We start from the raw sequence: 57,091 nt of genomic DNA, 5'->3' as shown, positions 1-57,091 counted from the left end.
AAGCGCCTCGAGGAGCAGGTTGTGTGCGAGCTTGTTCGAATAGGTGATCTGAAGCGGAGTTGCCTCGTCGATCACTGCCTTTTGGCAAGCATTGATGAGGTCTTCAAGGTTGAAGGTTCTGCACGTCATGGGGCGTCTGCCGTGGTCGAGGTCGGACTGCGCTGTGCCTTCCATCGGTCCCAAGGCGCAAGGGGATCGTCGGATGAAGTGATCTAAGTTTATCTAAGGCCAGACATCGAGGCTCGAGATCGCTGGCACCACGACTTATATTCGTTCGGCCGGTAGTCGACCAGTCGGTCGACGGACCACTGGTCTATTTGAGTGTGGCGCTAATTGCTTCTGGAACACTAGAGACTCCGGTAACTCGGATGCGTATATCTACAGCATGGAGGCAGCAGGTTCATCTACGTTGTGTCCGGCACCATTCGCTATCGCTATGGTCATGAGACGATCGATCTCCACTCTTGTGATTGAATGTTGTTTGAAGCAAGACTGCGCATGGTGGAGAGGCAGTCGAAAATGCACCGGCTAGCTGCATTTCGATCTGCTTCCGATGGCCGTCCTTTGCAGATGGCGCGGTGTCGCACTCGGAGGTCCTCCACGGGCTTCGGGAGCCTTAGCGAAGATGCCCGCGTCAGGTCACAACGGGTGTGGCAACGTAGTGATCACGCCGCATCGCGCATGTGCGTTCCGACCTTCGCCTGATCCCACCCAATCTGATCGATGATGAGTGCGCTGCCGCTGCAGGAGGGCCTGAGAGGGCCGTGTTCGCATTGCAACTCACCGCGCCTGCTGGACCGGCGATCTGGTTTTCATGCGCTCTGGCGCTCGGACTCTGGCCTGCTCCCTCCAGCGCTCAGCCATCCGCTGCGCATCGGTCTGCACGGCCGGCATGCGCGCGACGAAGCGATCCACCCGTGCGGCCAGCTCCCCTTCGCCCTGCCTTCGGAGCGCATCCGCCGTTGCGCGCCAGTCCGCCTCCACGTCCCGCCGTGTTCCCTGCATTGCCTCCTGGCCGGCATTCAGGGCGCCCCGGCCCGACCGGAGGACCTGCAGCACGCTGTCCAGCTTGGCGCGCATGAACGTCGAAGTCTTCGGCGGCCGACGCGTGGCCCGCGCGCCGGCCGGCCACTGCGCGAACGTGCGCAGTGCGCGGAGCCGATGATGAATCGCGTCTCGATACGGCTTGCGGATCTGGCCTCGTACCTGCCTCGGCGTTGCATTGGCCGCCACGCCTTGTTCACGCATCAACGCCGCGAACTGTTCCCGCCATTGCCGCAGCGTGTCCTTGCGGATGTAGAGGCGCTTGCCAGGCTCGAACTCGTGCTCGCACTTGACGACCAGGTGCACGTGCGGGTGCGGCTGGTCGGTGTGCAGCACCATGGCGTAGCGATGCTGCAGCGCGAAGTTCTCGCGCGCGAACACGCGCGCCGCAGCCAGCACCTTCTCCGGGGGCGTGCCGGCCGGCATTGACAGGACGATGTTGTGGACAAGTTTCGCACGCGTGTCTTTCTGGCCCCCGGCCGGCCGGGGCTTGTACTGGCTTCTGCAAAGATCCAGCTGCCAATCTGCCACGATCTCCTTGGCGGCGCCTCGCCCCTGCAGCGTCAGCCCTTCGTCGGTTTCCATCGGCAGCTTTCCGTGCCGGCCGATGTAGCGCAGGTGCGCGTCGACCCCACCGACATCGCGCCCGCCACCAGAGACCTTCACCATCACCTCGGGCGTGCGGCCCACCGTCCGCTTGATCTGCGCGATCTGGTCGCCTCCGAAGCGCAACGTGCCGCTGGGTCCCCGTCGGCCGTAGCTCACGATATCCAGCGCCATGTCGCGCGCGCCGCCGGCCTGAGCCGGGCTGCTGCGCCCCAACCTCACGGTCTGCTTAGGCATGGCCCACCTCGCCGCCGGTCTTCCAACTGGTCAGATTCCACCGCACGACGGCGGCCGTGGCCTCGCGTGCCGCCTCGATCTCCCGCCGGGCCAACGCAATCGCATCGCGCAGTTCCGATGCCGCCGGCTCCGCCAAGGTGTTCGGCATGCCGAACATTCGAAGCTGCCGTCCGAGCGCAGCCAACTGCGCGCCGGTCGCCTTGATCAGATCCAGCTCGTTCGGCGGCAGCACCGCCGAGCGGCGGACATGGTTGTGAACCAGCATGGCGAGGTAGCTGCCGGTTCTCATGCCACGCGCACAGGCTCGCTCCGCCGCCAACGTCCGATCGCCATTGCGAAGCCGCAGCGTGATGCGGTCATCTGCAGCACCCTCGACAGTCGAATCGCGCGCGACGCGTTGCTCGTCCGATTCGCGCTCTGCCGGGCTGTTGGCCTCCAGCACTTTGTCGATCAGCTTGGAGAGCAGCCCCGACTCGCTGAGCTGATGGCGCGCGGCCAGCGCGGCAAACCGCGATCTCGTATCGGACGACACCCGGGTCCCGATCACGCTTGATGAAGAGGTCTTGGTCATCGCAACGCCATCGCTGTTAACAATGTCTGACGGCAGTCTATCCTGCCCTCAACACCGCACAAGACCTCAAGGTGTCGGAATCATCACGTTCAACCCCTGCGTGCGCCACGGACTCCCCGCCCGAGCTGTCATCGCGCATGCATGTGCTCGCCGCGCATCCCTCGCTGTTCGGCATGCCGAACAGCGAGGAAGAGCGATGCAGCGCATAGCTCGTGGGCGAGCGATCAATCGACCAAGTTTCAGCCTCGCCCGAGTGCGATGGCACCGCCGCGAGCGAGAAGCGCATGCGACCAACTGCAACCGAACGCCTCGACCATGTCCCCCACTTACACAGCGCGAGAGCTCCACGGACCAGGAGATTCTGAGAAGTTTTGGAATGCCATTGCCCGATACCTCGGGGCACCTGCATTGCAGAAAGGTGCGAGAACTCAACAAGCTCCCGAGAAGGTCCGCCCTGCCCTCCGCTCTCACTCACGAAGCGTGAACACCACCGACAAGTAGGAGACCGGCTGGACCTGGATCGCCTCGATCCCATGAAGCGCCGTCGCATCGAACAGTAACGAGTCCCCTGCCCTCACTTCGACCACCTTGCCGCCGTATCGGTAGCTGACGTCCCCGGACAGGAAGTACAGGAACTTCAGGCCCGGATGCTGGAAGGTCACGTAGGGATCGGCGCCGGGCAGCAGCGTGACCAGGTAGGGCTCTACGAATAGATTGCCCGACAGCAGGTGGCCCAGCAGCTCGTAGCGATAGTCCGCCACTGCGCCGATGCGGTCGACCACCGGACCGCATCCTGCGGGCACATGGCAGAAGTCCGTGCGGCGTGCCTGATCGCTGAAGAAGCGCGACGTCGGAACGTGTAGGCCCTGCGCGAGGCGCTCCAAGGTCTCCACCGAAGGCGAGACCAGCCCGCGCTCGATACGCGAGAGCATCGAGGAAGAAATCCCCGAGGCCTGCGCCAGCGCGCCGGCAGACACATCGGCCGCCATACGAAGCGACCTCACCTGCGCGCCGATGCGCGACGCGGACAGGCTGCGCACGACAGGTGCTGGTTGCCGCGGCCGGACACGCGTCACCGAGACCGGCAGCCGCATGGGTCGAGCCGTTGGCAGGGGCGAGGCAACTTGTCGACGGGACATTTGGATGCGTTGGCAGCGGCAAAAGCTTTGAATCTCGGCAACTGAGGCAACCCGCTCGAGAACTGATCGATCTCGTGGTTTGAAACGTAGATCTGCAGTTCATTATGTACCATACAAGCGGGTGCATAAAGAAGTCCATGCGGCGAAATTCGTTGCATGCGATCGACGCAGGATCCCGCGCTATTGAAAGCCTTTGCGGCCGAGCTGAAGGCTCGGCGGGCAGTGCGTGGGTTCAATCAAGAGGAGCTCGGATTTGCGTCGGGCCTCAATCGCACATTCATCGCCAAATTGGAGACGGCCACTACCAGCCCTTCATTGACTAGTCTCATCTTTTTGTGCAATGGGCTCGAGGTAGACCCGTCGGAGCTCATGGGCTCCTTGATGAAGCGCTACAAGAAAGAGCTGCGGACCAGGTCGACGGCCGAATAGGACATCTCCCCGATCGTTGAAGGGCAATCGTTTCGCTGCTTGAATCCCTCTCTATAGATGCCACCGAATGGCTCCGACGCGTGCGTCTCCCGTGCCACGATGGAGTCGAAGGCCTCGCCCGCATGCAGCTCAGCCGTGAAGATCGCGGCGCGGTCATTCGATCACTCCTCTGCTCCCAGGGAACGTTGGGGCCATGCGCCTGCCCACTGGGGGGTTTGCCTTCTTCCAGGCCTCAAGGTCTCTCCCCTTCAACCACCAATCGCCATGAGCCGTGTCCAGCAGCGGCCATGACACGTCGCCTGTCCGCGGTTGCTGCTCGACGAAGGTAGCACGCCTACGAGGCGACACCTCGGACGTCTCGGGCGGCCCGCCTGACGAATGTTCCAAGAGATCGGCGTCTGGCAGGCGCTTTCCACCTGGCTTGGTCAAGGCTTCCGCCATCTCATGGAAAAGCACCGACAGGAATCGGTCATACACGGGGTCGCGAAGATAGGTCGCTTCGCCTGCGCGGATGCTGCTGCGCACCTCGGCCGCCCACGCCTCGAACAAGACTGCTGGGTTGGTTCAAGCGGCGGACGATAGACACGAACTGCGATGAGGAACAGCGTGTGCAACGAACGCTGGGCGCCGCGGCTCTGTCGGACGGCGTTGAGCACTCCCATCACGTTCTGCACCTGGTACCCAACCGGTCGGGCGAGCCGGCAGGTCAAAATGCGGGAAAGAATCCCGCGAAAGCCAACGAGGTTGTCGTCAGCCGCCTCCGGGTAGCCGTGCAACGCGAGCTGTCAGAGGCGTCGGCGACATGCTCCCGCGCTGCTTGCTCCGTGACGATTGCGGTCGCTGACTGCCGGCCCTCTGCGTCGGCCTCAGCGCCCGCGTCCAGCATGGAGACGACGGCTTCCAAGTATTCCCGCGCAATCTCCGCAATCGGAACCCATCGGGATAGAAACTCCTGCAGATCAGGGCGGAAGCGGGAGTGCGGCTCTTGAAGACGCGCGTGCCAACGAGCGGCGCTAGGGAGGGTACGGCCTCGAACCAAGGGGCCCATGCGCGCGCCATGATGAACATCGCGCCGCGATCAACCAAATGCTCGACGAAGCGCTCGATCGGCTCGCGGCTCGGGAAATTACTCAGCACCGCATCCAGCTTCCCATTGCCGGGCCACTTCTTGCTCGCCCAGGGGCACAGTTCGACCTTCAGCATCTTGCGGCTGATGTCGTGAAGCGTGACACCTTCCTGCTGCAAGTGCAGGAAGACAGTATTGCGGTAGTAGGCGTGCGTCGTCGGGTGAATGTGCGAGCCGGCAACGGAGAGGGACCAGTCTGGGTGCGGTTGGTAGTGCGTCTCGCGTGTGGCGTCGTCGCCGTAGCTTGGGTTGGCCTGCAGGTAGACCACCAGAGCCGACGGGTCGCCATCCATGCACAAGGCGCCGAGATCCGGGCGCAGTCGCCAGCCCTGAGCCTCCTTGATCTTCGCGGCCTTCTTGCCCGACTCGGGATTTGACATACGGCGAGCAACCTCAGCATCAACCTGTTGGTTGTAGGCCTCGACATATGGCAGATCCATGGCCTCCAGCGCATTCGGGGACAACGCTTTCATGCTTAGCATCTGTCATCGACCGCCCTTACGGGCGAAAAATCCCTCGATTAGCCCATCGTCCTCAACCCGAGTGACATGCAGCCAATAGAGCTGATCCATGATGTCTACTGACTCGACTTGGCTGTTCTCGTGGCCGCTGCGGCGCTTTCCGTTGAGCGTGATCACCTCACCAGGAATCCCCTTTGCCATGCATTCGCGGGCATGCTGGATGTAGAGCTGGCCCGGCACCTCATTGATCCAGGGATCGCCCCCAGCGCAAAAAAAGTCGCTCCGTCTAAGGACCTTGTTGAAGCGGGTTTCCGATTCTCCGGGGCCCCATACGTCGTTCCATACGGTAAAGATATAGCGGTCAGTGCCCTCAAATCGGTGGCTCCAGCGACTGCGGTAGTCAACGGTTACGCCCTTGGCTCGCCATGCTTCGAAGAATTTCATGATTCCAATTTCTGACGCCGTCCCGGCGATTCACTATTTCGCGCCCGGCACGCAGCATTTCCAGCAAGAAGATCATCGTGCCCAATCCGCATCGCCACCAGCATAGACGGAGATTCCGATATTGGGCAGTAGCAAAACTCGCTGGATCGAGGTAGATCTCTATCGATGGGTAAATAGACGGGTAAGGCTCAGGAAATGGGCGCGCTGGAGATCACTCGGATCACCGGGCGGGATGAACTTCGTGGGCGGCGTCGCCGGCTTCGGCATGAACGTGAACGCTGGCGGCTCGCGTAGCTGGGTCCTGCGAGCGCAAGTCGGCGGCGCGCGTCGAGACATGGGGCCGGGCGGCTACCCGGACGTGACGCTGGCGCAGGCCCGCGAATCGGCCCGGGCGGCGCGGCAGCAGATGCGGCTCGGACTCGATCGGCGGTAGCTCACGCGGTGGGCAACAAAGTGGAGGCGGCCTACCGGCGTTGCGACCGACTAGACAAGCGCCGGCAACTGATGAGAGATTGGGCGGCCTACGTCGGAGCATCATCAGCAAAGCGCTAGAGCCAGCCGCGGCGTATCGTGAGCACCATGGACATGATTCCTCCGGAAAAGCGCAGCGCCCTCATGAGCCGTATCCGGTCGAAGAATACGGCACCGGAAATGCTCGTTCGACGCATGCTCCACAGCCTCGGCTACCGATATGTTCTCCATGATTCTCGGCTGCCTGGCCGGCCCGATCTCGTGTTTCCGTCAAGAAGGAAGGCGATCCAAATTCATGGTTGCTTCTGGCATGGACACGACTGTCCACGGGGCTTCAAGCCGAAGTCCCATGCAGACTTCTGGGCAGCGAAGATCGAGATGAACAGAGCGCGGGATGCCCGGAATCTAGCCGCTCTGAGTGACCTCGGCTGGGACACGCTCGTCGTTTGGGAGTGCGAAATGCACGCAGCGGGCGAGAACGCCGAGTTGAAACGCCGGCTGATCGAGTTTCTCGATGTGTGACATCCGCAACGCCCACGGCCCCATCCGTTCTTGGTACCCCATAATTCGTTACGTCCCCAGCAAAAGGCGTGCGCCCTGCGCCGAGCTACTGTATATTCAACCAGTAATGTCGCTAGCAAGCGAAACCAAACCAGACGGCGAAGATACACATGCCTTACGACCTCACCGAAGAACAACGGGACCGCTACAGAGCAACTTCGATTCGCTCGCAGCAACGGAAACGGGCTCTCCTTGAGGAAGGCAAGACGGTACGTCCGCCTGCGCATCAACTATCGGGTCGCCTCGATCCAAACGATCTGATGCCGCAACTTGAGCAGAATGGTCTAACCTGCCTTTCACTGTTCTCAGGAGGCGGTGGGCTGGACCTCGGCTTCGAGCGCGCAGGCTTCGCCCATGCGGCTTCGTATGAGTTGCTGGATGTCTGCGGCGAAACGCTCAACGCAAACAGGCCCGATTGGGACGTGCGCTCCGGCACCGACGCTGGCGACGTGATGAAAGCGGCCTTCTCGCCCTTTCGTGGAGTCGACATCGTCCACGGTGGTCCGCCGTGTCAGCCCTTCTCCATCGCGGGAAAGCAGGCAGGAGCTGATGACCCTCGAAATATGTGGGCGGAGTACGTTCGCTGTGTCCTCCAAGTCCGGCCGCGCGCGTTCATCGCAGAAAACGTGGTCGGTCTGCTTGATCGGAAATTCGAATCGTTCGTGCAGCAAAACATCGTCGATCCATTGACCGACAAGTACACGATCTTCAAATTCAAGCTTGCCGCTCACGACTTCGGCGTTCCGCAAGCTCGCCGACGCGTTTTCTTCGTCGGGTTCCGGGCTAAGCGAGACGCCGCGCGGTTCGAGGTACCGATCCCAACACACGGCGATGAAGGAAGCGTCTTTGGCCCCCTTCTGCCTAGAAACACTGCTAGACGCAGCCTGGGTCTTCCCGACATCGGATACGACGAGGTCTCACCGACGTTGCGCTCGGGCTTTACCGGCCCGCGCAATACAACCGGCGTCCTGAACAGCAAGGCTGCTCTAAAAATCTGGCATTCGTTGCAGGTCTGGCCCAATGGAGTTCAGCCGAGTCGAGGCTTAGCTGAGGCATATCCGCCTGAGAACGGCCATTTCAGAATGTCGGTCGCGGACTGCGCCTTGCTCCAAGGCTTTCCTGAAGATTGGAAGTTCAGCGGCGCAGTCTATCAAGCCCTTGGCCAGATCGGCAACAGCGTGTGCCCACCCGTTGCATATGCGGTTGCGCTGCAGGTTGCTCGGGCGCTTACTGAATAGCAATGCCCGTCCAAGACGACGAGCGCGAGCGCGAGCTCGTGCGGATGTTCAATCTTGTTTGGGACCCGGCACACCAGCGCGCCGGCCTCGACGCCGAGCTCTTTGTGGAAATCGGCGCTGACAGGGTCCGCTTCGAGGTGGAGGTCAAATCGACGACCGGCGACACCGTCTCGACTGCGCGCGATGTAGGGATGGAGCACATCAAGCGGTGGCGTCGAATGATGTTTGTCATAGGCTTCTATTCGCGTGAAGCGCGTCGACCGGAACTCCAAAGATGTTTGTGTCTGACGCCAATTGATATGGAGCCCTGGATCGCCTCCATTGAGAGCAAGATCCTCCCTGACTTCAAGCTGGCCGACCGCGCTGCGCGCAGGCTCGAACTCGAAGACCTCTTCGAGGTTTGTGGGGAGCAGACAACCTACTCGATTCAGGACGCGAAAAGACTTCACAAGAGTCAATGGACTTCGATGCAGTACGAAGGTGCGCTGGACGCTCAGGACGATGCAGGTAGGCCGCGAATCTCGCAAGCCAAAATGCTGGAGATACTCCAGTTGAGGTCGAAATACATCGCTGAGCGCGGCGCCACGCTCAACAATCCGCACGTGACAAAGACGCACCTACGACCATTCTTTGGCACAGACCGCGAAGTGGCTGGCAACGCATGGGCCTCAAGTATCCGAACGCTGGCGGAAGCGTTCGCAACTCAACATCCGAATCATCCGGCAATCAGCCGAGCTTGACTTCGTGCTGCACAGGATGGAGGTGGACACGGTGCCCGCACGGGTTTCGCTCGGAAGCACGTGCGCGTGATCATGTCTGCCTGAAACTGTCTGAACTCGACAGCAGCGTTCAGGCGATCGCCAAAGTCAGAGCGGCCATCCGGAGTTCAACGGCATCACGCACCTCCCCGAATTCGAGAAGGCCACCGGCGCGGTCATCAAACTCCTGGTGTGCGCCAAGCCTGTGTTCAACGCCTAGCACGGTTTCAGCTCCTCGAACACGGCTCTTCATGCACAAATCAAAGGCTGCTATTGGGCAGGCAGGCCTGATCTAACGGTCTCAACCGCGGTCGTCATCTGTAGCCGACCCACCGTGCGCAGCATGTCGACGACGACGCCGAAATCGGAAAAATCGACCTGCCACATCGGCCCGATGCCACAGGAATACAGCTTGGGATTGAAACGCGTCGGGCGCGCATAGCAGACCGTGACCTCCGAGCGAACCGCCAACGCGAGGCCCGCACCAAGCCCTTGCATCTTCGACCCCATGTGCACCAGAGAAAGCGTATGCCCAAGGTGTGCATCGACAATTTCCACGATGCGTCGCGTCGTCTGTTGATAGTGGAGGGTACTGGTTACCGACATGTTCTCGGAAGTCAGCGCCTTGCCCGAGGAGACAGCCTCGCTCTCGCCCACTAGCAAGCGGGTGATCACCCGTTTCTGGAATTCCAGTCGAAAGGCCAGTTCATTTGCCGGTGGCTCACCAAGAATCCAGTGCACGTGGTCGCCGATAGGCAAGATCGGTTCGCTCGATACCCGACGTAGGCATCTAGAAAGCCGTTCAGTGCGGTACGCTGGTAGCGCAATGATGAGTTCCTCTCTGCCTTCTTGAGGTGAGCCGGGATACAGCTCGTTGATCTCGACTTCCGCCACGCCGAACTCGTGCAGTGAAGAGGCATCGCCAGATGAGCATGCCTTGAGCACCAGTTGCTCTCCATTCACTTCATACGCGTCTTTGCTAGGTTCATAGGACCCCGCTTCGGCGTAGGCCACGCGCAGCCGCATGCGATGCGTTGCGCTGAACTCAGTCAGTACGGCGCATAGCGTGAGGATCAGACTTCCTGCGGCAGCGCTGATATCAACCATCACGGAAATCGGCTTCGCACTCGAAGTAGCGACCTGGGATAGCTCGTCCAGCATACGGGCCCGTAAGCTGGCTGGATCATCAGCCGTGACTGAAACGGATCGCTCATAAGCAACATTGAGCAGCGCGAGCAGCGGCCCGCGGTTGGCCGCGTTGTCCTCATTGTTTGTTTGATACTCGCAGTAGACGGCGAGCGGATGCTTGGACTTCGAAGGATCAACGGTCTGCGCCAAGCGCCCAACAATTGCTCGGGTACGGTCTTCGAATCCGAGGGCACAGATCAGTACGTCGGGAAACTCGCCATCCCAGTCGAACGGCTCGACGGGCGGTAGGTAGCCCTCGACTTCAGAATAGGGAATCTCACGCACGCTGGCCAGTTTGTCGCTCATGGCGTATCTCCTTCCTCCGCGAACAGAGGCTTGCTCCGATTGCCATCCTCGTATCTGCGCTCAATCTTTTCGGCAAACGCCTTCGGGTCCGAAAGCAGCTCGTAGATATCGTCAACGCTCTTCAGATCAATGTAGTGCTCTCTTACCAACGACAGACCAAAGCTGGGCCTGAAGATTGGTCGCATCTCCCAGCGAGTTGTCTTCGACCCAGGTCCTTCTTTTCCCCGGCTGTCGCTGAATGGATGAAACACCGATCGCCGAAGCAGTTCCCGGGCGACCCGTGCATGCTCGGGCCTGTGCTTCTCGAGTTCGTCCATCACGACAACCGTCGAATCGGTTGATATTTCGAGTCGATAGAGGCGACGTGCGTTGCCCTCTTTGTGGGGTGTCCCCTTTACCAGGATCGCATGTGCCATGGACCCGAAGGCTTGCAGGATCGCGTACAGCTGGGTGCCAAACGGGTGATAGTCGAGGACCGCACGGGTGAGCGCCTTCGAGATCGCAACGATGGCCTGGTGTTGATGCTGTGCGCTGATCTTCTTTTCAGTGTTGGGCCCCACGCTGGCTTGCATGCACATGGCGTTCACCACCTGCAGGATCGCAGCAATATCGCCGCTCCACATGCCCGATAACGTGGTCATTCCAAAATAGTAGTAGTGATTTCCTTGTTTGGATCCAGTGCTGCGGATGAAGTCTGCCAGTTTGTTGTCGTGCGCATAGGGCGTAGAGTCGCCGATCAGCGTCTCGCAGCGGCCCTTCCAGCCCGCGTACTCGAGCCGGCAGTCGATGAGCTCCTTCAGGAAATTCCTGGCCTGGTGGGCCTGCAGGACTTCCATCGTCTGATGGCCGACATCGACGACAGTAAATTCGCGGTCCCGGTCGATGGGCGCACCTTGTGCGTCGGGAATCTTGAAACCGAAGCGCTCGCAGGAAATCTTGAAAAAATGAGATGAACGTCGCTCGAACACGACTCGATTGAGAATCTGCTGTACCTCTGGGTTGATGCGCGTGTCGGTGTAGTCATCAAGCAGAAAGATCACCGGATGGGACTTGAGCCTCGGGCAGAGTTCGATCAACTTGGAGGTGACATCTCCTAGGAATGCATCTGCAAGAAGAAGCGTTGGCGGCTGCCCATAGAGCATCTTCAGATGGACCTGGACACGTGCGCGGTCCAGGTCATCCGCGAAATGGAGAAGTCTTGAGGCCGCTGAGGTTCTCGGTGTCTCGATGGACACATCGAAGTGATGGCTGATCCAATCAATCCAGGCATCCAGTTGCGAAGGCCGAAGGTCAAAGAACTTCTTGAAGCGCTCGTCCCGAGCGGCCAAGCCAAGTGCTCGTACCAGCTCTCGAAGCACAACGAGCTGAAAGTAGGTGGAGATGCTCGTGGCCAGCTTCTGGGTTCTTCCTTCTTCGCGAGCGATCCAGAGCAGATGGTTCTGCAAATGGGTCGCACAACTGATGTACACCCCAAAGCCAGCGTGCTGTTTCGAAGCGTGAGGATCCTCTTCCGAGTTGATCTGCGTAGTAACCGCCATGTACCTAAAGATCATTGACTTGCCACATCCGCGCGGCCCAGTTAATACGATCGGCTTGGGCTCCAGTACATCTTGGAACCAGGGAAGCCCCGTTCGAAACAGGCGCAACAGAACCTTGTCATCAGCCAAATGCTCGGCAGAGATTGCCTCGAAGGGCCGGAATCTGCGCTCCGGAGCATCAGTCTCGGATTGCGAGATGGAATCTCGAAGAAGCGTCAGATCGCGATGCAGATCTTCGGCACGAGGATAGAACCGTGCCTGATCATCGTCAGTCAAGCACTGGATAATCGTCCGTATCTTCTTGATGAATACGGGGTGCGACGCGACAACAGAACGCTGTGCCCACAACGCGTTGTGCATCTGACAAAGCAAATCCACCAGTGCCAGGTGATCGTCTTTGCTCTTCGCCGTCTGCTGTGCGAACGGCTTCAGGCTTCCGAGATCAATGATCACGACGGAGACTTTGCGAAGATCATCTTCGCTGAGAGCCAACTCTCTCGGCATTGGGCGGACCATGACGTTACCCCAATGCAAATCGTCGTGCTTCAGGCCCTTGTTCTTCAGATAGTTGAGGGCGCGAACTACCTGTATCGATACCTCGGCAACAAGGTCAGGAGTCAGTCCGCCAATACGCTGTGCCAAGCTCTCGATGGTCTCCCCTTCGATCCAGTCCGAGATGAAGCACACAAAACTCTCTGGTGAATCTGGCATGCCCGCAAAGGGCTGGACTCGCCCGATGTGCAAAGGCGGGGCAAACAGGTCACCAGCACCGCGTAGATTCGTTGCAAGAACGGCTTCATCCTTCTCGCTTCTTTGTCCGTCATAGTCCGCGGACACACAGAGCTTGGCAGCGTACTCAGCATTGGTGTCGAGGTCGAGCACCTTGAGGACAAAGCCTTTCTTCCCCATTCGAGATGCAATGCCGCTGACCTTGCCGTCGACGTCTCGCTCGAGGATACGGAACTGAACTATCGATCCACTTGGTTTACGCAGCTCCAGCGTCTCTGGCACTAAGGCGACGTCCTTAAGCCATGCTCGAAGCCTGTCGGACAGTTGAATGGTTGCCATTGGTGTCTCTCTCGAATCGCTTCGTGTAGTCGGTCCGCGCACATGCGGATTGACGGTGTGAATTATCCGCGTATCAGAGCCGCCGCTTGCAAGGGGCCTTGGCTCAACCGCTCCTACCGTCTTCGCAGGGCGTTGATGTGCTGGAGCAAGGCAGCGGACGCTAGGATCGTTTGTTAACCAACTTGAGACTCAGGTTTCCGTTGCGGCAGGTGTGAGGACCCAAACGCGACGATAAGCATCACTTACGAAAGCGCGCATGGCTTGTACCGCGGCACTGTCCTGATGTGATCCGCCCGCACTCTCCAGCTTCCTGCTCGATGGTGGTTGTCCCTGCGGCCTCCACGAAGCAGCAGGGTTGGCGCAAACTGTGATGCAATCGCGCCTCAAAAGCGGGGCTGTCAAGCGATAGCCCTTGACTGAGTGGCCACGCCGTGGCCAAATCGACGGCACCATGATTCAGAGCAAAACCGCCCCATCCGCGACGAAGACGCCGGCTTCTTCCGCCAAGGTGATCTATCTTCCCCAACAGGTGGATGCGGTCGCGCGAGCGCTGCGTGTGTCGGTCCTGGAGGCCTGCAGCAAGTTCGAAGCGGCGACAGGCAACGACGACAAGGACTACCTGCGGGCGCTGCACATACAGGCGAAGCTTGGTCAAAGTGGGGGTACGGCACAAACCGCCAAGGCACTCTTCGAGAAGTACCACTCGCGCTTTCGCAACGGCTCGGAGATCGATCCTTCCAAGATCAAGCCCGTCCTCAAGTTCGTCCAGCGCAACCATGAATGGAGCGACCTGTTTTACGCGACGCGCTCGATGTGGTCGATGCCATACAACAAGGGGTATGGCCGTCGCCTGCGCTTCGTGATCTTCGACGAGTACCACGAGGCCGTGATCGGCATCATCGGACTGCAATCGCCGCCGGCCGACCTGGCGGCGCGGGACCGGCTGTGGGACTACCCGGACAAAGAAAAACTCGCGTTGGTCAACTGCACCCTGGACGCATATGCCGTCGGTGCGATCCCCCCCTACTCTTACTTGCTTGGAGGAAAGCTCTGCGCGGGCATGGTTTCCTCGGACACGATACGCCAGGCGTACTGGCGCCAATACGCGGGCAAGAAGACGCGCATGCTGGACGAGAACATTCAGCAGCCGCTGGCGGCTGTGACGACCACCAGCGCATTCGGTCGCAGCTCGCAGTACAACCGGCTGAAGTACAACGGCCGCTTGCTGGCCGAGCCCATCGGCTACACGATGGGCTTTGGCACCATCCACCTGGAGCACTTGTACCCTGCGCTGTGTTCGTACTTGAAGATGGTCGATGGCTTCACGGACGGCGGCTTCGGGAATGGCCCGAAGGTACGCTGGCAGAACATCTGTCGCGCTTTGGTGCGACTGGGATTGCCGGCTTCGCTTCTTCAGCATGGCGTCAAGCGCGAGGTGTTTCTCTATCGCCTTGTCGACCAGCTCGACGACGGCATGGCCGGCAAGGGGTTCGGGGCACCGATTTCTTTGCCTGAAGCGGACTTCGCCGAGTTCTGGCGCGAGCGTTGGGCAGTACCGCGCGCGCAACGCTTCCCGGAGTGGAACCTCGGGAAGGATGTCGATCTCCTCAGACAGACGTTGGTCAGCGCGATCGCGGCGCCGCCAGCCGGCGCGGTCTAGCTGGCGAGGACTCAGGCAGTTGCGATCTGCCCGAGCGCAAATTGCGTGGCCTTGGGAAGATTCTGTCGCACCAGCAACTCGCTGATCTGGACAAGCAGCGCCGAGCCTCCATCCGGCAATACGCCGTCCACCTGCCGTGGAGCCTGGAATTCCTCCAACGGGCTCACCACCGCCAGCAGTACTGGCTTGCCCGTTGCGCTCGTCACCAGGGTGGGCTTATGGTGCGACTTGAGTTGATCGTCGGTGAGATCGTCAAGCGTGACTGGCTGCAGATAGGGCTTGTCGTGGCGCAGCAGATCGGTGAACAGCAAATTCGCCGCGCTTGAGATCCGGCGCGGCTCGAACGAGCTGAGCTTGCCATCGAGCAGGTACCCCAGCAGTGCGATACCGGTGAAGCGGTCCAGGGCGCCGTGGTCCAGGCGGTTGCGGAAGCTGCGCAAGCACCGATAGCACGACAGATCGCAATGCTCCTCACAGGACTTCATGATTTCGAGCGCCTTCTGGAAAAGCGGAAGTCCCTTGGCGGCCGCGGCGCCTGAGAAGCCGGCACCTCCAGGCAGCGTGTCGTAGAGAAAGATCTCTGCTTCCAATCCCTCATTGCCCAGCTGTGTCACCGCCGGCCTGTACTCGGCCAGGATTTCGCCGGGCTCGATACCCAGCAGGTCCGTCGCCGCACGCGCTAGTGCTTCGCACAACGTTCGCAGCGCGACGCGTGTGATCGAAGCGGCCGCATGAAGACGGATCGGGTCTTCGAGGCGGAAAGAAAAGAGCGCCACGTCGGTGATGAAGTCTGTGCCGAGCACAACCTCCCGAGCTGCAGCGCCACCCTTGCAGGTCTGATCGGCTGGATCGGGATACGGCTTCGAGTGCTCTTGCAGCAAAGGGCTATGGGGCGTGGTGGTCGCTTCGATGCGTCCACAACGAGTGCAATACAAGTACCCCTGCTTGGCAGGCCCGGTATTGGAAACCAGAAGATGTGTGCGGATCGCAAGATGGCGAACGCGCTCGGACTGCACCACCCATTCGGAATCGTCCGGACTCTCCATGGTCAGCTTTGCCCTGGTGGCATAGCTGGTCTCGGGAATGTCGTCCGGCGAGGTGACCTCCTGCACTGTGATCGGATGGGCGAAGCCTGTAGGGCGCATCCAATAGCGCGCCGGCCCCAACGTCTGCGAACCCTGGCACGCAGGGCAGTCCATCACATCACCACGTTTGAGGCCAGCATCCACCAATTCCGTTCTGGCGTAGCCACAGCGCGTGCATTCCACATGGAGTTTCCTGCCCTCCCACTGCCTGTAGCGTTCGCCGGGCATCGACGAATAGATCGCTCCAGAGGTATAGCACTTGCCGGCAATCCAGACCTGCTTGCCAGGTGCGTACTGGGTCAGCGCCACCGCAAGACCTTGGGCAGGAGCAAACTTGAGCTTGGGTCGATACTTCGTTGAGCCTTCGACATCGAACACGTGGAACGTTGCGACGTCTGTCGGAAAGGCGTATCGCGGCAGGACCCCTTTGTAGAGCAAGGCATCGAGCAGCGATTTGGCGTCTGGCGGGTTGACAGGCTTTTCTTCGTCCACTTCCGCAAGCACCTCGGGGTGCTCGTCTTCGTCATCGCCGTTCGCGACTGCCGCGGCGCCGGCCAGTGCCGCTGCCGCTGCCGCTGCCAGCTCATCCTCGATTGCCCTGTCGATCGCATCCAGGCAGTCTTTGATCATCCCTTTCAGGAGCGTCTGCCTGTCTTGAGCAGACAACTCGCTGGGAATCCATGCGCCGACCCGCGAGCGCAGACGATCGACATTGGCATTCAGCCACGTCTCGAAGTCCGCACGGTTGAGAACGCTCCCTGACAGCGCAAAGTCACTGACTTGGCCCAGCACCGAGAAGAGGTCTCCCTTGCCAACGTAGTCTGCGGGGATTCTTGCCTGATGGTAGGACTGCAGAAGAAAAGCCCGAATGTGACGACAAACTATGTCTGGGTTGTCGATGCTCAACGTTGGATCGATGACCTCCCCCGAAATCATCTTTGCGGGCTCGGAGAAGAAGTGCTCATCATGGGTGTCCGAGCCGCCGAAGGCCACCACGGTCGCGATCGCGTTGCCCCGCCGGCCGGCACGGCCAGCGCGCTGCTGATAGTTGGCGCGACTGGGCGGCATGTTGCGCAGCGCGACACCGGATAGCTGACCGATGTCGATCCCAACTTCCATCGTCGTGGTACTGGAGAGCACGTCGACCGCGGATGGTGCCGATCGCGCATTGCGAACGGGAATGTCCACGTCCTGGAAAAGCAGTTCGTTTTCCTCCGCCTTGGAAAACACGTCATCGTGCTCCGCGGAGTTGAGCTGTGCGGTGTGCTCGGCCGCAATGATGGAAACCGGCGCCTGCGGGTTTGGCAGCAAGGCGGCGATCACGCCGTTGCGGTAGTAGCCCTTGCGCTTCATGAAAACTTCATCCGCATTCGGATCGAGCGCGAAGATGCTCGCATGACCGCAGTCAAGACACACGGGCAGCAACCTGACGGGCCGGTGGACCGACTTGCAGTCTGCGCAACGAACCCATTCCCCTCCAAACGCGAGAGAAAGGCGCCGGCCTTGTAGCTGGTGCTTTTTACCTTCCATCTTCGTCGTGAACACGTCAAGCAGCTTGGGCAGCCACTTGTCGTTAAACATCTTCTTGGCCGTTGGCGATCCCAGCTTGCTTTCGAAGCGTCGGAACTTTCCGGTTCTAGAGGTAATTTGCACCTTCTTGTCTGGATGAATCTGATACCACCGGCCCGGCATGTTTCGCAGCCAGAAGCCAGCACCATTCCATTCCCTGATCCACGCCCGGGCCAACTCCACGCGATCCTGCGCGGTCTCGGTAACACCCGCGATGTTCGGCAGTGCTTCCACCGCCGGGCGTTGATCCTGATGTTCCACGATGGAAGCAAATGCCAGCGCTTCAAGCCCGAGCGACCGATCTCTCATCGTCGACATCAAATCGGAAAGGAACGCCTCCGGTGGTTCGCCAGGCACAAGCTGCGAGCACAGCGCGCGCAAGTCGTCATCGGAGACATTCAGTCCTGGCTTGACGACGTGGCCCGCGTCCGTGAAATCCTGCAGCTTCTCTTGCATCGTCAATTCAGGTCGGAATCGGACACCGAGTTCACTGGCGGCAATGAGTACCGCCGGATAGAGATGCTCAAGCGACAAGGCGAACTTTGGTATCTGGGCCAGACGCGCCCATCCGCGAACCATCAAGGGACGCAACGTATCGCGGGCCGAGTACATCTGCAGGTTTGGAGCGAGACGGGCCGCCACCTGTCGGGAGTCGGAGAAGGCAAGGACCTTGCGTCCTCGCAAGGGGGCAAAGCTTGTTGCAGGCTGCGGTCCCGGGGGCTGCACCTGGATCTGCCGGCTGATGAGAACCTGGAATGGCTGATCTCCCTTGGTCTCATGATCCTGAACCGAAGAGCGCCCCTGATAGCTCTTGCGCTCGCAGATGCCACATTGATGGAACACCCCGGCCGAGGCGAGGTACCCGCCGCCACTGCTGTCGTCATCGTCATCGTCCTGAACGGCCCGCGGGACACGTTCCGGCGATAGGTAGACACTCCGCTCACGCTGGTTCTTGAGCGGTGAATTGATCTGCCCGGTCGTCAGATCGAAGCTGGCTTCCTCGGCAAGTTCGCAGTTGCCAGGCTTGACCAGCAAGATGTCCAGAATGTCGAGTTCTTCGATGCTGTCATCCGCCATCCGTAACGGAGCTCCTGCTTCGCTCCAGATGACCGATGGCTTTTCGACGTTGTCACAGTAGCCGCGCGCATAAGCGCTGCCGCACACCCGGCACGTGAAGAGCTCGAGAACACGGGCATTGCACGCCGCGCACAGATCTCGGGGTTGTGTGTAGAGCTTGCCCACTGCGCCCCGAAGCGACTCATCGATTCCCGAGCAGTCCTGGTCCATGCATGCCCACAGCCCCCGCAGCCCCCGAAAGAAGTTGTGGACACGGCATGGCAGTAGGCTGGGATCGTCTGGTTTTTTTCGCGCACTGGTCGCCAAAGCACCCAGATTGGTCAGCGCGAGGTCCGCAACGGGCTTGGGCGAATCGGGAAAAACAAATAGGCCCAGGTCATTGACGGGTTGTGCATCGCCCATGGTTTTGTTCACCAGTGCGATCAACGGCGGGAAGTTGCTCAGGGCGGCAAACAGCGAACGATCGATGTTCCCCGGATCGAGGGGTGTGGACTGCGCCGCCAGAAAAGGAGCGACGGACTCCGCACGCTTGGCGGGCTCCTCCGAATAGAACCCACTCATGTCCAGGCCCGCCAGGAGCTCGGCCTGAGCCACGCTCCCTTGCCCGCCATGCGGCTGCTTGAGATAGTCACCTTGGATCACTGTGAAGGATTCAGGCGGCGCTCCCGTCAGCTCGGAAGCAAACTTGGGTGCGTATTCCGGGCTGTCGAAACTTGCCGTCGCACAGATCACTTGAAAGCGTTCGATGGGAATGTCCAGGCGATCCCTCAGGCGGCGCAGCAGCAGACCGACTTCTGCGCCACCCGCGCCGCGATACAGATGCGACTCGTCAAGGATCAGCAGAAAATTCTCATCGGGGTTGGCGGCCAGCCGCGCCTTCGTCTGGTCGAAGATCGTTCGCTCAACAGGGCGCATGAGCATGTACTCGAGCATCGAGTAGTTGGTCACGAGCAGGTCGGGGGCGGACGACTGGGACTCGTGCCGCGTGAGAAGCTCAGAGTCGCCTGGCAATGTGATTGCGCGAATGAAATTGCCTGCGGCATCCTGCCAGTAGTTGCCCTTCGGCCCCTTGTACCAGCGCGCCAGATCGGGCTTGGCCGGCCACTTGCCTCGACTCTTGAGGTCTCCGATCATCCGGGTGGCGATCGCCGCATCTTCGTCGCCGGCCGCCGCGCGCTCCAGCGCCTTGACATAGAAGTCGTTGAACTGCTTGAGCCTAGTCTGATCTTTTCCCTTTACACGCTTTCCTGCATAAGGCGTGCGGCTGGTGTATCGCGCGAAGCGCGGTGGCCTGTCGGCCCAGCCCATGAACATCTCCACGAGCCTCGGGTCTCCGAAGATCCCTCTGAGTCGCCCAAGCTGGTCGTTGACCAGGGCATTCATCGGATAGAGGATCATCGCGCGCATGCCGCTTTGCGTCCCGAATGCCTCGGGGCTGGACTGCGCTTCCTTCGCGAGCATGCCAAGAATGGGCATCAGGAAAGACTCGGTCTTTCCTGAACCGGTCCCGGTCATGATGAGTAGATTCTTGCCCTCGACCAAGGTCTCCCGAATGGCCTTGCTCTGGTGCGTGTACGGTGGGTCGTACAGGAGGTGTTTCCCCTTCGCCGTAGGCTGCGAAAGCGTCTCGAACAAGGCGCGCGCGGCCGGAGACAGGCCCTTGATATCCCCAAACTTCTCGCCGGTCTGATACCGCGGCGTGGACTCCAGAAACGGCGACTGATGCACCACGCCGATCTCTTCGAGCAGCGCGCGTCGCTGCTTGAGCAGCGCAGGGTCGCCGATATGGTAGGTCGCCTCGACGTACTCGATCAGCGCCTCACGCAGCTCGGAGGCCACGCCATGAATCGTCTTTGTCATTGAATGCCCTCTGAATTCCGTTGAGAGACGTACCAGAAGTGATCCTTCAGAAAGGACACTTCTTGCGCCAGTTGCGAGGTTGGTAGCCAGAAAGAAAAGCCACTCGGATCGCCTCTGCCGCGGCGACCGCCGAGCAGGACCAGCCTGCGCCGTGCCGCCATGGGCAAAGGAAACTGGACGTTGAGATAAACACCTTCGCCGTCCGGGTCGGCCCGCGATCGCATGAGCGCCGGATATCCCCGAACCGCATCGATCGCCAGCTGGGTTTGCCACGCGACATCGCACGCCCGGGCCGCCTGATCGGGCAGCGGAAGCAAGAGGCTGCGCTGAACCTCGCCTGCCTGGAACTCGCACAAATACCAGAGCGGCGCACCGTAGGGGCGAGGGTGACGCCCGACGAAGATGCCGGTCTCATCCTGTGGCTTGGCCCAACGCTGACGGTATGTCGACATCACATCGGTGGCGTGACGAAGGATGGATATCTCGGGCAGGTGCCCCTTGATACCGGCTTGCTGAAGCCGCTTTGTCATGCGCGCAAGAAACTTTTCCGGCGCCTCGGCTTGATGCGGTATCAACCACGCCGCCTCGTTGATCTGCCGAAGACCCAAGCCAGGCAACACGTCGGCCAGTGATGCGGCATTGGGCGCGTCGATGTACCGGGTTGCCCCCAGGTGATGCACCTGTGCAAGTATTTCGCCGGGCAGAAAGACGGCGTCGTCCGGCCCTACGCCGAACACGTAGATTCGACCGTCGGCCCTTTTGACAAAACTGGGCGGCGCGCAAAAAAGCCATGTGAGATGGTCCTCGGCACCGACGGCTACAACCTTAGACAGCTCGATTAGATCGCCCGCAATCATCAGGTCCTCGATGGAGCCATCCACCTGGTCCGCAATTTCCGCAGTTGTTTCCGGGTCAAGCCTCAGCGATCGAACGGCCGCACTTGCGAGCGCAGTCTTCGGGCATGGGCACATGAAGCCGCTCAAGCGTCTGATGACGGCCGCCACGGTGGATTCGACCTCCCCGTCGAAGGTCGAAGGCCGTAAATGCAGATCGATCTTCAACTGCTGGAATACTTCCAGCTCGCTCGCTTGGACAGCGCGGGCGATCATCCTTGCGCTCCCGCGCGTTCGTGTTTACGACACAGGAGCAGCAGCCGCGCGCCGCGGACAAGCGTCGCGAAAGCGTCCTTGCTGGTGCCCACAGGATGTGCATCGCCATCGAGCAGGAGGGCCGGGTTGAATGCAAGAAGCCATGCGGTGCGCACAACGGCCAGGTCTTGCGAGATACGAAATCCCATGGATTTCGTCCGATGAATATTCTCGATCGTCTCGTCGGACAAGGTGGTCGCGACCTTGCACGCCAAGCCAAGGGCCACCGCATACGAGATCGGTTGACTGACCGCGTCATCCAGGAGGCCCCAGTTGTCCGCCGTCACATCGCTCGCGAGGCGCTTCTCCAACTTGGCCCAGGGTATGCCGCACACGACCGCGATCAGTTGATCATGGATGTGATCGAGCACGCGCATTCGCTTGATGCGCGATATCGCACCGCACGTCCTTGCATTCGCCCAGAGCGCATAGGTGTCGACCAACTCCTCGTCGTCCCTGCTCTGTCTCATCTTGTGTTCGTCCAGCTCCACACCGAGCCAGCCGAACTCCTTGCCAACATGGGTGGACGACACGACGGCTGCGTATTGGTGTTCCTGGGCACGAACCACGAACAATCCGTCTTCTGCCCTGGTGTCGATGCCGATGCGCGCCCGGGCAGGGTCCACTGAAATTCGCTGCATCGGTTGCGAGAAAGACAGGCGCTCGATCTGCAAGGGCTTGTCGAAGCCGTCGTTGATGAGTCGCAGCGTGGCGGAGGACTTCGAAACGGTCGTGCCCCAGCGAAGCGGCTCGGGATGGTGCAAGAGTGCAACCCGGTATTCACCGAGATCTTCCGCGTCGATGCGGATGAAACCACCCGCGGCTTCCAAATAGATTTGCTCGTCCGAAGTCTGGTTCAGAAACGCATTGAGTCTCTCTTCCCAAAACGCTGCCGCAATTGGCAGGCGTTCCCTTTGAAAGATGGTCTGAGCGGACAGTTCTTCGTTCGACGCATTCGTGAGGACCAACATGCAGGTTGCACGCCGTGCGCGATCTCCTTCCACAGACAGGGCAATGCGCCCTCTGAGCAAGTCCTCGATGGTGGGAGCAGGCGGATGCACGTCCACCACCATTGCGTTGATGCTGAGCTTGCCCGGCGTCCAGGCCGTCGGCTGACGGATAAACAGGCTCAGTTCGACACTTCGCTCCGTTTTGAAGTGCGAACCGGTCTGCGTGGCGACCGAGACACGGGTCGCGACGGCAATCTTGTGCCGTCCTACCGATAGTCCCTGAAGCATGAAATTCATGCTGGGCGCGTTGCGGTCGCATGCGAAGGTCTGGACTTCCCCATCGTCGATCGCGAGCTGATAGGCATCGAACTCATGGTCGCGCGTGATCGTGAAGCAGGGGGTCTCGCTAGTCAGCCACACGCCGAGTCCCTCTTCCCCCCATTGACGTGGCAACAAGCCCAGGGGGGAGACGCGAACGCTCAGATGGAAAGAAATTCCGGCTTGCAAAAGTGCCGCCTTTTGCGCCTGCGAGATGACCGTATCCAATGTCAGCTTCACACAAGTTACGCCTGCGCAACGCAACACAACCGGCGGCCCCAGTCGGTCGATCAGCCCGGGTTCTCGCGTGATCACCAGGTAAGACTGGCCCGGGACGACGTGAGCCGTTGCGATGTGCCTGGCCGTTCCATCCTCACTCAGTCGAAACACCCAGACCTTTGCTGGCTGGATCTGGCATTCAGGACCGACGATCCGATCGAAGAAGGTATCTGCGGCGTTGAAACTCAGGACGCACTGCCGTTGGGCCGGCCAATCCGCGAGGGTGTACTGCATCCCTCGGGAGGACAACAACGTGCGGCCCAGGAAGAGCGCGGTTCCATGTGCCGAGACCGTATACCTGACCCGTTCCAGGTGAGGTCTGAGTTCCGGCTGAACATCGACCAGCGGCTGGAATGAGGGCACGCTGAGCACCACCTGCCACTCGGCCAACGCCGTGCGCCGCAGCTCGATGGTTGGCCGGAGCAGAACCCCTTGCCGATCAGTGACTGCAACCACCTCCGCATCTGTAGTGCTGGCGTGCGGTAGTGTCTGAGTCCAATAGTTCTGTTTGATCCCCGGTAGCTGGAATTGCAGCTGCGCATACTGCTTCTGCGCATCTCTGAGCCATGCTCTTGCGTGGCCGCGTGAGTTCAGATCCGTCGTGATTCGCTGTAGGGTCGCGGGATAGATGGAGGTCTGGCCGAGGCCGTCGCCTTGCAGCAGGGTATGCACCAGCCTGCCGACCAAGTCATGCTGCTGCAGCAGAAACCGGAACCTCGATGACGAAACGTAGGAGTGCTGAGCGATCAGCTTGCCGGTAGCTTCTGGGGGCAGGTGGGCAACAGTCCTGAGCTGGAAGCGGATATTGAAGATTGATTGCGCGAGTTGTTCCTGCAAATCGCGAGGGAGCAGCGCATTTGCGATGGGCCACGCGATGTACTTGTAGTGTTTGGCCCATTCACCTTGTGGCTGGACTCCAGAAAACTCGGCGCAGAAAGCTCTGAACCAGTCGCGCAGACGTTTTCGATTGCCGTAGTACTCCCAGTTGGCCGTGCGTTGAGCGAACGAATGCCAGTACTCCTGCCCATCGAAGTCGTACCCCTGTTCCGCAGCGTGCACGACCCATGAAACCTTGAAATCGGCAAGCATGCGGCGTCTGCCAAGGCTCTTGCCAAGCTGCGCCGACAGAACCTTGACCTCGTCGGGCGCCAGACAATGCTCCAGCGCAAAAAGACGATGGCCACCAGACGCCTTTGACTGAGACAGTTCGGAGAAATGCGCTCGAAGTCGTTCTTCGAACAGCGCGAGGGTTTCGCTCATGGCGCAATCCGAATTCGCTGCGCATGTCTTGGCAGACTGCAACGTCCCACGCCAGACTCTCTAAGAAGTTCCTCAGGTTCACCTTCCCATTGCTCGACCAAGGTCGCGGGCGCCAAGACCACGACCCGCGCATGCGGTTCGTCCAACAGGCACTGGCGGATGACGAAGCCCGCTTCGATGGTCCTACCCATCCCGACCTCGTCGGCCAGCAGGTACCGCTTCACCGGGTCGGAGAGCACTCGCCGCACAACGCTGACTTGGTGCGATACCAGTTCGATGCCGCTGGACGGCAGGCTGGTGATGTCATCCACGCTTGCCAACATCTGAAAGACCCTCTGGGTCGCGGTGAGACGGCGGTCATGCAGGCACTGTGTTTTCGCGGCCCCAGCGGACAGGATGTCTGCTGGGTTACCTCGGCAACGCCAGCACCGCATATCCAGGCTTGTCCCCCGGTGGTCTCGACTCACCCGGTTGGGATACTGAATGTCGTACTCCATCGTGCCGTCATCCAGGCGACGAAACACGGCGACTCGGCCGACCGCAGTGCCCACTCCTGAGTGATATAGAGTGCCTTTACTCAGGTAGGCGCGGCGAAGACTAGGGACGGGAAGCCACGCTGATTCTTGCTCGGCGACAGAGTGAAAGAGACGCGCATGGGCAGTGTCGCCGTCGAGACGTTCCAACTTTCCAGAACCAAGGTCATCGGGAAGCTTAAGAAATATCCCTGGTGAGACAGCCATACCAAAATGAACCCGCAGCAAAGATCGTTTCGTGGCGTTCGCTCGAAGACGCCCCGAGGAACTCTCCGTTCAAGAATAGTAACATTTTGCTACCCGCCTGCATGTCTCTTGAACGCCCGACTTGTTTTCGTGTTCGAGCGGCGGCGGCACGATGTCGCCGCGAACTTGGCCATCAGCGGCGGAATTCCGGAGCAACGCTATGCTTTTATTGCCGCAGTTCCACTAGTGGATTGAGCTACTCAAAGGACTGTGTCCAGTAGAGACGCGAGTGCCGTTTCCTCCTCGTTGCAACGGCCATAAGGAGCTTGTTTGACTCACAGCCGTCAGATTCCTAAAGACGATCGCTGAACTTCGCCCTCAATGCCCGCATGTTCCCAGACAAAAAAGCCGCAGTCCAATAGGACCGCGGCTTTATGTGGGCTTTTATGTGGTATAGACTCTTAAAATCCACATACGTTGTTGATTTTCAACATGAACTGGCGGAGAGCGTGAGATTCGAACTAGAAAACGTGAGTAGGTGTCGGGGACTTGCGCTGACATTGCAAGCCCTACGTTCTGGCGCCTTGGGTCAAGTCGTCTAGGTAGTCTGCCCAGCGCTGCATCATTTCCCTGCGCGCCGGCAAGTGAGCAGTGCGGTTGTAGGCTCGCCCGTTGGGATCTTTCACCATGTGCGCGAGTTGGTGTTCGATCAGGTCAGGACGCTCGCCCAACACCTCGTCCATGATAGTCCGGGCCATAGCCCGGAAGCCATGGGCAGTCATCACTTCCTTGGCGTACCCCATCCCACGCAGCGCCGCGTTGACCGTGTTCTCACTCATGGAGCGCTCTCCAGTGCGGATGCTGGGGAACACGTACCGGCAGTGCCCGCTGATGGGCTGCACCTCTCGAAGGATCCTCACGGCCTGCCGTGAGAGCGGCACGAGGTGCTCAACCTTCATCTTCATTCGCGGGCCCGGAATACGCCATTCGCCCGCATCCAGGTCCATCTCGCTCCATTCTGCCGCCCGAAGTTCGCCGGGGCGTACGAAAACCAACGGGGACAACTGCAATGCCGCCCTCACCGTCGGGTGGCCTTCGTAGGCGCGGATCGAGCGCATGAGTTGCCCGACCTGCTTCGGGTCTGTGATCGCGGCATAGTTGGTCTTGTCGACCGATACCAGCGCGCCGCGAAGGTCGACGGTTACGTCGCGCTCCACCAGACCGATCGCCACCGCATAGCGGAACACCTGCGAGCAAATCTGCACGATGCGATGGGCGCTTTCGTGAATGCCGCGTGCCTCCATGCGACGAGCCACCTTGTCGAGCACGTCCTTGGCTCGGATGGTTGATACCGGCAGCTTGCCGATATGTGGGAACACGTCCTTCTCGAGCCAGCTTGTGACTTTGGCCTGCGTCACGGCGGCGCGCTTGTTCGCCGTCTTTTCCAGCCACTCGCGCGACACAACCTCGAAGGTGTTCGCGGCCGCATCGGCCTTGGCACGTTGTTCCTCCCGTTTTGCCACTCCGGGGTCGATGCCGTCCGCCAGTTGTTCCCGCGCTTTTTCGCGTCGCTGGCGAGCCTTGGCTAGCGAAACATCAGGGTAGACGCCCAGGGCCAAGGTTCGGCGCTTGCCGTCAAGGCGGTAGTCCATCCTCCAGTACTTGCCGGCGGCGCTGACCAGCAAGTACATGCCACCGCCGTCGGTGTACTTGTCCCCGCTGGGCTTGCCGCTGTGCTTTACCTGTCGAACGAACGTGTCTCCGAGTGCCATCGCTGCCTCCTGTGACGGTATGTCGGCCCTGACGGTAGCTGGGATACCGTCAGAGGTACCGTCAATTTGACGGTATGTCATGCTACGTAGCGCGATTGCGAGAGGCAACAAAAAACCCGCAATGCTAGAAAGCATGCGGGTTCTGGGCTGTTTTGAGACTGTGCGAAACGATGTTCTGGTCCCGCCGCCAGGAATCGAACCTGGATCTCAGCCTTCGGAGGGCCGAATTCTATCCGTTGAAATACAGCGAGATGGCTCCGGCCCAGCGACCGGAGCCCGTCATTATCGCCCATCAGGCCGCGGCCTTGCAGGCTGCGTCGACGACTGCGGACGGGCGCTCGAAACCGAGGCCTGCCAGGTAGACGCGGAAGATGTGGCGGCCGGCCGGCACGAGATCGAAGGCCTCGGGCTCCAGCAGCCAGTCCTGGATCAGCCCGCTGATCACCGCATGCAGGCCGTAGGCCGCAGTCTTGACGGGGATCGGCAGCTGGATGCCCGCCTCGCGCGCCGCGTGCTGCAGCGCATTGCCGAAATCGATCACGCATTCGTTGCGCGCGCTGCGGTGACGCTGCAGCACCGCCTCCATGTCGCTGGTGTATTCGACCTTGAGCGTGGCGATCTCGAACACGCGCCGCACCTGCGGGTCGCTGACCATCAGGCTCAGGGCCTGGACCATCACCCGCTCGATCGCCGCCAGCGGATCCTCGCCCGTCGTGCTGGCCTCGCGCGTCGCCGCCTCCAGCGGCAGCGTGACGCGCTCCATCATCGCGTTGAAGAGATCCGCCTTGTCCTTGAAGTGCCAGTAGATTGCGCCGCGGGTGGCGCCGGCCTGCTGCGCGATCTGCTGCAATGAGGTCTGCGAAACGCCTTGGTTTTGAAACAGCACTTCGGCAGCATCGAGCAGCCGGTGCCGTGTCGCCAGCGCCTCTTCCTTGGTTCGTCGGACCACCATGCCCCCTTGTTTACGTGAGGGAAATCACTATACATGCATGAATGTATGTAAACTCGGGCCCCTCCCGATGGCCTGACTCGCCGTGATGCTTTAAGCACCTGCGCCGCGACGTACCGTCCCCCTTCTTTGCTCAAAGGATTCGCATGCCCGATCTGCATGTCTCGCGTCATTCGTTGTTTTCGCCGCGCCGCGCGGCCGTCGCGGCCGCGGTCGCTGCGGTGCTTGCGCTCGCGGCCTGCGGCAAGAGCGAAGCGCCGGCCGCAGCCGCCCAGGGCGGCGGGGGCGCACCGCCGCCGCCCGAAGTCGGCGTGGTGGTCGCCACGCCGACCGACGTCGGGCTGGTGACGGAGCTGCCCGGCCGGCTCGAAGCCTCGCGCGTCGCCGAGGTGCGCGCCCGCGCCGCCGGGATTTTGCAGAAGCGGCTGTTCCGCGAAGGCAGCGATGTGAAGGCGGGCCAGCCGCTGTTCAACATCGACCCCGCGCCCTACGCCGCCGCGGCGCAGAGCGCGCAGGCGAGCCTGGCCCGAGCCGAAGCCAACGCGGTGCAGGCCAAGGCGCTGGCCGAGCGCTACAAGCCGCTGGTCGAAGCCAATGCGGTCAGCAAGCAGGAATACCTCAACGCCGTGGCCGCGGCCAAGACCGCCGAGGCGGATGTGGCGGTGGGCCGCGCCGCGGTGCAGACCGCCAAGATCAACCTCGGCTACGCGAGCGTGACGGCGCCGATCTCCGGCCGCATCGGCCGCGCGCTGGTGACCGAGGGCGCACTGGTGGGCCAGGGCGATGCCACGGCGCTGGCCGTGATCCAGCAGATCGATCCGATGTACGTGAACTTCACCCAGTCGGCCAGCGACGTGCTCAAGCTGCGCCGCGCGATGGAAGCCGGCCAGTTCAAGCGGGCCAGCGGCGCCGACGCGGCCAGCGTGCGCGTCGTGCTGGAAGACGACAGCGAGTACGCGCTCCCGGGCAAGCTGCTGTTCTCCGACCTGACGGTCGATTCCACCACCGGCCAGGTCACGCTGCGCGCCGAAGTCCCGAATCCGAAGGGCGAACTGCTGCCCGGCCTCTACGTGCGCGTGAAGGTGGAGCAGGCCCAGGCCACCAACGCGATCACCGTGCCGCAGCAGGCGGTCACGCGCACCCAGCAGGGCGACACGCTGACGGTGGTCGACGCCGAGGGCAAGATGCACAAGCGCACGGTGAAGATCAGCGCGGCCCAGAACAACCAGTGGATCGTGCTCGATGGCCTGAAGGCCGGCGAGCAGGTCATGGTCGACGGCTTCCAGAAGCTGATGATGATGCCGCCCGGCGCGCCGGTGAAGGCGGTGCCGTGGAAGGCGCCGACGCCGGCTTCCGCCGGCTCCGCCAACGCTGCTCCTGCCGACGCCGCGGCAACCGCTTCGGCTCCTGCCGCGAAGCAGTAAGGAGCGTCCCCGCATGGCCAAATTCTTCATCGACCGACCCATCTTCGCGTGGGTGATCGCGCTGTTCATCATCGTGGTGGGCGCCGTGTCCATCACGCAGCTGCCGATTGCGCAGTACCCGCCGGTGGCACCGCCGGCCATCGTCGTCAACGTCGCCTATCCCGGCGCTTCGGCCCAGACGCTGGAAGACAGCGTGCTCTCGGTCATCGAGCGCGAGATGAACGGCTCGCCCGGCCTCATCTACATGGAATCGGTGGCGCAGGCGGACGGCACCGGCACCATCACCATTACCTTCGAGACCGGCACCAATCCCGAACTCGCCCAGGTGGACGTACAGAACCGCCTGTCGCGCGCCACGCCGCGGCTGCCGGCGGCGGTGACGCAGCAGGGCGTGCGCGTGGACAAGTCGCGCAACAACTTCCTGCTGTTCACGATGCTGTCCTCGGACAACCCGGCGATCGACACCACGGCGCTCGGCGACTACGCGTCGCGCAACGTGGTGCCCGAGTTGCAGCGCGTGGCCGGCATCGGCCAGGCCCAGCTGTTCGGCACCGAGCGCGCGATGCGCATCTGGATCGATCCGGCCAAGCTGCAGGGCTACAACCTGTCGTCGGCCGAGGTCAACGCGGCGATCCGCGCCCAGAATGCGCAAGTGTCCTCCGGCACCATCGGCGACCTGCCCAATGTGGCGGGCCAGGCCATTGCGGCCACGGTGGTGGTCAACGGCCAGCTCACCACGACTTCGCAGTTCGGCGACATCGTGCTGCGCGCCAACACCAACGGCGCCACCGTGCGCCTCAAGGACGTGGCGCGCATCGAGCTCGGCGGCCAGGGCTATGCCACTTCGGCACGCCTGAACGGCGAGCAGGCGGTGGGCATCGGCGTGCAGCTCGCGCCGAACGGCAACGCACTGCAGTCGGCCAAGGCGATCCGCGCCAAGATGGCCGAGCTCGAGCGCTTCTTCCCGCAGGGCGTGAAGTGGACCATCCCCTACGACAGCTCGCGCTTCGTGAGCATTTCCATCACAGAGGTGGTGAAGACGCTGTTCGAGGCGGTGGCGCTGGTATTCCTGGTGATGTTCCTGTTCCTGCAGAACTGGCGCTACACGCTCATCCCGACCGTCGTGGTCCCGATCGCGCTGCTGGGCACCTTCGGCATCCTGCTGGCGCTGGGCTTCTCGGTCAACGTGCTGACCATGTTCGGCATGGTGCTGGTGATCGGCATCGTGGTGGACGACGCGATCGTGGTGGTGGAGAACGTCGAGCGCATCATGAGCGAGGAAGGGCTCTCGCCGCTGGAGGCCACGCGCAAGGCGATGCGCCAGATCTCCGGCGCCATCGTCGGCGTGACGGTGGTGCTGATCTCGGTGTTCGTGCCGCTGGCCTTCTTCGCGGGCTCCACCGGCAACATCTATCGCCAGTTCTCGGCGGTGATGGTGGCCTCGATCGGCTTCTCGGCGTTCTTGGCGCTGTCGCTCACGCCGGCCCTGTGCGCCACGCTGCTGAAGCCGGTGGAGGCCGGCCACCACCACGAGAAGCGCGGCTTCTTCGGCTGGTTCAACCGCGGCTTCGCCCGCACAGCCAAGGGCTATGAGAGCCTGGTGGCGCGCATCCTCAAGCGCGCGGCGCGCTACCTGGTGATCTACGTGGCCATCATCGGCGCGGTGGTGCTGGTGTACCGCCAGCTGCCCACCTCCTTCCTGCCGCAGGAAGACCAGGGCTACATCATCGTCAACGTGCAGCTGCCGCCGGGCGCGACCCAGGAACGCATGCTGGCGGTGATGCAGGACGTTGAAAAGTACATCCTGAAGCAGCCCGAGGTCGAGAGCATGGTCGGCGTGCTGGGCTTCAGCTTCTCGGGCCAGGGCCAGAACGCCGGCCTCGCCTTCGTCACGCTCAAGGACTGGGCACAGCGCCACGACCCGGGCCAATCGGCCGATGCGGTGGCCGGCCGCGCCTTCGGGGCGCTGTCGGGCATCCGCGACGCCTTCATCTACCCGCTGTCGCCGCCGCCGATCCCCGAGCTCGGCAACGCCAGCGGCTTCAGCTTCCGCCTGCAGGACCGCGGCGGCGCCGGCCACGAGGCGCTGATCAACGCGCGCAACCAGCTGCTCGGCATGGCCGGCAAGAGCGCCTTGCTGACGCAGGTGCGCCCGGACGGCCTGGAAGACGCGCCGCAACTGCAGATCGACATCGACCGCGACAAGGCGAACGCGCTGGGCGTCACTTTCGATGCCATCAACAGCACGCTGTCGACCGCGCTCGGCTCGAGCTACATCAACGACTTCCCGAACCAGGGACGCCTGCAGCGCGTGGTGGTGCAGGCCGACGCGCCGGCGCGCATGCAGCCGGCGGACCTGCTCAAGCTCAACGCGAGCAACACGCAGGGCATGCCGGTGCCGCTGTCGGCCTTCGCGAGCACGCGCTGGATCACCGGCGCGCAGCAGACCGTGCGCTACAACGGCTACCCCGCGGTCCGCATCTCGGGCTCGGCGGCGCCGGGCTCCAGCTCGGGCGCAGCGATGGCCGAGATGGAAAAGATCGCCGCGCAGCTGCCGCCGGGCTTCGGCTACGAGTGGACCGGCCAGTCGCGCGAAGAGAAGCTCGCCGGCGCGCAGGCGATCATCCTCTACGCCTTCTCGATCCTGGCCGTATTCCTGTGCCTGGCTGCGCTCTACGAGAGCTGGACGATTCCGCTGTCCGTGATCATGGTGGTGCCGCTGGGCGTGCTGGGCGTGCTGCTCGCGACCTTGCTGCGCGCCTATTCGAACGACGTGTACTTCCAGGTCGGCCTGATCACCATCATCGGCCTGTCGGCGAAGAACGCGATTCTGATCATCGAGTTCGCCAAGGACCTGCAGGCGCAGGGCAAAGGCGTGGTCGAGTCCGCACTGGCCGCCGCCCATCTGCGGTTCCGCCCGATCATCATGACCTCGCTGGCCTTCGGCCTCGGCGTGCTGCCGCTGGTGATCGCCTCGGGCGCCGGCTCGGCGAGCCAGCGCGCGATCGGCACCGGCGTGATCGGCGGCATGGTGACCGGCACCGTGCTCGCGGTGATTTTCGTCCCGGTGTTCTTCGTGGTGGTGCGCCGCCTGTTCAAGGGCAGCGAGCGCCAGCACGAAGTCGATCGGCGCCATGCGCAGGCCGCAGGCATCGAGGAAGCCCCAGCCCATGACTAAAAAGAAAATCGTCTCCACCGCGCTGGCCGGCGCTGCAGCCATGGTGCTGGCCGGCTGCTCGCTCATCCCGGCCTACGAGCGCCCTGCCGCACCGGTGCCGGCCGTCTATCCGGGCGCGCAGGCCGCAAGCAGTGCGCAAGCGCCCCAGTCGCCTGCTTCCACGCTCGCCTGGCAGGACTTCTTCACCGATCCGCGCCTCGCGAAGCTGATCGAGACCGCGCTGGCCAACAACCGCGACCTGCGCGTGTCCGTGCTCAACATCGAGCAGGCGCGCGCGCAGCTCCAGATCCAGCGCGCGGCCCAGTTCCCCGCGCTCGATCTCACGGCCAGCGGCTCGCGCTCGAGTCCGAACGCGCTCCAGGCAGTGGGCGTGGGCGGCAGCGTGGCATCGAGCTATTCGGTCAACCTCGGCATCACCGCCTGGGAGCTCGACTTCTTCGGCCGCGTCGCCAGCCTCAAGGAACAGGCGCTGGCGCAGTTCCTCGCTACCGAGGAATCGCGCAAGGCGGCGCAGATAAGCCTGATCGGCGCGGTCGCCAGCGGCTGGCTCACGCTGATCGCGGACGACCAGCTGCTCGAGCTGACGCGCCAGACCCTGGCCACGCGCGAGGAGTCGCAGAAGCTCACGCGCCTGCGCTTCGACAGCGGCGTAGTTTCGGAGATCGACCTTCGCCTGGCCGAGACGCTGGCCGAGTCCGCGCGCGCGTCCTACGCCGAGCAGCAGCGCCTGCGCATGCAGGACGAGAACGCGCTGGCCTTGTTGCTCGGCGCGCCGGTGCCGGCCGAGGCGACCGAAGGCGGCCGCGGCCTCGATGCGATCGCGCTGATGCCGGACCTGCCGGCCGGCCTGCCTTCCGACCTGCTGGGCGAGCGGCCCGACATCCGCGCCGCCGAGCAGCAGCTGATCGCGGCCAATGCCAACATCGGCGCCGCGCGCGCGGCTTTCTTCCCGCGCGTCGCGCTGACTTCGTCGATCGGCACCGCGAGCAGCGAGTTCTCGGGGCTGTTCGACAAGGGCTCCAAGGCCTGGTCCTTCGCGCCGCAGATCACGCTGCCGATCTTCGATGCGGGCCGCAACCAGGCCGGGCTGGATTCGGCCCGGGCCGGCCGCGAGATCGCGGTGGCGCAATACGAGAAGTCGATCCAGACGGCCTTCCGCGAAGTCGCCGACGCGCTCGCCGGCCGCGCCACGCTCGGCGAGCAGTTGCGGGCGCTGCGCGCGCAGTCGAACGCCGAGGAGGTCCGCTTCAGGCTCTCCGACCTGCGCTACCGCAACGGCATCGCGAGCGCGCTCGACCTGCTCGATTCGCAGCGTTCGCTCTACGGCGTGCAGCAGGCCGCAGTGCAGACCCGGCTGCTGCAGCTGCAAAACCAGATTGCGCTCTACAAAGCGCTGGGTGGCGGCTGGGCAACGCGTTGAGGCGGACCGTGGGGGCGTCCCCGGGCGCCTCTCTATAATCGCCGGTTGATCCGAAAAACGCCCCCGAAGAGCCCCCGATACTGAGGACGCCATGAGCGACGACCCGCACTACCAGGCCACACAAGACGCCCATACCGGCCCGATCAAGAACCCGAAACAGCTGCTCCTCGCGGTCTTCTTCTCGTTCATCGCTCCCATCCTGATCATCGCGGGCCTGGTCTCCTACGTGGTCTCCGGCACCCATCCCTCGGGCGATGCGCAGGGCGACAGCATGTCGCTCTACGGCGTGTCGAAGGAAGCGCGCGACCGCGAGGTCGCCGAGCGGCTCAAGAAGGTCGGCTCGATCGAGATCCGCGACGCCAACCGGCCGCTGGCCGCCGGCGAGGCCGTGTTCAAGGCGCAATGCGTGGCTTGCCACGGCGCACCCGGCATCCCGACGGCTCCGCACCTCAACGATGCCGCGGCCTGGGGCCCCCGCCTCGGCCAGGGCTACGCCACGCTGCTCGAGCATGCGCTCAAGGGCAAGGGCGCCATGCCTCCCCAGGGCGGCGGCGACTTCGAGGATGTCGAGATCGGCCGTGCGGTGGTCTACCTGGCCAATTCGGCCGGCGCCAAGTTCCCCGTGCCGGACCGCCCCGCGGCGCCCGCACCCGAGGCGGCGGCATCCGATGCGGCCGCGCCGGCCAAGCCATAGGGCTTCACACACCCTCTCGAACGAAGAGCCCGCATGCGGGCTCTTTTTTTTACGGGTGCGCCGGCTGCCTGAGCGGTTGGCCCGCGGCCGGGCTCATGACATGGCCGAAGCGCGCAGGCAACTCCGCGGCACGCACGTCCTGCGGCGTCCAGCGCCCCGCTTCGATCGCCTCGGCCGCCACGCCCACGTCCTGCGTATGGACCAGGCCGAGCCCGAGCGGCGCCACCAGGTAGAGCCTGCCGTCTTCATCGAGCAGGCAGGCCGAGGGTTCCACCTCCAACCCGCTGTGCGAACGGACCGAGAAGTCTTCCGCGACACGCCAGATCCACGGCGCGGCTTCGAGCTCGACGTAGACGCGCTGCGGGCCGTTCTGGAAGAACCACTGGCCGCGCTCGTCGTGCTCGTAGTTGCGCTGGATGAAATCGATCAGCTTGTCGTGCTTGAGCAAGGAGCCCTTGGCCGCCGGAAAAGGCCCCATGGCCTGGGTGCGGTCGTCGCGCATGTACCAGTTGCCGCGCGCGTCCAGGCCGAGCCAACCGTAGCAGTGCGGCACGTTCGGCCATTTGGCGAGCGCCTGTTTGACGATGTCGTCCATAAGGCTCATTCTGGCGCGGATCGAGCCGCGCGGCTGTAGTTCAAGCGCTCAAATGCTGGGCCAGCCAGCCGCCGACGCGCTCCGGCATGCCGCGCACATGCCCGGGCGGCGCACCCAGCGGAAACCCCACATGGCCGCCATGAGCCGGCTGCCAGAGCGTGACGTGGCGGCCCACCTGGCTCTGGCGCGGCAGGCTGTCCGCAGGCACGAAGGGGTCGTTGGTGGCGTTCACCGCCAGCGCGGGAATGCGGATCGCATCCAGATGCGGCTTGGCCGAGCCGCGCGCCCAGTAGTCGTCGGTGTCGCGAAAGCCGTGCAGCGGCGCGGTGAACACGTTGTCGAAGGCGTAGAGATCCTGGGCCGCGAGGAGCTTGTCGCGATCGAACAGGCCCGGATGCTGGGCCAGCTTGGCCAGCGCCTTGGGTTTCATGGTCGACAGGAACATGCGCGTGTAGACCAGCCGGTTGAAGCCGCGGCCGATGGCCGCGCCGCCGGCGGCCAGGTCGAGCGGCGCCGAGATCGAGGCCACGGCGCTGACCAGCTTCGCGGCCTCGTCGCCCGCCTCTTCGGTCCAGCGCAAGAGCGCATTGCCGCCCAGCGACACGCCGGCTGCAAGGATAGGTGCCCCCACGCTCGGCACTTCGTGTCCTCGCTGCCCCCCGAGGGGGTGCTCGCTTGCTTGGGGCGGCGCGGCGCTGCGCTCGGGCCCGCCACGCTGCGCGCGCATGCGCCCGAGGATCCAGCCGATCTCCTCGTAGTCGCCGGAATGGTAGGCGCGCGGGGCGAGGTTGAGCTCGCCGCTGCAGCCGCGGAAATGCGGCACCGCGTAGTCCCATCCGCGGACCATCGCAAAGGCCGCGAAAGCCTCGGCGTAGTGGCTCTTCGAGGATCCCTCGAGGCCGTGGAACAGGACAAGCAGCGGCTTCGGCCCGGAACCGGCCGCATCCAGAAAGTCCACGTCGATGAAGTCGCCGTCCGGCGTGTTCCAGCGCTCGCGCCGGTAAGCAAGCAAGGGTGCGCCCACGCGCCGTGCATAGAGCGCGGGCCAGATGGTTTGCAGGTTGCCGCCGGGCAGCCAGAGTGGTGCGACGTATTGCATGTCAGTGAAGCGTCTGGGGGGCCGGGTCCTCCTCCTCGGGCGCGTGCACGCTGCCCGGGCTTGCATGGTGCGCCACCATGCGCCAGCCCTGGGCGGTCTTGTGATAAACGTTGGTTGCCAGCACGAAGGCATGGCGCGGCCCTTCGGCGGTGAGCACCTCGATGCGTTCCAGCACGTTGTGCACCGCGCTCGCGAGCGACTCGACCCGGCGCACGCGCGCCGGCATGGCGTGGATCGCGCCGTTGGCGAACATGTGCTCGAAGGCGGCGCGGATCGCCTCGGCGCCCACCAGCCGCGGGCCGCCGGGATGGACGCAGAACACCTCGTCCTCGTCGGCCCAGCAGGCCATCAATGCATCGATATCGCCGCGCTGCAGCGCTTCGTAGAAGGCCGCCTCGACTTCGTCGGCGGTGCCGCCGACAGCGACGGCGCGGAGTTTGGTCTTGGTGGACATAAAGGCTGCAGCCGGAATGTGCCGATTTTGCATCGGGCGCAGGTTGCGGCGCCGTCGGACGTCAGCGCGTCGCGTACAGCCAGTTCTCGGCCACTGCCTGCAACTCGCCCTGCGCGGCCTGCCACACCAGCTCGGGCGCGGCCACGTGCACGCCCGGCGGCGCAATGCGCAGCGCGACGTCGACCAGTTCCGCCACCTTGGTCGCGCGCACCGGCTGCTCGCTGGTCGGCACCATGAAGCGGGCGATCGACAGCATCCATGCGGCCAGCCGCTCGGCCGGATTCGCGAAGCGGGCCGCGGCGGGCTTGCGTGCCGAACGGACAATGACCACGCGCTCGAAGCCCAGCGCCACCACCGCCTCTTCGTCGAGGCTGGCGAGGCCGCGCTTCAGCGCCTCCGGCAGCCGGCCCTGGTCGTGCGGCTGCACGATGGCCAGCGTGCGCGCGCCGCAGGTCCGCAGCCAGCGTGCGAGCGCGGGCAGCTGCGCCGGCTCGGGCGTCCACAGGGCACGCTCGCGGTCGTAGTAGAGACGCGGCGGCTCGAACAGGACCAGTGCCGTATCGGCCGCGACGAGCGGCCACCGCGCGATCTCCGCGGCCGGCGCGAGCAGGGTCTCGACGCCGCGCAGGCCGTCGCGGATCGGCTCGCGTGCGAGCACGCGCGTGTGGTCGAAGCGATGCCGGCCGGCCAGGCGCCGCACCAGCTCCTGGCCCAGCGCGCCGGTCGCGCCGGCGATCAGCAGCGTGCCCTCGCCCGTGCCGGCGGACGGCAGCGCGCGGTTCGCGGCCTGCAGGGCTTGAAGAGGGTCGGCCGACATGCATCTATGCTAACTTCACCCACTTCGCACCCCGGAGAGTTCGACATGGTGAAACGCTGGTTCTTGATCATCCTCGCGGCACTGTCGCTCGCAGGCTGCGGCTACAACGACTTCCAGCGCCTCGACGAGGCCAGCAAGTCGGCCTGGAGCGAGGTGCTCAACCAGTACCAGCGCCGCGCGGACCTGGTGCCGAACATCGTCGCCACGGTCAAGGGCGAAGCCAACTTCGAGCAGGAAACGCTGACCAAGGTGATCGAGGCGCGCGCCAAGGCGACCTCGATTCAGGTCACGCCCGAGACGCTCAACAACCCCGACGCCTTCAACAAGTTCCAGCAGGCGCAGGGCGAGCTCTCCAGCGCGCTGTCGCGCCTGATGGTGGTGGCCGAGCAATACCCCAACCTGAAGGCCAACCAGGCCTTCCGCGATCTGCGCGTGACTCTCGAAGGCACCGAGAACCGCATCACCGTGGCGCGCAACCGCTATATCCAGACGGTCCAGGAATACAACGTGCTCGCGCGCAGCTTCCCGACCAACATCACGGCCAAGGTGTTCAGCTACGACCCGAAGCCCACCTTCAGCGTGCAGAACGAAGCCCAGATCTCGACGCCGCCGACGGTCGATTTCGGCGTGCCGAAAAAGTAGCTTTCTAGATGACGGCCGCCCGCATCCGGCGCGCGCTGACGGCCCTCTTCCTGCTGGCCGTCGCGCTCGCCGGCGCACAGGCGCAAGACCTGTTGCCGGTGCCGGCGCTCACCGCGCGGGTGATCGACCAGACCGGCACGCTCGATGCCGCGCAGCGCCAGGCGCTCGAAGCCAAGCTGCAGGCCTTCGAGCAGCAGAAGGGCTCGCAGATCGTGATGCTGATGGTCGCGACCACGGCGCCCGAGGACATCGCGAGCTACGCCAACCGCGTGGGCAATGCCTGGAAGATCGGCCGCAAGGAGGTGGGCGACGGCATCCTCGTCATCGTGGCCAAGAACGACCGCAAGATGCGCATCGAGGTCGCGAAGACGCTCGAAGGCGCGGTGCCCGACATCGCGGCGGCGCGCATCATCGACCATGCGATGAAGCCGCGCTTTCGCGACAACGACTTCGCGGGCGGGCTCGACGCGGCGGCCGACCAGCTGATCGCGCGCGTCAAGGGCGAGGCGCTGCCCGAGGTCGACAACAAGAGCGGCGACTTCGGCAACGGCGAGGGGGACCGCAGCGGCTTCGACTGGCAGGACTTGGCCATCTTCGTGGTCTTCGGCGTGCTGATCGGCAGTCCGATCGCGCGCGCCATCCTCGGCAAGGTGCTGGGTCCGCTGGCGCTGGGCGGCGCGACGGGCGTGCTCGTGATGGTTCTGACTTCGAGCCTGGTGGTCGCGGTGCTGGCCGCGTTGGGTGCGCTGCTCTTCACGCTGCTGTCGACGGCCTTCGGCGCCGGTGCCGGCCGGCGCGGCGGTGGCTTGGGCGGAGGCGGCTTCGGTGGTTGGGGCACCGGCGGCGGTGGCGGCGGCTGGAGCGGCGGTTCGTCGGGCGGCGGCGGCTTCAGCTCCGGCGGCGGCGGCGATTTCGGGGGCGGCGGCGCCTCGGGGGACTGGTAGTCATGGCCGGCACATCCTTCTTCTCGAAGCTCGCGCGCCTCTGGCGCCATCGCTGGATCGACGCGGCCGACGTGCGCCGCGCGCTGCCGCCCGAAGCGCTCGAGCGCCTCGCGGGACGGGTGGCGGCCAGCGAGCGCCGGCACAGCGGCGAGGTGCGCATCTGCGTCGAGGCCGGCCTGCCGCTGTCCTACATCTGGCGCGGCACCGCGGCACGCGAGCGCGCGATCATGATGTTCGGCAAGCTGCGCGTATGGGATACGGCGGACAACAACGGCGTGCTGATCTACCTGCTCATGGCCGAGCACGCGATCGAGATCGTGGCCGACCGCGGCATCGATGCACACGTGAGCGCCGAGGAATGGGCTGCGATGGCGCAGCGCATGGCAGCCGCTTTTCGCGCGGGCCGCTTCGAGGACGGGCTCACGCACGCGCTGGAAGAGGTGTCGGCGCTCCTGGTCGCGCACTTTGCGCTGGCCGAGGGTCAGGCCGACCGCAACGAGCTGCCCGACGCGCCGGTCGTCCTGATCTGAGGCTCAGGAACGCCCCTGGGCGTCGAGCAGGCGGCGGTTGACGGCATGCGCCGCATCCAGCTCCGACTGCAGCGCGCGTGTGAGCTGCGACAGCGTGCGCAAGCGCCGATTGCCCTCGCGCAGCCGCTCGGCGAGGCCCTTGGCAACGCCCAGCATCAGGCGGGCCGCGGCGGCGGGATGCGTTTCGATCAGCGCCAGCAGCGAGGCGCGCGACAGCACGCCGAGCTTGACGTCGGTCAGCGCCGTGCAGCTCGCGGAGCGCGGTCCGCCATCGATCACGCCCATCTCGCCGATCAGGCTGCCCGGGTCGATGACGGAGATCACGACCTCGTCGCCGAGTGCGCCGCTGCTGCTGACCACGCGCAGCTGGCCTTCGAGCACCAGCACCATGTAGTCGTTGTCGACCGCATCGCCTTCCTCGAACAGCAGGGTATCGGCCAGCAGATGCAGCGGCCGCATGGCATCGACCACGGTCCGCGCCTCCTCCAGGCTCATGCCCGCCAACGGGGCGGCTCGCATCAGCAGATGGACGGCGTGCTCGCGCAGGTCGGTGCGGGGGCGCGGGGGCGTGGGGTCGTTCATGTCGCGCCTGCGGATGCGGGAAGTGCCCAGACCGCGTCGCCGCCGACGCCATAGAAGCGGCGTTCCGGAGCGGGCTCCACGTGCCAGCCGCCAGTGAATTCGCCGAAGGCCGGCAGGATGGCCTGCTCGCCCTCGTGCACGAAGCAGGGCATGCGCATGCTGTCGCGGCCACGACCGTAGAGCGTGCAGGTGGGATGGAGATGGCCTGCCAGCACAAAGTGGGTCGGATGCCTCTGCGGATGGTGGCAGGCGGCGAAAGGGCCGATGAGGTGAGGCTCGTCGACGATGGCGATGCGAAGAGAATCCGGCGGATCGCCGGCACGGCTGTCGTGGTTGCCGCGCACCAGCGTGCAGGCCGGCCGCGGCTGGCGGGTTCGCCAGGCTTCGAGCGCGGCCAGCAGCGCCGGTGTGCGCGCCTGCGCGGCATGCAGGAAGTCGCCGAGGAACACCAGCTGCTCCGGCTGCCGGGCCTCGATCAGCCGCTCGAGGCGCGCGATGTTCTCCTGCGTGGTGCCGCCGGGCACGGGCTGGCCCAGCGCACGGTAGGTCGCGGCCTTGCCCAGATGCACATCGGCCACGAACAGCACCCGCTCGGCTGGCCACCAGATGGCGGGATCAGGGAGCAGGTGAAGTGACTGGCCAGCCCATCGGACCTGGCAGGCGGTGGCTTCTTCGGTTGGCACGCAGCTAGTTTGGCAGAGATCGAGAAAGGGCCGGCGTGCGGTTTTTCGGGCCTAGGCGATTTTCTTTCTGGAGGACGGAGCGCCGAATGCCAGGCCTTCCCTGACCCGCTCCACATCTCCAGCCTCCACCACGCCACCCGCCGCCCTCTCCAGTTGCGCCACCATGCGCGCGATCCGGTCCGCCACGTTCTCGTTCGAAAGCTTCTCGCGGAACAGCTCCACCATCAGCGGGAAGGCGAAGGGCGTCGGCCGCGCAAGCGCCTGCAGCACGAGCTGCTGCGTCGCGATGCGTGCGAGGCTGGCGCGCATGCGGCCGATCTCGAGCTCCTGCGCGAGCAGTTCTTCCTCGGCCTGCAGCAGCAGGCGGTTGGCCGGGTCGTATTTGCGGAACACCTCGTAGAAGAGCGAGGACGAGGCCTGCAGTTGCTTGCTGCTGCGCTTCTCGCCCGGATAGCCCTGGAAGATCAGGCCCGAAACGCGCGCGATCTCGCGAAAGCGGCGCCGCGCCAGCTCGCTCGCATTGAGCGAGCCGAGCACCTCGTGCAGCAGCTGCGTCTCGGCGGCCGGCGCAAGCACGTGCGGCAGCAGCGCTGTCCAGTCGACCTCGGCCGCGCTGAGCAGTTCGAAGCCGTAGTCGTTGACCGCGATCGAGAAGGTGCGGGGCTCGCGCTGCGCGACGCGCCAGGCGACCAGGTTCGCAAGACCCATGTGCACGGAACGGCCCGCGAAAGGGTAGAGAAAAAGATGCCAGCCCTCGCGTGTCTTCAGCACTTCGGCCAGGAGCGTCCCGGGCGTCGGCAGCGCAGACCATTTCTGCTGGATCTCGAGCAGCGGGCGCACGCACAGCAGCTCGGCCGATTCGTAGCGGCCTTCGCCCGCCAGCGCCAGCTGCCGCACCACGGCATCGGCCAGCGTGGTCGACAAGGGCATGCGCCCGCCGTTCCAGCGCGGCACGGCGGGCTTCTTGCTCGCGGCGCGCCGCACCCAGGCCGTCATGTCGTGGATGCGCACGAGCTCCAGCAGCCTGCCGCCGAAGAGGAAGCAGTCGCCCGGCTTCATGCGCGCGACGAAGCTCTCCTCGACGCTGCCGATCTTGGCGCCGCGCAGGTACTGCACGGACATGCTGGCATCGCTCACGATGGTGCCGATGTTCATGCGGTGGCGTCGCGCCAGCCGCGCATCGGGCACGCGCCACACGCCGTCGGCATCGGGCACGGCGCGCCGGTAGTCGGGGTAGGCCGAGAGCGAGGGCCCGCCCTGCGAGACGAAATCCAGGCACCATTGCCAGCTCTCGCGCGACAGGCCGGCGTACGCGGCGGTGCCCCGCACTTCCGCGTAGAAATCGTCGGGCACGAAGCCGCCGCCGAGCGCGACGGTCACCAGGTGCTGCACCAGCACGTCCAGGGGCTGCACCGGCGAGCTGCGGGCTTCGATGCGGCCCTCGGCGATGGCGGCGCGCACGGCCGCGCCCTCCACCATCTCGATGCTGTGCGTGGGCACGAGGGTGATGCGCGAGGGCCGGCCCGGCGCGTGGCCCGAGCGCCCGGCGCGCTGCAGCAGCCGCGCCACGCCCTTGGGCGAGCCGATCTGCAGCACGCGCTCGACCGGCAGGAAGTCCACGCCCAGGTCGAGGCTCGAGGTGCAGACCACGGCCTTGAGTTCGCCGTTCTTCAGGCCGAGTTCGACCCATTCGCGCACCGCGCGGTCCAGCGAACCATGGTGCAGCGCGATCTGCCCGGCCCATTCGGGCCTGGCCTCGAGCATCGCCTGGTACCAGATCTCCGACTGCGAACGCGTGTTGGTGAAGACCAGCGTGGTGCGGCTGGCCGCGATCTCGTCGACCACCTGCGGCAGCATCGTGAGGCCCAGGTGCCCACCCCAGGGAAAACGCTCGGCGCGGCCGGGGAGCAGCGAATCGATCACCAGTTCCTTCGACACTTCGCCCTGCACCAGCACGCCCTCTTCGCCGCCGAGCAGCGTGTGCATCGCCTGCTCCAGGTTGCCCAGCGTGGCCGACATGCCCCAGACGCCGAGTCCCGCGTTCCAGCGCTTCAGCCGGGCGAGCGCGAGCTGCACCTGGACGCCGCGCTTGTTGCCCATCAGCTCATGCCACTCGTCCACCACCACCATGCGCAGGCGGCCCAGCACTTCCCGCGCATCGGCGCGCGAGAGCAGCAGCGACAGGCTCTCGGGCGTCGTCACGAGCACCGTCGGAAGCCGCTGGTTCTGTGCGCTGCGCTCGGCCGACGTGGTGTCGCCGCTGCGCGCGCCGGCTGTCCAGTCGGGCTGCAGCATCTCGAGCGGCTGCTGCAGCGCGCGCAAGGTGTCGGCCGCCAGCGCACGCATCGGCGTGAGCCACAGCACGGTGAGCGGCGGCGGCTTCGACGCGGGCTCGGCCGCGAAGGCCTGCAGCGCGCCCAGCCACACCGCGTAGGTCTTGCCGGCGCCAGTGGTCGCGTGGAGCAGGCCGGACTGCCCTTCGGCGACGGCTTGCCAGACCTCGCGCTGGAACTCGAAGGGCTGCCAGCCGCGCGAAGCGAACCAGGCCTCGGCGTCGCGTTTCATAAGGAGGGCAGCAGCGCCGCCAGCGTCTGCAAGGTATCGGCCTCCGCCACCGGCTTGTCCTCACGCCAGCGCAGCATGCGCGGAAAGCGCACCGCGATGCCGCTCTTGTGGCGCGTGCTCTTCGCGATACCCTCGAAGCCGAGCTCGAACACCAGCGTGGGCTCGACGCTGCGCACCGGCCCGAAGCTCTCGATGGTGGTCTTCCTGATGATCGCATCGACGCGCGCCATCTCGGCGTCGGTCAGGCCCGAGTAGGCCTTGGCGAAGGGCACGAGCCTGCGTTCCTGCGCTTCGGCCGGCCCGTCCCAGACGGCGAAGGTGTAGTCGCTGTAGAGACTGGCGCGGCGGCCGTGGCCGCGCTGCGCATAGACCAGCACGGCGTCGACGGAGAGCGGATCGATCTTCCACTTCCACCACAGGCCCACGTCCTTGGTGCGGCCGACGCCGTAGTGCGCCTCGCGCTGCTTGAGCATCATCCCTTCGACGCCCATCGAACGAGCGGCCTCGCGCTGGCGCGCGAAGTCCTGCCAGCGCTCGCCGTGCAGCATCGGGCTCGCGACCAGCGAAGGATGCTGCGCATCGGTCAGCAGGTCGTCGAGCAGCACGCGGCGCTCGGCCTGCGGCAGCGCGCGCACATCGCGCCCTTCCCACTCGAGCAGGTCGTAGGCCAGGAGCACCGCGGGGATCTCGCGCAGCAGCTTCGGGCTGAGCGTCTTGCGGCCGATGCGCTTTTGCAGCTCGGCAAAGGGCTGGACCCGATCCTCGCGCCAGACCACGATCTCGCCGTCGAGCACCGTGCCGTCGGGCAGCGTCTCGCCCATCTGCGCGAGTTCGGGGAAACGCTCGGTCACCAGCTCTTCGCCGCGCGACCACAGCCAGACCCGGCCGGCACGCTTGACCAGCTGGGCGCGGATGCCGTCCCACTTCCACTCGATGATCCACTGCGAAGGCGGCCCCAGCGCCACATCGAACTGTTCGAGCGGCAGGTTGAAGGGATGCGCGAGAAAGAAGGGATAGGGCTGTCCGCTCGCCTGCTGGTCGAGCTCGCCTCCGCTCTCGGGCGCGATCAACGCGGCATAGTCGGCCGCGGTGGGCTGGCCCGCGATGTGCGTGTAGCCCATCAGGCGCTGCGCGACGCGCTTGGGGTCGAGCGCACCGACCGCCGACAGCGCCTGCGTGACCTGCAGGCGCGAGACGCCGACGCGGAAGCCGCCGGTGATGAGCTTGAAATAGACCAGCCGCTCCTCGGGCGCGAGGCGGCGCCAGTGCGCGCGCAGCGCGTCGGAAAGCTGCTCGGGTGCCATGCCGCGCAAGGGCAGCAGGTGTTTTTCGACCCACACCGCGAGCCCCAGGTCGTGCGCCTCGGTCGGCGCCGGCAGCAGCAGGGAAATGGTTTCCGCCAGATCGCCGACCGCCTCGTAGCTTTCGACGAACAGCCATTCCGGCAGGCCTGCGGCTTCCTGCGCGAGCAGCCGCAGCAGCTTGGTCGGCACCAGTTGCCGCGGCTTGCCGCCGGCCAGGAAGTACACGGCCCAGGCCGCATCGGCCGGCGCGGCGCTTTGCAGATAGCGCTGCAGCGCCGCCTGCTTGGCCAGGCTCGAGGTGCTCGCATCGAGCTCGCGGTAGAGCGCGGCGAACTGCTTCATGGGAGGGCTGTTGCTCCTTCCCCTTCCGGGGGAAGGCCGGGATGGGGGCTCGCGGCCGTCGGAGCCTCCATGTCCTCATCCCCGTATTCGGTCTTGAACCCCTGCGCAGCGAGCCCGCTCTCGCTCAACCAGCGCACCATCACCGCCACGCTGCCGTGCGTCACGAACACGCGCTCGGCTCCGGTGCCCGCGATGGCTTGCTGCAGACCCGGCCAGTCGGCATGGTCGGACATCACGAAGCCGCGATCGACGCCGCGCCGCCTTCGCGTGCCGCGCAGCTGCATCCAGCCGCTGGCGAAGGCGTCCGAGTAGTTGCCGAAGCGCCGCATCCACGGCGTGCCGTGGGCCGAGGGCGGCGCGAGCACCAATGCGCGCTGGAGCAGCGCGGCATCGACGCCGGCATCGGTCACGCGCAGGGTCGGCGGCAGGGGCACGCCGGCCGCGCGGTAGACCGCATTCAAGGGCTCGACCGCACCGTGCACCACGATCGGCCCGATGCCGGCATCGACGCCGTGCAGGATGCGCTGCGCCTTGCCGAAGGCATAGCACAGCAGCACCGAGGCCCGGCCCTGCGCCGCGTTCGAACGCCACCAGCCATTGATCTCGGCGAACAGCTCGGCTTGCGACGGCCAGCGGTAGATCGGCAGGCCGAAAGTCGATTCGGTGATGAAGGTGTCGCAGGGCACGGGCTCGAAGGGCGTGCAGGTGCCGTCGGGTTCGGTCTTGTAGTCGCCCGAGGCGACCCAGACGCGGCCGCCGTGTTCGAGCCGCACCTGCGCCGATCCGAGCACGTGGCCGGCCGGATGCAGCGAGAGCTTCACGCCGTGGTGGACGAGGGCCTCGCCATAGTCCAGCGTCTGCAGATGGATCTCCCCCAGGCGTGCGGCGAGCGTTCCGGCGCTGTCGCGATGCGCGAGGTAGTGCGCGTGGCCGAAGCGCGCATGGTCCGAATGCGCGTGCGTGATGACGGCGCGATCGACCGGCCTCCACGGATCGATGTAGAAGTCGCCCGGCGGGCAGTAGAGGCCCTCGGGGCGCGCGATGACCAGGTCGTCGGGCATGGCGGACATCGTAGGCCGATGCCCCGCCGGTCACGCGGACGCGCCGACGCGAAGCGCTGTCGGCGGCAGCCTACTTCTTCTTTTGAGCGCCCATCATGTCCAGCACATTCATCTTCATGCCGTTCGGCATCACCATGTCGCCCGGCTTCTGGCCGGCCTTGCACGGCCCGACCCACTTGGCCTCGATGATGGCCGTGGCCTCCTTGCGGCCCGCCAGCGGCGGGTTGTAGCTGGAGCGGCTTTCCATGCGGTAGCCGGTGCCGAAGTCGCCCGAGACCACGGCGTGCGTGGTGGCGGTGGTGGTGCCGATCTTGCACACCGAGTCGACCACCATCTTGCCGCCCTCGGTGCGCATGTCCTGCTTCGAGCAGGCTTGCTGGCCGGTGCTGCCGCCCATCTCGCGCATGGCTTTGTCGGTAGCGGCGTCGATGCATTGCTGGGTCTGCATCGGTGGCGCCTTGGAGGCACCGTCGTCCGACTGGATCGTCATCTCCCACAGGCCCGGCTTGCGCGGCGGATAGTCGATCGCGCTCGCCGTGCCGGCGAACAGAAGGCAGGCCATGGCGGCGATCCCGAGGCAGGGGGTGTGAATCTTCATCGTGTACTCCAGCAAAGACGGATTGGAAATAAAAGCCAGCCGCTTTCTAACCCGGCCGCCGGATCGGCGGAATAGAGCGATCGGCTGGCCGGCCCCCGGCCTTCCGCTCGCTTGACGCGGCGGGCAAGGCCGTGGCCTGATTTCCTACATGCGGGAGATGGCGCATCTCCTAGGGTGCGACGACTGACAGGAGCCAACGCAATGAAGAAAGCAGCCAGCACAAGCGGCGGCATTCAGTCCGACCGCATCGACATCAGCACCGCCCGCGAACTCGACAAATGGTCCAGGAAACTGGATGTCACGCACGACCGGCTGCGCGAAGCCGTTCGCGCGGTGGGCAGCCGCGCATCGGACATCGAGTGGCACCTGCGCGGCAGCCGCCATGCCGGTGCCGGACGGCATTCCAGCGCGTCACACTGATCCGCGCTCAATCCGACTCCGGAACCCGCTTCAAGTCCTCCAACCAGACCTCCGCTTCCGAATCGCTGGGCGCGCGCCAGTCGCCGCGCGGTGACAGCGAGCCGCCCGAGCCGACCTTGGGCGCGTTCGGCACGCACGAGCGCTTGAACTGGCTGATCTTGAAGAAGCGGTAGAGGAAGGTACCGAGGTGGCGCTTGATGTCGGCCAGCGCGTACTCGTTGCGGGCGGGCTGCAGTTCGTCCTCCGGCCAGCGGCCACGCGTGCGGTCGCCCCAGGCTGCGTGCGCGAGAAAGGCCACCTTGGTCGGCCTGAAGCCGTAGCGCAGCGTGTAGTAGAGGTGGAAGTCCTGCAGCTCGTAGGGGCCGATCACGTCCTCGGTCCGCTGGCCCGGCTGCTTCGACGCCTCCGTGCCGGCATCCTTCTTCGCATCGTCGGGAATCAGCTCGGGGCTGACCTCCGTCTCGAGGATGTCGCGCAGCACCGCGCTGCCGTCGGCCCCCAGCACCTCCGTCGCCGCGACCCAGCGCACCAGATGCTTGATCAGCGTCTTGGGCACGCTCGCGTTCACGTTGTAGTGCGACATGTGGTCGCCGACGCCGTAGGTGCACCAGCCCAGCGCGAGCTCGCTCAGGTCGCCGGTGCCGACCACGATGCCGTTGTGGTGGTTGGCGAGCCGGAACAGGTGGCTGGTGCGCTCGCCGGCCTGCACGTTCTCGAAGGTGATGTCGTACTGCGGCACACCCTCGCCGAAGGGATGGCCCAGGTCTTCCAGCATCTGGCGGCAGCTCGGGCGGATGTCGATCTCGCGCGCGGTGCAGCCGATGCTGGCCATCAGCCGGTGCGCCTGCGCCAGGGTGCGCCCGCTGGTCGCGAAGCCGGGCATGGTGAAGCCGAGGATGTTGGCGCGCGGCAGGCCCAACCGGTCCATCGCCTGCGCGCAGACCAGCAAGGCATGGGTCGAATCGAGCCCGCCGGAGACGCCGATCACGAGCTTGTCGATGCGGCTCGCTTCCAGCCGCTGCACCAAAGACTGCACCTGGATGTTGAAGACCTCGCTGCAGCGCTCGTCGCGCCGCGCCGGATCGGCGGGCACGTAGGGAAAGCGCTCCACCGTGCGCAGCAGGCCGCGCGGCACTTGAGGCTGCGGCGCGAGGTCGAACTCGACGGTGCGCCAGTTCGCGAGCGCGGCCTTGTGCTTCTGGACCGAGGTGCCGAAGCTGTTCTGCCGCATGCGCTCGCGCGACAGGCGCTCGAGGTCGACGTCCGCCGCGATGAAGTGCGAGCTGTTGCTGAAGCGTTCGCTCTCGGCCAGCATGTCGCCGCTCTCGCAGATCAGCGCCTGCCCGTCCCAGGCCAGGTCGGTGGTCGATTCGCCGATGCCGGCCGACGAGTAGAGGTAGGCCGCGAGGCAGCGCGCCGACTGCAGGCTCACCAGCCGATGCCGGTAGTCCGCCTTGCCGATCGTGATGTTGGAGGCCGACAGGTTGACCAGCACCGTCGCGCCGGCCAGCGCCGCGTAGCTGGAGGGCGGAATCGGCACCCAGACGTCCTCGCAGATCTCCACGTGGAGCTTGAAGAGCGGCATCTGCCGGGACTGGAACAAGAGCTCGCTGCCGAAGGGCACGCGCTCGCCGCCGAGCTCGACCTCGGTCGCGAGCGCGCTGTCGGCGCCGTTGAACTGCCGGCCCTCGTAGAACTCGCCGTAGTTCGGCAGGTAGGTCTTGGGCAGCACGCCGAGCACCCTGCCCCCTGCGACCACGGCGGCGCAGTTGAAGAGGCGGTGATCCACGCGCAGCGGCAGGCCGACAACGGCAACCGCGCCGATGTCGCGCGAGGCTGCGGCGACCTCCAGCAGCGCACGCTCGCAGGCGTCGAGCAGGGCCGCCTGGTGGAACAGGTCGTCGCAGGTGTAGGCCGAGAGCCCCAGCTCGGGGAAGGCCACCAGCACCGCGCCGTCGGCCGCTGTTTCGCGGTACATGCGGATCGTCTCGGCCACGTTGAACACCGGATCGGCCACGCGGTTGCGCGGCACCGCCACGGCAAGGCGCGCGAATCCGTGGGTGTAGGGATTGAGGAACTCGTGTTCGGTCATGGGCCGGATTGTGGCGGTTGTGCCGGCCGCCCGCTGCCAACCCGGATTCCGGTCCCAGGCCGGCGCTCGAAGGACCGGCCGCGTCTTAGCGTCTCAAAGAGAAAGCAGGCGCTGGAAAAAGGAGCGATAGCGCCGCAAGGCCATGCGCAGGTGCTCCGTCGACGCCTGGTCCGCCGCGTCCGTATTGCCGTCGATCGCGCCGCGCTCGTTCGAGAAGGTCTGCTTCAGGTTCTCCAGAACCTGGCGGACCAGCTCGTCGGCCTGGCGCACCGCCTGCTTCGGGTCGTCCACGAAGCCGATCTGGACGGCGTCCCAGCTGGCGCGAAAGTCGCGCGCCGCCTCGGCGGAGAACAGCGGGTCGAGCGATTCGTCCTGTGTTCTCTCGGCTCTCTCGGCAGGCGCTCGCTGCTCGGCCACCGGCTGTCGCAGATCGTCCGGCGCGAGGCGCTGCTCTACGCTGCGTTCTTCCACAGTCGCGGCGGCCTGGGGCCTGCCGCGGTCTTCCTGCGTCACATCGCGATTCATGATCGTGCCTCCACCGGCCTCGCCGGCATGCTCTGTCGCTGGTCTACCTCGGGCCGCACTTCCAGCAGCTCGTCGAAGAGCGCCCGGTAGTGCACCACCGCCTTGCGCAGTTCCTCGGTATCGACTTCGCCGTGCAGGTTGCGCGCCCGGATCTCCTGCGCCGCGCGGTAGTTGCTCACCACGTCGGGATGGTCGACCGAGATGTCGGCGGCGCGATGCTCGAAGTCGCCCATCGGATAGCCGCGCTGCTGCATCAGCTCGCGCACCAGTTGATCCGCCTGGCCGACCACCCCCGCAGGGTTGTCGACGAACTCGGCTTGCAAGCGCTTCCATTCCCCGGTGAACCTGACGGCTTCGCCCGGCGCGAGCGCCACGATGTCCAGCCCTGCGACGCGCGCTTCACGCCGCCTGAGCTCGGCCTCGGCCTTGCTGCGGCTGCCGAGTTCATCGACCGCATGGCCGTATTCCGAGCCGAAGCGAGCCGCGAGCCGGTGCGACTGTCGCCTTCGATAGAAGAAGTAAACGGCCAGGGCGACCAAGGCGAGGATCACGACGATCCCGAGGACCAGCAACGCCTGCGTGTTCGTGGCATCCATACGCATCTCCCTTCGCATCGGGACACTCGCGGCCCACCGCGATCGGCGGTCATCGCGGGTGTCTCCATGGGGATGCTGTTCCGCCGGCCGCGCCAAGTCAGCGGCAGAGCGGACATTCAGCTGTGGGAAGGTACCTACAGCGCGGCATGCGAACTGCCCGCATGCAGGCTCACCAGGCCGTCCACTTCGCCTCGCTCTTCGCGGAGGCCACCGTGCGCTCGATGAAACGAACGCCGCGCGCGCCGTCCTCGACGCGCGGGTAGTCTGCTTCCAGCGGATCGGCCGCAAGGCCCGCGAGCCGCGCACGGATGTCGGCGACGACGCCGCCATACACATTGGCGAAGGCTTCGATGAAGCCCTCCGGATGGCCGCTCGGGAGCCGGCTCGCGCGCTTCGCCGACTCGCCGAGCCAGGGCGACCCGCGCGTGAGGATGCGCCGCGGTCCGTCGTGCGGCAGATGCAGCAGCTCGCTCGGCTGCTCCTGCCGCCAGACCAGCGTGCCCAGCGTGCCGGAGACGCGCAGGCGCAGGTCGTTCTCCAGGCCGGTGTTGACCTGCGACGCGATCAGCACGCCGCGCGCGCCGCCCCGGAAGCGCAGCAGCAGGCTGCCGTCGTCATCGAGCGCACGGCCGGGCACCAGCGCGCTCAGGTCGGCGCACAAGCTTTCGATCTCGAGGCCGGTCACGGTCGCGACCAGGTTCTCGGCGTGCGAGCCGATGTCGCCGATGGCGCCGGCCGCACCGCTCATGGCCGGGTCGCTGCGCCAGGCGGCCTGCTTGTTGCCTTCGCTCTCGATCTGGGCCGAAAGCCAGCCCTGGTTGTATTCGACCACCACCTTGCGGATCTCGCCGAGGCGGCCCGAGCGCACCAGCTCGCGCGCCTCGCGCACCATCGGGTAGCCGGTGTAGTTGTAGGTGACCGCGAACACGACCCCTTTGCGCGCCGCGGCCTCGACGAGTGCGTCGGCCTGCTCGCGCGTATGCACCAGCGGCTTGTCGCACACCACGTGGAAGCCGGCCTCTACGAAGGCCTGCGCCACCGGAAAGTGCACGTGGTTCGGCGTGACGATCGACACGAAGTCGATGCGCTCGTGTGCCGGGCGCTTCAGTTCGTCGTCGAGCAGGCTTCGCCAGTCGCCGTGATTGCGGTCGTCCGCCAGCAGCAGGTCGCGGCCCGAAGCCCGGGCCTTCTCTGCGCTCGACGACAGCGCAGCGGCCACCAGCTCGGCCTGGCCGTCGAGCGCGATCGCCTTGCGGTGCACCGCGCCGATGAAGGCGTCGCGCCCGCCGCCGACCATGGCGTAGCGCAGCTTGCGGGAAAGAGGCTCGTGAATCATGAGTGCTAGGAAGGGTCCAGGCCAGCGCCTTCGGGGGACACCGCGGAACCGGCTCTGCCGGGCCGCTGGTGTCGCCCCCGGAAGGGGGTTGGCGAGAGCGACACGAAGTGCGCGAAGCCTGGGGGAGAGCTTAGAACGGCGAATTCGGGTGGTAGAAGTCCTTGGCGTTTTCCTTGGTGATCAGCACCGACGGGATGATGGTCGTCGCCGGCAGCTTCTCGCCCTTCAGGCGCGCTTCGGCCGTGAGCTTGATCGCGTCGTAGATGAACTTGGGCGAGTAGCTCACGTCGGCGTCGATGCGCTTGTCCTTGCCGTCGAGGATGGTCTTGACCATGCCCTTGGCGCCGGCGCCGCCGAAGATGATCTTGATGTCGTCGCGCTTGGCTTGCTCGATGGCCTTGAGCACGCCCACCGCCATGTCGTCGTCGGCAGCCCAGATGGCGTCGATGTTCTTGAAGCGCGTCAGGTAGTCCTGCGTGACCTTGAAGGCATCGTCGCGGTTCCAGTTGGCGTACTTGGCGTCGAGCAGCTTGATGTCGGGGTAGTTCTTGAGCACGCTGTTGAAGGCGTCCATGCGCTCGTTGTCCAGCGTGGTGGCGATGCCGCGCAGCGCGACGATGTTGCCCTTGCCGTTCAGCTTCTTCGCGATGTACTCGGCCGGGATCTTGCCGAAGGCGGTGTTGTCGCCGGCCACATACGCGTCCTGCGCGCTGGTGTCGGTCAGGCCGCGGTCGACCACGGTGACGTAGGTGCCCTTGGCCTTGACCTGGGCCACCGGCTTGGTGAGCGCGGCCGATTCGAAGGGGAAGATCACCAGCGCGTTGATCTTGGTCACGGTCGACAGGTCCTGCAGCTGGTTGGCCTGCTCGGGCGCGTTGGCCGCCGTCTTGATCGTGATCTTGAGATCCTTGTGCTGCTTTTCGAGATCCTTCTTCGCCTGATTGGCCCAGTAGTTGATGCCGCCCATGAAGCTGTGCGTGGCGGCGGGGATCGAGACGCCGAGATTGACCTTCTCTGCAGCGAGCGTCGGGAAGGCCGCGAAGCTCGCGGCTGCGACGGCGGTGAGTGCGATGCGTCGAGTGATGAGATTCATGCTTGTTGTCTCCGTGGTTGAAAAAGGAAATGAGCGACTAGCGGCCGCCGCCGGGCCGCCCCAAGGCGGCCGCGCCTCCGCCTCGGGGGGTGGAGTTACACGAGCGCAGCGAGTGAAAAGCCGGGGGCTCATCTTCTGCCTCGCTGAAGAAAGGCGACGACGATGATCACGATGCCCTGCACCGCAGCGTTGAGGTACACGCTGATGATGCTGGTGAGGTTCAGGATGTTGCTGATCACCGAGAGCAGGATGGCGCCGATCACCGTGCCTGTGATGCTGCCCGCGCCGCCCTTGAGCGCGGTGCCGCCGACGATGACCGCGGCGATGGCTTCGAGCTCCCACAACAGGCCGGTGGTGGGTGACGCCGAGCCCAGGCGCGGCACGTAGAGCAGCGTCGCAATGCCGACGCAGACACCGAGCAGCATGTAGGTCAGGATCTTCACGCCGTCGACGCCGACCGCCGCATAACGCGCGACCTGCTCGTTCGAGCCGATGGCCTGCACGTAGCGGCCGTAGGCAGTGCGGTTCAGGATCACGCCGCCGATGATCGCGACGATCAGGAACACCCATACAGGCACCGGGATGCCCAGCAGGCTCGCGTAGTAGACCGGCGCGTAGAGGTCCGACAGCTCGTTGTCGAGCGTGAGCGCGCCGCCGTCGGCGAAGTAGGTCAGGTAGGCGCGGAAGATGCCCAGCGTGCCCAGCGTCACGATGAAGGGCTCGATGCGCCCCTTGGTGATGAGCAGGCCGTGCGCGAGGCCGAAGACCGCGCCCAGCACCACCGCGAGCAGCGCTCCGAGCATCACGGCCAGCAATGGCGAGCCGAACATCGGGCCCATTGCGTTGATGAACATGATTACGCAGCCCGCGATCAGAGCCGCCATCGAACCCACCGACAGATCGATACCGCCGGAGATGATCACGAAGCACATGCCCACCGCGATGATGCCGATGAAGGCGGTGCGCGTGAGCACATTCATCGCATTGTCGACAGTGGCGAAGTCGCTGTTGAGCGAGGTGCCGGCGATGCACAGCAGCACCAGGCCGATGACCGGGCCGAGCCCGTGCAGGCGCTCGGTCCAGCGCGGCTTGCTTTCGCTGCGATGCGCGGCGCCTGCGGCCGTGCCGGCCTCAGGCGTGGCTTGTTGCGGTTCCGGTGGCATGAGCGATGAGCTCCTCTTCTGTCAGTTGGTCGGCCTGGAGCGTCGTGACGAGCCGGCCGGCGCGCATCACCGCGACACGGTGGCATAGGCCGATCAGCTCCATCAGCTCCGACGAGACGACGATCACGGCCAGCCCTTCGCGGGCGAGCTTCTGGATCAGGAAATAGATGTCGCGCTTGGCGCCGACGTCGACGCCGCGCGTGGGCTCGTCGAGCACCACCACCTTGGGCTGCGGCTGCAGCACCTTGGCGAGCGCGAGCTTCTGCTGGTTGCCGCCCGAGAGCGACGAGGCGCGCGCGTCGAGGTCACCGGTGCGGATGCCGTAGTCCTTGACGGCTGCGGCGAGCGCACTGCGTTCGGCTTCGGGATGCAGCCACGGCGTCGCATAGCGCTCGAGCGCCATCAGCGTGAGGTTCTGGCGCAGGCCGAGGTGCACATGCAGGCCCTTGCCCTTGCGGTCTTCGCTGAGGTAGGTGAAGCCGTGCTTGGCGGCGTCGCGCGGGTTGCGCAGCTGCACCGCGCGGCCCTGGATCTCGACGCTGCCGCTCGCGGGTCGTAGGCCCATCAGTCCTTCGAAGAGCTCGGTGCGGCCGGCGCCGACCAGGCCGGCGAAGCCGAGAATCTCGCCGGGGCGCACCTCGAAGCTCGCATCTTCGGCCCAGCCCGGTACGGAGAAGTTGCGCACCTGCATCGCAGGCGCCGCGTCCGCGACTACGACATCGCGCGGCGGATAGAGATCGGCGAGCTCGCGGCCGACCATCAGGTTGGCCATCTGGTGGCGCGTGAGTTCGGCGGTCGGCGCGCGCGTGACGAAGCGGCCGTCGCGCATCACGACCACTTCGTCGGTGATGCGCTCGACCTCGTCGAGCTTGTGCGAGATGTAGACGACGGTGACGCCGTCGGCGCGCAGCTGCGCGATCAGCTTGAACAGGCGCTCGGTCTCGCCGGGCGTGAGCGTGGCGGTCGGCTCGTCCATGATCAGGAGACGCGCATGGCGCGAGACCGCCTTCGCGATCTCGACCAGCTGCTTCTCGGCGACGATCAAGCGGCGCACCTTGGTGCGCGGGTCGACCTGGAGGCCGACCTGCGCGAGCGCGGCGGCGGCTTCACGCTCCATTGCGGCGTCGTCGAGCAGCCAGCCCTTCCTTTTCTCGTGGCCGAGGAAGATGTTCTGCGCCACGCTCAGATCCTCGGCGAGATTGAACTCCTGGTGGATCAGCACGATGCCGAGCGCTTCCGCATCGCGCGAGCTGCCGAAGCGCTGTGGCTCGCCGTTCACGCGCACGACGCCGCCGGTGATCGATTCGTAGCCGGCGAGGATCTTCATCAATGTGGACTTGCCCGCACCGTTCTCGCCGAGCAAGCCGTAGACGCGCCCCGGCTCGATGGCGAAGCTCACCCCGTGCAGCACCTGCACCGGGCCGAAGGCCTTCACCACCTGCTCGAATTCGACGGCGACGCTGCGCTTGGGCTGCTGCTGCGTCATGGCGCGACCCCGCGAACCTTGAGCGTCTCGTGCATGGCCAGCACGCCGGCGCCGATCAGCCCGGCCTGGGTGCCGAGCGGCGTGTACTGAATCTCGAGATGCCGTGTCGAGAGTGCCAGCGAGCGCTGGTACACGCTTTGCCGCAGCGCCGCGAGAAACAGCGGCCCGATGCGCGTGATGCCGCCACCGATGAACACGTGCGACGGGTTGAAGAAGTTGACGATCGAGGCCAGCATCTGGCCGATCAGGTTGCCGGCGTGCTGCACGATCGCGTTGGCCGCCGCATCGCCGGCGCGGCTGGCCTGGCCGACGTCGACGGCGTCGATGCGGCCCTGCGCGCGCAGCCGCTCGGCCAGCGCGGCGCTCTCGCCGGCTTCCGCAGCCTGCACCGCCATGCGCGTGATGGCCGGGCCGGCCGCCATGGCCTCCACGCAGCCGACATTGCCGCAGTGGCAGCGCGGGCCTTCCTGGTCGACGCAGATGTGGCCGACGTCGCCGGCCGAGCCGGCTGCGCCGCGGTACACCTCGCCATGGCACACGATGCCGCAGCCGATGCCGGTGCCGATTTTGATGACGAGGAAGTTGGAGAGCGAGCGCTTCAGGCGCCAGAGCTCACCCAGCGCCATCAGGTTGACGTCGTTGTCGACGAAGACCGGGGCCGCATAGTCCTCGCGCAAGTAGTCGCGGATCGAGAAACTGTCCCAGGCCGGCATCAACGGCGGGTTCACCAGCTGGCCGATCTCGAAGTTGACCGGCCCCGGCACGCCGATGCCGATGCCGATCACCTGCTTCGGCTCGAAGCCGCATCGGCCCAGCAGCTCGCGCATCAGCACGCGCACGCGGGCCAGCACCACGCCCGGGCCTTCGCGCACGTCGGCAGGCTCCGCATGCTGGGCCAGCACCGTCAGGTCGGGCCGCAGCACGGCGACGTCGAGGCTGGTGGCGCCGATGTCCACGCCGACCAGCACGCCGAGCCCGGCATGGAGTTGGAGGTTTTCGGCCCGGCGGCCGCCCGAGGAGCGCTGCAGGCCAGCCTCGGCAAGCAAGCCCTGGTCGACCAGGCCGGCGATCAGCGCATTGGCCTTGCTTTTGGAGAAGCCCAGCTTTTCGGCCATGCCATGGCGCGAGCCGCCGGCCGACCAGAAGGTCGTCTCCAGCAGTCGCATCTCGTCGGCAGTGAGGCCGTTCCAACGTGCCACGCGCTTGTGTCTCCAGTGTTCTTCGTCGCCCGTGTGTCTCTCCCACGGTTCGGGCGAAGGCGAATACTAGGCGCCTGGCTTCAGCCGAACAAGATTGAACTTCGGTCAATTTTGGGCCAAATGAAAATCTCGCGAAATGACGCGAGCCGGCCGCACGCATGTGACCCGACGCCACAATCGCGGCCCTTTCACTTCAAGGCAGAACCTTCATGCAGCTTTCTCGACGCCTGCGGTCCGCGGCCGCGATGACCCTTTTCGCTGGACTTTCCTTCTCGGCCAGCGCAGCGGGCCCGGCCTCCTCCGACGCCAACGTAGTCCTGGTGCACGGCGCCTTTGCCGACGGTTCGGACTGGGACAAGGTCATTCCGCTGCTACAGGCCGAGGGGGTGCACGTCGTCTCGGTCCAGAACCCGCTCAC

46 protein-coding genes and 1 tRNA gene (1 of these 47 cut by a window edge) are annotated in these 57,091 nt (G+C 64.8%); 15 read left to right on the top strand and 32 right to left on the bottom strand.

Annotation, left to right across the window (positions count from 1 at the left end):
• Positions 1-780: 780 nt before the first annotated feature.
• From EJI01_RS15670 to EJI01_RS15660, 3 genes are all read right to left on the bottom strand, one after another.
• On the bottom strand, positions 781-1,887 hold the full coding sequence (locus EJI01_RS15670) for a relaxase/mobilization nuclease domain-containing protein (protein WP_126838074.1): 1,107 nt from the start codon (positions 1,885-1,887) through the stop codon (positions 781-783).
• Positions 1,880-2,458, bottom strand: coding sequence for a hypothetical protein (locus EJI01_RS29310; protein ID WP_260602475.1), 579 nt, complete (start codon positions 2,456-2,458; stop codon positions 1,880-1,882). The genes EJI01_RS15670 and EJI01_RS29310 overlap by 8 nt, the downstream gene beginning before the upstream one ends.
• A gap of 467 nt (positions 2,459-2,925) precedes the next feature.
• Positions 2,926-3,498, bottom strand: coding sequence for a helix-turn-helix domain-containing protein (locus tag EJI01_RS15660; RefSeq protein WP_126838073.1), 573 nt, complete (start codon positions 3,496-3,498; stop codon positions 2,926-2,928).
• Between the two features lie 255 nt (positions 3,499-3,753).
• Between EJI01_RS15660 and EJI01_RS15655 the strand changes: the two genes are divergently transcribed.
• Positions 3,754-4,026: a helix-turn-helix domain-containing protein gene (locus tag EJI01_RS15655; RefSeq protein ID WP_126838072.1), complete on the top strand. Its 273-nt coding sequence runs from the start codon at positions 3,754-3,756 to the stop codon at positions 4,024-4,026.
• 750 nt (positions 4,027-4,776) lie between these two features.
• Here EJI01_RS15655 and EJI01_RS15650 read toward each other — a convergent pair.
• Together EJI01_RS15650 and EJI01_RS15645 are read right to left on the bottom strand one after the other, a co-directional pair.
• Complete coding sequence (locus EJI01_RS15650) at positions 4,777-5,625, bottom strand: hypothetical protein (protein WP_126838071.1); 849 nt, start codon at positions 5,623-5,625, stop codon at positions 4,777-4,779.
• Between the two features lie 12 nt (positions 5,626-5,637).
• Positions 5,638-6,057, bottom strand: coding sequence for a hypothetical protein (locus tag EJI01_RS15645; RefSeq protein WP_126838070.1), 420 nt, complete (start codon positions 6,055-6,057; stop codon positions 5,638-5,640).
• 232 nt (positions 6,058-6,289) lie between these two features.
• Here EJI01_RS15645 and EJI01_RS29675 point away from each other — a divergent pair, with 232 nt between their 5' ends.
• The 4 genes from EJI01_RS29675 to EJI01_RS15625 all read left to right on the top strand — a co-directional run bounded on the left by EJI01_RS29675 (position 6,290) and on the right by EJI01_RS15625 (position 9,067).
• Positions 6,290-6,490, top strand: coding sequence for an Arm DNA-binding domain-containing protein (locus tag EJI01_RS29675; protein WP_126838069.1), 201 nt, complete (start codon positions 6,290-6,292; stop codon positions 6,488-6,490).
• 146 nt (positions 6,491-6,636) lie between these two features.
• Positions 6,637-7,050, top strand: a complete 414-nt coding sequence (locus EJI01_RS15635; protein ID WP_126838068.1) for a very short patch repair endonuclease — start codon at positions 6,637-6,639, stop codon at positions 7,048-7,050.
• A 149-nt stretch (positions 7,051-7,199) separates the two neighbouring features.
• A complete protein-coding gene (locus EJI01_RS15630) occupies positions 7,200-8,327 on the top strand; it encodes a DNA cytosine methyltransferase (protein ID WP_126838067.1) in 1,128 nt (375 codons plus the stop codon).
• Positions 8,328-8,329: 2 nt separating this feature from the next.
• Entirely contained in the window at positions 8,330-9,067 is a 738-nt protein-coding gene (locus EJI01_RS15625) for a hypothetical protein (protein ID WP_126838066.1), read from the top strand.
• A gap of 288 nt (positions 9,068-9,355) precedes the next feature.
• Here EJI01_RS15625 and EJI01_RS15620 read toward each other — a convergent pair whose 3' ends face one another.
• Positions 9,356-10,579 (bottom strand): hypothetical protein, encoded by a 1,224-nt coding sequence (locus tag EJI01_RS15620; RefSeq protein ID WP_126838065.1) that lies wholly within the window; start codon positions 10,577-10,579, stop codon positions 9,356-9,358.
• Complete coding sequence (locus EJI01_RS15615; protein WP_126838064.1) at positions 10,576-13,185, bottom strand: protein kinase family protein; 2,610 nt, start codon at positions 13,183-13,185, stop codon at positions 10,576-10,578. Before EJI01_RS15615 ends, EJI01_RS15620 begins: the two co-directional genes overlap by 4 nt.
• A 451-nt stretch (positions 13,186-13,636) precedes the next feature.
• On the opposite strand from EJI01_RS15615, the gene EJI01_RS15610 reads away from it, so the two are divergent.
• Positions 13,637-14,845, top strand: a complete 1,209-nt coding sequence (locus tag EJI01_RS15610) for a Druantia anti-phage system protein DruA (protein ID WP_126838063.1) — start codon at positions 13,637-13,639, stop codon at positions 14,843-14,845.
• Positions 14,846-14,856: 11 nt separating this feature from the next.
• Here EJI01_RS15610 and EJI01_RS15605 read toward each other — a convergent pair whose 3' ends face one another.
• The 7 genes from EJI01_RS15605 to EJI01_RS15575 all read right to left on the bottom strand — a co-directional run bounded on the left by EJI01_RS15605 (position 14,857) and on the right by EJI01_RS15575 (position 27,834).
• Positions 14,857-20,436 (bottom strand): DEAD/DEAH box helicase, encoded by a 5,580-nt coding sequence (locus EJI01_RS15605; protein WP_126838062.1) that lies wholly within the window; start codon positions 20,434-20,436, stop codon positions 14,857-14,859.
• Positions 20,433-21,545, bottom strand: a complete 1,113-nt coding sequence (locus EJI01_RS15600) for a hypothetical protein (RefSeq protein ID WP_126838061.1) — start codon at positions 21,543-21,545, stop codon at positions 20,433-20,435. The genes EJI01_RS15605 and EJI01_RS15600 overlap by 4 nt, the downstream gene beginning before the upstream one ends.
• Positions 21,542-24,391, bottom strand: coding sequence for a hypothetical protein (locus EJI01_RS15595; RefSeq protein WP_126838060.1), 2,850 nt, complete (start codon positions 24,389-24,391; stop codon positions 21,542-21,544). The genes EJI01_RS15600 and EJI01_RS15595 overlap by 4 nt, the downstream gene beginning before the upstream one ends.
• The gene (locus EJI01_RS15590) at positions 24,388-24,702 is read right to left on the bottom strand and encodes an SNF2-related protein (RefSeq protein ID WP_126838059.1); all 315 of its coding nucleotides are present in this window, start codon (positions 24,700-24,702) and stop codon (positions 24,388-24,390) included. The genes EJI01_RS15595 and EJI01_RS15590 overlap by 4 nt, the downstream gene beginning before the upstream one ends.
• 977 nt (positions 24,703-25,679) lie before the next feature.
• Positions 25,680-26,882: a tyrosine-type recombinase/integrase gene (locus tag EJI01_RS15585; protein ID WP_126838058.1), complete on the bottom strand. Its 1,203-nt coding sequence runs from the start codon at positions 26,880-26,882 to the stop codon at positions 25,680-25,682.
• A gap of 176 nt (positions 26,883-27,058) precedes the next feature.
• Positions 27,059-27,133, bottom strand: a tRNA-Arg gene (locus EJI01_RS15580).
• Positions 27,134-27,174: 41 nt separating this feature from the next.
• On the bottom strand, positions 27,175-27,834 hold the full coding sequence (locus EJI01_RS15575) for a TetR family transcriptional regulator (protein WP_126838057.1): 660 nt from the start codon (positions 27,832-27,834) through the stop codon (positions 27,175-27,177).
• 143 nt (positions 27,835-27,977) lie between these two features.
• Here EJI01_RS15575 and EJI01_RS15570 point away from each other — a divergent pair, with 143 nt between their 5' ends.
• The 4 genes from EJI01_RS15570 (at position 27,978) to EJI01_RS15555 (ending at position 34,547) form a co-directional block, all read left to right on the top strand.
• Positions 27,978-29,255: an efflux RND transporter periplasmic adaptor subunit gene (locus tag EJI01_RS15570; RefSeq protein WP_126838056.1), complete on the top strand. Its 1,278-nt coding sequence runs from the start codon at positions 27,978-27,980 to the stop codon at positions 29,253-29,255.
• A 13-nt stretch (positions 29,256-29,268) separates the two neighbouring features.
• Positions 29,269-32,433, top strand: a complete 3,165-nt coding sequence (locus tag EJI01_RS15565) for an efflux RND transporter permease subunit (RefSeq protein WP_126838055.1) — start codon at positions 29,269-29,271, stop codon at positions 32,431-32,433.
• Positions 32,426-33,853, top strand: a complete 1,428-nt coding sequence (locus tag EJI01_RS15560) for an efflux transporter outer membrane subunit (protein ID WP_126838054.1) — start codon at positions 32,426-32,428, stop codon at positions 33,851-33,853. The genes EJI01_RS15565 and EJI01_RS15560 overlap by 8 nt, the downstream gene beginning before the upstream one ends.
• 91 nt (positions 33,854-33,944) lie before the next feature.
• On the top strand, positions 33,945-34,547 hold the full coding sequence (locus EJI01_RS15555) for a c-type cytochrome (protein WP_126838053.1): 603 nt from the start codon (positions 33,945-33,947) through the stop codon (positions 34,545-34,547).
• A 49-nt stretch (positions 34,548-34,596) separates the two neighbouring features.
• Here EJI01_RS15555 and EJI01_RS15550 read toward each other — a convergent pair whose 3' ends face one another.
• From EJI01_RS15550 to EJI01_RS15535, 4 genes are all read right to left on the bottom strand, one after another.
• Positions 34,597-35,142 (bottom strand): DUF2946 family protein, encoded by a 546-nt coding sequence (locus tag EJI01_RS15550; RefSeq protein WP_126838052.1) that lies wholly within the window; start codon positions 35,140-35,142, stop codon positions 34,597-34,599.
• A 40-nt stretch (positions 35,143-35,182) separates the two neighbouring features.
• On the bottom strand, positions 35,183-36,241 hold the full coding sequence (locus EJI01_RS15545) for a YheT family hydrolase (protein WP_126838051.1): 1,059 nt from the start codon (positions 36,239-36,241) through the stop codon (positions 35,183-35,185).
• A gap of 1 nt (position 36,242) precedes the next feature.
• Positions 36,243-36,695: a YybH family protein gene (locus EJI01_RS15540; RefSeq protein WP_126838050.1), complete on the bottom strand. Its 453-nt coding sequence runs from the start codon at positions 36,693-36,695 to the stop codon at positions 36,243-36,245.
• Positions 36,696-36,756: 61 nt separating this feature from the next.
• A complete protein-coding gene (locus tag EJI01_RS15535) occupies positions 36,757-37,512 on the bottom strand; it encodes a hypothetical protein (RefSeq protein ID WP_126838049.1) in 756 nt (251 codons plus the stop codon).
• Between the two features lie 45 nt (positions 37,513-37,557).
• Here EJI01_RS15535 and EJI01_RS15530 point away from each other — a divergent pair, with 45 nt between their 5' ends.
• From EJI01_RS15530 to EJI01_RS15520, 3 genes are read left to right on the top strand one after another with little or no spacing between them, the layout of a single operon-like run.
• Positions 37,558-38,154 (top strand): LemA family protein, encoded by a 597-nt coding sequence (locus EJI01_RS15530; protein ID WP_126838048.1) that lies wholly within the window; start codon positions 37,558-37,560, stop codon positions 38,152-38,154.
• 8 nt (positions 38,155-38,162) lie between these two features.
• On the top strand, positions 38,163-39,098 hold the full coding sequence (locus EJI01_RS15525; protein WP_126838047.1) for a TPM domain-containing protein: 936 nt from the start codon (positions 38,163-38,165) through the stop codon (positions 39,096-39,098).
• A 2-nt stretch (positions 39,099-39,100) separates the two neighbouring features.
• Positions 39,101-39,628 carry a TPM domain-containing protein gene (locus tag EJI01_RS15520; protein WP_126838046.1) on the top strand — a complete coding sequence of 176 codons (528 nt, stop codon included), beginning with the start codon at positions 39,101-39,103 and terminating at the stop codon, positions 39,626-39,628.
• A gap of 3 nt (positions 39,629-39,631) precedes the next feature.
• Here EJI01_RS15520 and EJI01_RS15515 read toward each other — a convergent pair whose 3' ends face one another.
• The 6 genes from EJI01_RS15515 to EJI01_RS15490 form a co-directional block, all read right to left on the bottom strand.
• Positions 39,632-40,210 carry a cyclic nucleotide-binding domain-containing protein gene (locus EJI01_RS15515; protein ID WP_126838045.1) on the bottom strand — a complete coding sequence of 193 codons (579 nt, stop codon included), beginning with the start codon at positions 40,208-40,210 and terminating at the stop codon, positions 39,632-39,634.
• Complete coding sequence (pdeM, locus tag EJI01_RS15510; RefSeq protein ID WP_126838044.1) at positions 40,207-40,893, bottom strand: ligase-associated DNA damage response endonuclease PdeM; 687 nt, start codon at positions 40,891-40,893, stop codon at positions 40,207-40,209. Before pdeM ends, EJI01_RS15515 begins: the two co-directional genes overlap by 4 nt.
• A gap of 51 nt (positions 40,894-40,944) precedes the next feature.
• Positions 40,945-43,458, bottom strand: a complete 2,514-nt coding sequence (locus EJI01_RS15505) for a ligase-associated DNA damage response DEXH box helicase (protein WP_126838043.1) — start codon at positions 43,456-43,458, stop codon at positions 40,945-40,947.
• Positions 43,455-45,104, bottom strand: a complete 1,650-nt coding sequence (locus EJI01_RS15500; protein WP_126838042.1) for an ATP-dependent DNA ligase — start codon at positions 45,102-45,104, stop codon at positions 43,455-43,457. The genes EJI01_RS15505 and EJI01_RS15500 overlap by 4 nt, the downstream gene beginning before the upstream one ends.
• Complete coding sequence (locus tag EJI01_RS15495; RefSeq protein ID WP_126838041.1) at positions 45,101-46,165, bottom strand: ligase-associated DNA damage response exonuclease; 1,065 nt, start codon at positions 46,163-46,165, stop codon at positions 45,101-45,103. Before EJI01_RS15495 ends, EJI01_RS15500 begins: the two co-directional genes overlap by 4 nt.
• 70 nt (positions 46,166-46,235) lie before the next feature.
• On the bottom strand, positions 46,236-46,763 hold the full coding sequence (locus tag EJI01_RS15490) for a DUF3617 domain-containing protein (RefSeq protein ID WP_126838040.1): 528 nt from the start codon (positions 46,761-46,763) through the stop codon (positions 46,236-46,238).
• Positions 46,764-46,964: 201 nt separating this feature from the next.
• Here EJI01_RS15490 and EJI01_RS15485 point away from each other — a divergent pair, with 201 nt between their 5' ends.
• Positions 46,965-47,183 carry a DUF3606 domain-containing protein gene (locus EJI01_RS15485; RefSeq protein ID WP_126838039.1) on the top strand — a complete coding sequence of 73 codons (219 nt, stop codon included), beginning with the start codon at positions 46,965-46,967 and terminating at the stop codon, positions 47,181-47,183.
• Between the two features lie 7 nt (positions 47,184-47,190).
• On the opposite strand, the gene EJI01_RS15480 is transcribed toward EJI01_RS15485, so the two are convergent.
• From EJI01_RS15480 to EJI01_RS15445, 8 genes are all read right to left on the bottom strand, one after another.
• The gene (locus tag EJI01_RS15480; RefSeq protein WP_126838038.1) at positions 47,191-49,275 is read right to left on the bottom strand and encodes an NAD(+) synthase; all 2,085 of its coding nucleotides are present in this window, start codon (positions 49,273-49,275) and stop codon (positions 47,191-47,193) included.
• Between the two features lie 93 nt (positions 49,276-49,368).
• Positions 49,369-49,800, bottom strand: coding sequence for a hypothetical protein (locus EJI01_RS15475; RefSeq protein WP_126838037.1), 432 nt, complete (start codon positions 49,798-49,800; stop codon positions 49,369-49,371).
• Complete coding sequence (locus tag EJI01_RS15470; protein WP_221885677.1) at positions 49,797-50,396, bottom strand: LPXTG cell wall anchor domain-containing protein; 600 nt, start codon at positions 50,394-50,396, stop codon at positions 49,797-49,799. Before EJI01_RS15470 ends, EJI01_RS15475 begins: the two co-directional genes overlap by 4 nt.
• Positions 50,397-50,565: 169 nt before the next feature.
• Complete coding sequence (locus tag EJI01_RS15465) at positions 50,566-51,732, bottom strand: Gfo/Idh/MocA family protein (protein ID WP_126838036.1); 1,167 nt, start codon at positions 51,730-51,732, stop codon at positions 50,566-50,568.
• A 130-nt stretch (positions 51,733-51,862) separates the two neighbouring features.
• Positions 51,863-52,825 (bottom strand): substrate-binding domain-containing protein, encoded by a 963-nt coding sequence (locus EJI01_RS15460; protein ID WP_126838035.1) that lies wholly within the window; start codon positions 52,823-52,825, stop codon positions 51,863-51,865.
• 128 nt (positions 52,826-52,953) lie between these two features.
• Positions 52,954-53,988 carry an ABC transporter permease gene (locus EJI01_RS15455; RefSeq protein WP_126838034.1) on the bottom strand — a complete coding sequence of 345 codons (1,035 nt, stop codon included), beginning with the start codon at positions 53,986-53,988 and terminating at the stop codon, positions 52,954-52,956.
• Entirely contained in the window at positions 53,957-55,474 is a 1,518-nt protein-coding gene (locus EJI01_RS15450) for a sugar ABC transporter ATP-binding protein (RefSeq protein WP_126838033.1), read from the bottom strand. The genes EJI01_RS15455 and EJI01_RS15450 overlap by 32 nt, the downstream gene beginning before the upstream one ends.
• Positions 55,471-56,640, bottom strand: a complete 1,170-nt coding sequence (locus tag EJI01_RS15445; RefSeq protein WP_126838210.1) for an ROK family protein — start codon at positions 56,638-56,640, stop codon at positions 55,471-55,473. The genes EJI01_RS15450 and EJI01_RS15445 overlap by 4 nt, the downstream gene beginning before the upstream one ends.
• 278 nt (positions 56,641-56,918) lie before the next feature.
• Between EJI01_RS15445 and EJI01_RS15440 the strand changes: the two genes are divergently transcribed.
• On the top strand, positions 56,919-57,091 hold the 5' portion of the coding sequence (locus EJI01_RS15440; protein ID WP_260602473.1) for an alpha/beta fold hydrolase. It continues 565 nt past the right edge of the window; 173 of the gene's 738 nt are visible here — the first part of the coding sequence; its start codon is at positions 56,919-56,921; the stop codon falls past the right edge of the window.

This window comes from Variovorax sp. MHTC-1 (assembly GCF_003984645.1).
Classification (GTDB): domain Bacteria; phylum Pseudomonadota; class Gammaproteobacteria; order Burkholderiales; family Burkholderiaceae_C; genus Variovorax.
The sequence above is the reverse complement of the archived record's forward strand: the minus strand, read 5'-3'. Positions and strand labels throughout refer to the sequence as shown.

Bases quoted from the DNA above. Each gene is read 5' to 3' on its own strand.
- EJI01_RS15445 (WP_126838210.1), bottom strand. From the start codon at position 56,640: ATGCGACTGCTGGAGACGACCTTCTGGTCGGCCGGCGGCTCGCGCCAT.
- EJI01_RS15630 (WP_126838067.1), top strand. From the start codon at position 7,200: ATGCCTTACGACCTCACCGAAGAACAACGGGACCGCTACAGAGCAACT.
- EJI01_RS29675 (WP_126838069.1), top strand. From the start codon at position 6,290: ATGAACTTCGTGGGCGGCGTCGCCGGCTTCGGCATGAACGTGAACGCT.
- EJI01_RS15575 (WP_126838057.1), bottom strand. From the start codon at position 27,834: ATGGTGGTCCGACGAACCAAGGAAGAGGCGCTGGCGACACGGCACCGG.
- EJI01_RS15505 (WP_126838043.1), bottom strand. From the start codon at position 43,458: ATGAAACGCGACGCCGAGGCCTGGTTCGCTTCGCGCGGCTGGCAGCCC.
- EJI01_RS15450 (WP_126838033.1), bottom strand. From the start codon at position 55,474: ATGACGCAGCAGCAGCCCAAGCGCAGCGTCGCCGTCGAATTCGAGCAG.
- EJI01_RS15460 (WP_126838035.1), bottom strand. From the start codon at position 52,825: ATGAATCTCATCACTCGACGCATCGCACTCACCGCCGTCGCAGCCGCG.
- EJI01_RS15645 (WP_126838070.1), bottom strand. From the start codon at position 6,057: ATGAAATTCTTCGAAGCATGGCGAGCCAAGGGCGTAACCGTTGACTAC.
- EJI01_RS29310 (WP_260602475.1), bottom strand. From the start codon at position 2,458: ATGACCAAGACCTCTTCATCAAGCGTGATCGGGACCCGGGTGTCGTCC.
- EJI01_RS15560 (WP_126838054.1), top strand. From the start codon at position 32,426: ATGACTAAAAAGAAAATCGTCTCCACCGCGCTGGCCGGCGCTGCAGCC.
- EJI01_RS15620 (WP_126838065.1), bottom strand. From the start codon at position 10,579: ATGAGCGACAAACTGGCCAGCGTGCGTGAGATTCCCTATTCTGAAGTC.
- EJI01_RS15475 (WP_126838037.1), bottom strand. From the start codon at position 49,800: ATGAATCGCGATGTGACGCAGGAAGACCGCGGCAGGCCCCAGGCCGCC.
- EJI01_RS15655 (WP_126838072.1), top strand. From the start codon at position 3,754: ATGCGATCGACGCAGGATCCCGCGCTATTGAAAGCCTTTGCGGCCGAG.
- EJI01_RS15455 (WP_126838034.1), bottom strand. From the start codon at position 53,988: ATGCCACCGGAACCGCAACAAGCCACGCCTGAGGCCGGCACGGCCGCA.
- EJI01_RS15535 (WP_126838049.1), bottom strand. From the start codon at position 37,512: ATGTCGGCCGACCCTCTTCAAGCCCTGCAGGCCGCGAACCGCGCGCTG.
- EJI01_RS15625 (WP_126838066.1), top strand. From the start codon at position 8,330: ATGCCCGTCCAAGACGACGAGCGCGAGCGCGAGCTCGTGCGGATGTTC.
- EJI01_RS15545 (WP_126838051.1), bottom strand. From the start codon at position 36,241: ATGCAATACGTCGCACCACTCTGGCTGCCCGGCGGCAACCTGCAAACC.
- EJI01_RS15490 (WP_126838040.1), bottom strand. From the start codon at position 46,763: ATGAAGATTCACACCCCCTGCCTCGGGATCGCCGCCATGGCCTGCCTT.
- EJI01_RS15610 (WP_126838063.1), top strand. From the start codon at position 13,637: ATGATTCAGAGCAAAACCGCCCCATCCGCGACGAAGACGCCGGCTTCT.
- EJI01_RS15555 (WP_126838053.1), top strand. From the start codon at position 33,945: ATGAGCGACGACCCGCACTACCAGGCCACACAAGACGCCCATACCGGC.
- EJI01_RS15565 (WP_126838055.1), top strand. From the start codon at position 29,269: ATGGCCAAATTCTTCATCGACCGACCCATCTTCGCGTGGGTGATCGCG.
- EJI01_RS15615 (WP_126838064.1), bottom strand. From the start codon at position 13,185: ATGGCAACCATTCAACTGTCCGACAGGCTTCGAGCATGGCTTAAGGAC.
- EJI01_RS15495 (WP_126838041.1), bottom strand. From the start codon at position 46,165: ATGCCCGACGACCTGGTCATCGCGCGCCCCGAGGGCCTCTACTGCCCG.
- EJI01_RS15525 (WP_126838047.1), top strand. From the start codon at position 38,163: ATGACGGCCGCCCGCATCCGGCGCGCGCTGACGGCCCTCTTCCTGCTG.
- EJI01_RS15550 (WP_126838052.1), bottom strand. From the start codon at position 35,142: ATGGACGACATCGTCAAACAGGCGCTCGCCAAATGGCCGAACGTGCCG.
- EJI01_RS15485 (WP_126838039.1), top strand. From the start codon at position 46,965: ATGAAGAAAGCAGCCAGCACAAGCGGCGGCATTCAGTCCGACCGCATC.
- EJI01_RS15650 (WP_126838071.1), bottom strand. From the start codon at position 5,625: ATGAAAGCGTTGTCCCCGAATGCGCTGGAGGCCATGGATCTGCCATAT.
- EJI01_RS15465 (WP_126838036.1), bottom strand. From the start codon at position 51,732: ATGATTCACGAGCCTCTTTCCCGCAAGCTGCGCTACGCCATGGTCGGC.
- EJI01_RS15600 (WP_126838061.1), bottom strand. From the start codon at position 21,545: ATGATCGCCCGCGCTGTCCAAGCGAGCGAGCTGGAAGTATTCCAGCAG.
- EJI01_RS15470 (WP_221885677.1), bottom strand. From the start codon at position 50,396: ATGGATGCCACGAACACGCAGGCGTTGCTGGTCCTCGGGATCGTCGTG.
- EJI01_RS15635 (WP_126838068.1), top strand. From the start codon at position 6,637: ATGGACATGATTCCTCCGGAAAAGCGCAGCGCCCTCATGAGCCGTATC.
- EJI01_RS15605 (WP_126838062.1), bottom strand. From the start codon at position 20,436: ATGACAAAGACGATTCATGGCGTGGCCTCCGAGCTGCGTGAGGCGCTG.
- EJI01_RS15515 (WP_126838045.1), bottom strand. From the start codon at position 40,210: ATGAACGACCCCACGCCCCCGCGCCCCCGCACCGACCTGCGCGAGCAC.
- EJI01_RS15520 (WP_126838046.1), top strand. From the start codon at position 39,101: ATGGCCGGCACATCCTTCTTCTCGAAGCTCGCGCGCCTCTGGCGCCAT.
- EJI01_RS15480 (WP_126838038.1), bottom strand. From the start codon at position 49,275: ATGACCGAACACGAGTTCCTCAATCCCTACACCCACGGATTCGCGCGC.
- EJI01_RS15585 (WP_126838058.1), bottom strand. From the start codon at position 26,882: ATGGCACTCGGAGACACGTTCGTTCGACAGGTAAAGCACAGCGGCAAG.
- EJI01_RS15595 (WP_126838060.1), bottom strand. From the start codon at position 24,391: ATGAGCGAAACCCTCGCGCTGTTCGAAGAACGACTTCGAGCGCATTTC.
- EJI01_RS15500 (WP_126838042.1), bottom strand. From the start codon at position 45,104: ATGAAGCAGTTCGCCGCGCTCTACCGCGAGCTCGATGCGAGCACCTCG.
- EJI01_RS15670 (WP_126838074.1), bottom strand. From the start codon at position 1,887: ATGCCTAAGCAGACCGTGAGGTTGGGGCGCAGCAGCCCGGCTCAGGCC.
- EJI01_RS15530 (WP_126838048.1), top strand. From the start codon at position 37,558: ATGGTGAAACGCTGGTTCTTGATCATCCTCGCGGCACTGTCGCTCGCA.
- EJI01_RS15570 (WP_126838056.1), top strand. From the start codon at position 27,978: ATGCCCGATCTGCATGTCTCGCGTCATTCGTTGTTTTCGCCGCGCCGC.
- EJI01_RS15540 (WP_126838050.1), bottom strand. From the start codon at position 36,695: ATGTCCACCAAGACCAAACTCCGCGCCGTCGCTGTCGGCGGCACCGCC.